The following is a 55,089-nucleotide window of genomic DNA, read 5'->3' on the forward strand; positions in this document are numbered from 1 at the left end:
TGATGACCACGTCGGCCTGGGCCACCCGCTTGGCGACCTCGGCCTTTTGGCGGTCCAGCCAGCTTTGCGGCATGGGCCGGGCGTAGCCGCCCACGCCTTCGGCGGCTTCCTTTTCTTCCTGGGTCTCGTAGGGCACGTCGATGAACTTGGCGCCCAAGGATTCGACCTGCTCTTTGACCGAAGGACGCACGTCCGAGGCCTCGATCACGGCGCCCAGGCGCTTGGCGGTGGCGATGGCCTGCAGGCCGGCCACGCCCACGCCCAGGATCACCACGCGGGCGGCTTTCACCGTGCCGGCGGCCGTCATCAGCATCGGAAAGAAGCGCTGGTAGAGGTTGGAGGCGATCATCACGGCCTTGTAGCCGGCGATGTTGGCCTGCGAGGACAGCACGTCCATGCTCTGGGCGCGGGTGGTGCGCGGGGCCGCCTCCAGCGCGAAGCCGGTCAGGCCGGCCCCGGCCAGGCGCTGCAGGCCCTCGGCGTCGAAGGGATTGAGCATGCCCACCACGGTGGTGGCCGGCTTCATCAGCGCGACTTCGCCGTCCGCGGCATTGCGCACTTTGAGCACCAGCTCGCAGCCGAAGGCGCCGGCCGCGTCGGTGATCTCGCAGCCGGCCGCCTGGAAGGCCTCGTCGGTGATGCTGGCCGAAAGGCCCGCGCCCGACTGGACCCGCAAGGTGTGGCCCTGCGCCTTCAATTTCTTGGCCGTCTCGGGGGTGACGGCAACACGGGTTTCACCCGCCGTGGTTTCGGCGGGAACGCCAATCAACATCCAGGCTCTCCTCGAAATGAAAACGGCGCTTTGCTCAAGCTCTTCTCCTTTATCGGTTGACTTTCCATCATTGCGGCGGTAGTCTATCATAACACCGTTAAGTTGATGTTCCCATGCCTATCTCTACAGCCACCCCGCCGGAAATCCCACCATCCAACGGACGTGGAGGATCGAGGCTGAGACAAAGCGAGGTTCGGCGCATCAAGGCCCGGGACGGTTCCTGGCTCTTGCGCTGGCCGGAGCACGACGGCATGCTCGAGCCAGGAGAAGCGGCTGCCGACGCCCCGGTCACGCGCCAAGTTGCGAACGTGGTCGACTGGTTGCCAGTCTGGGCCGCGACCCATCCAGATCGGATTTTCCTGGCTGAGCGCGAGCGCGGCGGGGAATGGAAGACGGTGACATACAGCCAGGCGTGGCGGAACGTCCAACAGATTGGCACGGCACTGCTGGGATACAAAGGCCCGGAAACCCGGCCCGTCGTCGCGATTCTCACCGGCAATTCCGTCCGCCAGGCCCTGCTCACCTTTGCCGCGATGTATGTCGGGATGGCTATCGCCCCGGTCTCGCCCGCCTATGGAGTGAGCAAGGAGTTCGGGCGCCTGAAGACGGTGCTCGACGCACTGCGCCCGCAGATGTTCTATTGCGAAGACGCCGGCCCCTACACCTTGGCGCTCCAGGCCCTGCGGATACCGTTGGCCTCGTGCTATAGCGCCAGTGATATCGACCGCTGGTGCAACGAAGATGCGCCCCTGAATCCGGCGGCGCTGGCGGCCGCGCACCAGGAGGCGCGCGGCGACCGGTTGGCCAAGGTGATGTTCACCTCCGGATCGACCGGCCTGCCCAAGGGCGTGCCCATGACCCACGCCATGCTGGCAAGCGCCCAGGCCACTTCGGCATCTAACCTGGTGGACATCCCGCGAGAGCCTCAGACCTACCTGGAATGGCTGCCTTGGCATCACGTCATGGGCGGCAACATCAACCTGCACCGCCTGCTGCGCTTCGGCGGCAGCGCTTGGCTGGACGCCGGAAAACCCGTGCCGGGCCGCTTCGATCAAACACTCAAGAATCTGCGGGAGATCGCGCCCACGTTCTATTTCAATGTCCCGCTGGGGTATTCGATGCTGCTGCCCGCGCTCGAGCAGGACGCGGAGCTGGCCGCAAAGTTCTTCAGCCGCCTCGAGTATCTTTCGTACGGCGGCGCGCAAATCGGCGCAGATGTCGCCGAGCGGCTGGACAGGCTTGCGCTTCGCTACACCGGTAACCGTATCCCTATCACCTCTGGATATGGCGCCACCGAAACAAGCGGACCCGGCCTCAGCACCGGGCCCGGCATGCCCAGTGCCGGCGCCTTGGGCTTGCCCGCCCCCGGCGTGGCCGCCAAGCTGGTACCTGCTGAAGATCGTTACGAACTACGGCTGGCAGGTGAGAGCGTGCGCGGCGTCTACCTCGATGCGGGCGCTTCGTGCGCCTCGGCGGTCGACGAAGAGGGGTTCTATTGCACAGGCGACGCAGTTAGCTGGGTCGACGAAACCGATCCGTTGAAGGGGCTGGCATTCGCCGGCCGGATCTCGGAAGACTTCAAGCTGACATCCGGAACCTGGGTGAACGTCGGAGCCCTGAGGCTGCGCCTGATCGCTGCGCTCGCTCCGCTGGTGAGCGACGCCGCTATCGCAGGACATGGCCGCGACTGCGTGGCTGCATTGCTCTTCATGAATGAGTCGGCCTGCAGAGCCGCCTTCCCCGACGCCGCGGCCTTACCGCGCGAAGCATTGACAAAACACCTGCCGCTGGTCGCACGGATCGGCCACCTGCTGACCCAGCTGAACAGCGGTGCGAAGGGGTCGAGCCATTGCGTTCAACGCGCCTCTTTCCTGGCGGATTCCCCCAGTCCAGAGCACTTCGAGATCACTGACAAGGGCTACCTGAACCAGCGGCGCGTGCTGGAACGGCGGGCATCGGCGGTCGAGCTGCTGTACGCCGAACCGGCCGGGCGCGACATTGCGGCAAGTGCCCGAGATATCGTCTTGACGTCTCCATCTTAACAGCGTATAGTTTCTCAAATGAATGCAACGGCAAACACCGCGAACCGCTATCTGGCAGACCTGCAGGTCGGTGAACGATGGGTCAATTCGCCCATCGCCATTTCCGAGCAGGACATCATTGAATTCGGGCAGGCGTACGACCCGCAACCCATGCACACCGACAAGGCGCTGGCAGCAGACGGACCCTTCGGTGGCCTGATTGCCAGTGGGTGGCACATCGCCGCACTGGCGATGAGATTGAGCGTCCAGTCGCGCAGCTTTGGCGGCACACCCATCGTCGGCGCGGGCGTCGACGAGTTGCGTTGGCTTCATCCGGTCCGCCCCGGGGACGTGCTGACACTCGAGCGGACCATCACCGAAATTATTCCGCCACCCAAGCCGAAGGGACGCGGCACGGTCAAGACGTTGATGACTATGCGCAACCAGGACGGCAAGACGGTGTTGCAGATGACGGCGCTGGGCAAGATCCCGGTGCGCCCCGACTGAAGGGACCCGCCATGCACAGTCATCCCATCCTCGTCACCGGCGCTGCCGGCAGGGTAGGCTCGATCGGACCGGCCGTCACCGAAATGCTGCTGCGCCGCGGGCTCAAGGTCCGCGCCATGGTGCGCAAGGAAGACGAACGGTCGCAGCGCCTCAAGGACCTCGGCGCGCAAATCGTGGTCGGCGACCTGCTCGACCTTCATGCCATGCACCAGGCGATCGAAGGCTGCCGGCGCATCTACTTCGCCATGTCGGTGGGGCCGACCTACCTGGAAGCCACCGCGAACGCGGCGGCTGTCGCCCGCCATCACGAGGTGGAGGCGTTCGTCAACATGTCGCAGATGACCGTCTCGCAGATGAGTATCACCAGCACCACGCCCAGCCCCCAGCACAAGCACCACTGGCTCGCCGAGCAGATGCTCGCCTGGAGTGGGCTTCCGGTTGTCAATCTGCGCCCTACTGCTTTCATGGACGTTTTCTTCCTGCGTTTCGCCGTTCCCGGCGTGCGCAACGAGGACAAGCTGATGCTGCCCTTCGGTCCCGGCAAGACCTCCCCCATCGCGGCTTGGGACGTCGCCCGTGTAGTGACCGAGATACTGGCCGAACCGGCGCCGCATATAGGCAGGGCCTACGACCTGACCGGCCCCCGCTCCGAGGCCCTGGACGAAGTGGCAGCGCAGTACTCCCGCGCGCTGGGCAGGGAGATCAAGTATGTGGACGTGCCGCCGGAACCCTGGGAGCAGAAGCTTGCCGCCGGTGCTTCGTCGCCACACCTGGCGGCGCACCTGATCGCGATGGCCGGCCTGCATCGCCAGAACCGATACGACCGGTACACCGACCTGGTCGAGCGCCTGACCGGCTCACCGCCCATGTCCGTCGAAGAATTCGTCAGCCGCCACGCGTCTGATTTTTGTGTTGCCACCCCCTAGCCGATTACGGAGTCTGAAAATGTTGAAAGATGGATTGCTCAAGGGAAAGCGAATTCTCGTAACCGGGGGCGGATCTGGCCTCGGCCGCGAAATGGCTCTGAAATACGCCGAGCTCGGCGCCGATCTCTACATCTGCGGGCGCCGGAAGGACGTCGTCGAGGCTACCGCTCGCGAAATTTCCGAGAAGCACGGCGTTCGCGTCCGGGCGGATGTGCTCGATATCCGCAACGCCGATCACGTGGACAGCTACATCCAGTCGATCTGGGACGACGGCGGCCCGCTGGACGGGCTCATGAACAATGCCGCGGGAAACTTCATCAGCCGCACCGAAGACCTGTCGCACAGGGGCTTCGACGCGATCGCCAATACGGTCATGCACGGCACGTTCTACGTGACCCACAGCGTCGGCCGCCGCTGGGTCGCCGAAGCCCAGCGCATCCGCAAGGAAGGCGGGCAGCCGCCCACGCGCAGCGTGGTTTCCATCCTGGTCACCTGGGTGTTCAATGGCGGGCCCTTCGTCGTGCCTTCCGCGATGGCCAAGTCCGCGATCGCCAACATGACTAAGTCCCTCGCTGTCGAATGGGGTCGCTGGGGAATCCGCCTGAACGCCATCGCGCCGGGCGAGTTTCCCACCGAAGGCATGAACGCACGCCTGTCGCCCGGACAAAAGACCACCGGGCGAGAGGAAGCCAATCCGATGCAGCGCGTCGGCCGCATGCCGGAATTGCAGAACCTCTCTGCCTTCCTGATCGCCGAGGGTGCGGACTGGCTGACGGGCCAGATTCTCACGATCGACGGCGGGAATTCGCTGGCCACCGGCGGCAACTTCTACAACTACCGTTCGTACGGCGACGAGGACTGGACGCGTGTGCGCGACTCGATTCGCGCCCAGGACGCCAAAGACAAGGCGCAGCGCGCCTCATGACTGGCACAGCGCCGCGGCGCAGCACCACGCCGCGGCGCAGCACCACGCCGCGGCAGTTGCACCTGCTGCTCTCGGCGACGAACTTTGCACAAGGCCTGGGCGCCTTCAGCGTGATCGGCATCGTCGCGACCGTCTCGCAAGGGATGTCAGTCCCCCTGCACGAGGCTGGCCTGCTGGTATCGCTCTATGCGATCGTTTACGCAATCTCCTCGCCCTTGCTGGTGTCCGGGCTGGGGGCGCTGGATCGCAGGCATGTGCTGATCGCGGGCCTCAGCCTCCTGACCGCGGGCGCGGGCCTCGCTGCTATCGCACCGAGCTTTTCCATCCTGCTGCTCGCGCGAGCCCTGATGGCTGTCGGTGGCGGGCTCATCACGCCGGTGGCTGCGGCGATTGGCGTCGCCACCTCGGCGCCCGCGGAGCGCGGACGGGTCCTGGCGACGGTGTTCGCCGGCCTGGCGTTGGCGCAGGCGCTTGGCGTTCCCGCCGGCGCATGGCTGGGCGGCATCCTGTCGTGGCGGGCCACATTCGGGTTTGTGTTTCTTATCTCCGCGATCACACTGCTGGGCGCACTCGTTCTGGTGCCCTCCAACATCCGCGTCGAGACGGCGAGCCTGTCCGTGCTCGGCAGGGTGCTTCGCCAGCCGCGGTCGATGCTCGCGGTGAGCTTCATCGTGCTGTTCATCGGTTGCAACTTCACCCTGCTCACCTACCTGGCGCCGTTTCTCGCCGGTCGCTTCCATCTGAGCAGCAGTGAGGTCGCCGGCGTGCTGATGATCTATGGCGCCGCCGCCGTGGTGGGCAATGCCACCGGCGGCGCCTTGACGGACCGGCTCGGTGCGGCGCGGACACTGGTCTTGCTGTGCGCGGTGATGATCTGCGTGCTGCCGGTCCTGACGCTCACCGACCTGCCCCTCCTCGCAACGCTGCCGCTGCTGATCCTGTGGAGCCTGTTCGGCTGGTCGGTGCATGTCCCGCAGCAAGCCCGTTTGGCGCAACTCGACCCGCAGCGCGCCTCCGTCCTGCTGTCGCTGCACTCGGCGGGTATCTACGTGGGATCGTCACTGGGCGCCAGCCTGGCAGGACAGGTACTCAAAATTTCGGACCCTCACTGGCTGGGCCCCGCCGGCGCCGCGCTCGCCGTGCTGAGCCTGGCTTCGCTGGGCTTCGTGGCCTGGATGCAGCGCGCGCCAGGCGCGAATCTCGGCGCTCAGCGCTCCTGACGCAGGGAACGCAGGCCGGAAAACACGACGTCGAGCGTGCGGTTGATCAGCTGGTCGCGGTTGGTCTTGGCGGCCCCCAGCGGGTTGATGCGATGCTCGATGAGCAGCGTGGCTACGCCGTGCATGCTCATCCAGGCGATTCGCGCGGCCTCGTCGGGACTCAAGCCGCCGCCAGCGCCGCCGATCTCGGCGAAGTATTCGGCCGCCGCCCGCGACAGGATCTGATACGAGTGGCTTGCCGCTTCGTTCAGCTCCGCATGCAATTCGGGAGTCTTGAACTGTGGGGCGAACATCAGGTGAAAAAGCGCCGGGTACATCGTCGCGAAGATCACATACGAGGACAGCAGCATCCGGAACCGCTGCTCCGCGTTCATCTGGGGCTTGAGGCGGGAGAACCGGAATTCCGTCAGGTCGCGAAAGCCGCTGGCGGCGATCGCCGCGAGCAAGCCTTCCTTGTTGCCGAAATGGTGCTTGGGCGCCACTTGCGACACGCCGACCTCGGCCGCGATCTGCCGCAGGCTCAGATCCGCGAGGCTCACCTTCTCGAGCATCGCCTTTCCGCAACGCACGAGCTCCTCCCGCAGGTTGCCGTGGTGGTAGCGAGGCGGCTCAGCCTGCGCCGCTGGCCGGGCCGCATGGACGCGCTTGGGCCGCTTCACCACCTTGGCCGCAGCTGCTGACTCAGTCGATAAACGGGGCATGCAGGGTCTTTCTGTCGCTTTGCTTGTTGAGCAATTTTAACCAGTGGTGGGTCTTTTTCCCAACTATTTGCAGTTTGTATTAACGGTGTTAATATTGCTTCATGACCACACCCGTACATTACCAAGTGACCGATGGTGTCGCTGTCCTGACCATCGACAACGGACCCGTGAACAGCATCTCCGCGGCGGTCCGCGCCGGCATTGCCGCAGGCATCGAACGCGCGGTCGCCGACCCCGGCGTGTCGGCGGTGGTGCTGACAGGAGCGCGCGATGTCTTCTGTGGCGGCGCTGAAGTCCGCGAGTTCAACACCCCGCTGCAACGACAGTCACCGACACTGCCGGAGCTCAACCAGCTTCAAGACAAATGTCCCAAGCCGATGGTCGCGGCGATCGCCGGCTTTGCCTTTGGCGGGGGGCTGGAACTTGCAATGGCCTGTCACTGGCGGATCGGGCTGCGGGGTGCGACGCTGGGATTGCCGGAGGTCAAACTCGGCCTGATGCCGGGGTCCGGCGGGACGCAGCGTTTGCCGCGCCTGGTGCCGATGGAGGTCGCGGTCGAGATGATGACCACCGGCAAGCCCATGGACGCGGATGCGGCGTGGACCCACGGGCTCGTCAGTGAGCTCGTCGACGACGACCTTTTCGGGCGGGCCATTGCGCTGGCGAAGAGCATGGTGGAGGCGCCGAATGGATTGCGCAAGGTCAGCGCGCTGCCGGTTCGCTCAGCCCCCGGGACGACAGAGTTGCTCGAGGTCACGAAGCGAAAGTTCAGCGGGCCGCGGGGGTCGCGCGGCGCACTCGACGTAGTGGCTTGCTGCGAGGCCGCGATGCGGCTGCCGTTCGACCAGGGCTTGGCATTCGAACGGGAGCGATTCCTGCAACTGCTCGCCGGCCCCGAGTTCAAGGCATTGAGCCACGCATTTTTTGCGGAACGGGAAAGCCGCAAGGTACCGGGCCTGACCACGGCCGGCAGGCCCTTGAACGAAAGTGCCGTGATCGGCGCCGGCACCATGGGAAGCGGCATCGCCATGTGCCTCGCCAACGCCGGCCTGCCCGTCACCCTGATCGACACCGACGCCGGTTCACTCGAACGCGGCATGGGCGCCGTTCGCAAGTACTACGACGCCGAGTTCACCAAAGGGCGGCTGACGCAGGCCGAGCTGGAGGCCCGGCTGGCGCTCGTGAAGCCCACCACCGACATCGCGGCCGTGGCGACGGCGGACCTCATCATCGAGGCGGCGTTCGAACGCATGGACGTGAAGCAGGACATCTTCCGCAAGCTCGACGCCCTGGCCAAGCCGGGCACCCTGCTGGCCACGAACACCTCCACGCTGGACGTCGACCGCATCGCCGAAGTCACGTCCAGGCCGCAAGATGTCATCGGCCTGCACTTTTTCTCACCGGCACAGGTGATGCGCCTGCTCGAAGTCGTGCGCTGCAAACGCACGGCCGACGACGTGCTGAGCACGTCGATGCAATTGGGGCGACGCCTGGGCAAGGTCGCCGTGGTCTCCGGCGTGTGCGACGGCTTCATCGGCAACCGCATGCTGCAGAAATACCTGCAGCAGGCCCTGTTCCTGCTCGACGAAGGCTGCACGCCGCAACAGGTGGACGAAGCCATGGAAGCCTGGGGAATGGCGATGGGACCATTCGCCGTGGGCGACCTGGCCGGGCTGGACATCGGCTGGTCCGTCCGCAAGCGGCGGCGGGAGGAAGGATCGACGATGGTCTACTCCGCGATTGCGGACAAGATCTGCGAGGCCGGGCGCCTGGGCCAGAAGACGGGCAAGGGCTGGTACCGCTATGAGGCGGGAAGCCGCAAGCGGCTGCACGATCCCGAAGTGGATCGGCTTCTGGCGGAGCACCGTGCTGCCATCGGCGTCCCACAAAGGGCTATCTCGTCCGCCGAAATCGTCGAACGCCTGACTTTTGCGCTGGCCAACGAGGGCGCGGCGATTCTGGAGGCGGGCATCGCACTGCGCGCCTCGGACATCGACATCGTCTGGATCACGGGCTACGGCTTCCCCGCCTCCAAAGGCGGGCCGCAGTTCAATGCCGATGCCGTCGGGCTGCCGCGGGTGGTGGAGCGCATGGAGGGTTTCGGTCGCGGCTACCAGGGCGGACAATGGTCCATCTCCCCCTACCTGCGCCGGTTGGCGGCGCAGCCATAACGCCTGGAAGTGCCGCTGCTATGTCGCATCAAGAGAATCAATCCCTGCCGCTTAGCGGCGTCAGGATCATCGATCTGAGCACCATCGTCCTGGGGCCATTGGCCAGCCTGACCCTCGCGGGCCTGGGTGCCGAAGTCATCAAGATCGAAGCGCCCGAGGGTGACAACGTGCGCAATGCCGGTGTCATGAAGCACGAGGACATGGGCCATGTGTTCCTGCACGGCAACCGCGGCAAGAAGAGCGTGGTGCTCGACCTCAAGCAGCCCTCGGCGCGGGAAGCGTTGCTGCAGCTGGTGCGCGAGGCCGACGTATTCATCTGCAATGTGCGCCCCGCGGCCATGAAGCGGCTGGGACTGGGCGCCGAAGAGCTGGCGGCCGTGAATGATCGGCTGATTCAGGTGACCGCCTCCGGCTACGGCTCCCGAGGACCCTATGCGGACAAGCCCGCCTACGACGACCTTATTCAGGGCGCGACGGGCGTGCCTTGGTTGATGCAGAAACACACCGGCGGCGAGCCACTCTACGCGCCGCTGTCCCTCGCCGATCGGGTGACCGGCCTGCACGTGGTCTATGCGGTTTCGGCGGCTCTGTATGCCCGCGAGCGCAGCGGCAAGGGAATGCAGGTCGAGGTGCCCATGTTCGAAAGCGTCGCCCATTTCGTGCTGGCGGATCACCTTGCGGGCGAGACCTACCAGCCCGCGCTGGGGCCGGCCGGGTACGACCGCTTGATCTCCCAGAACCGCCGGCCCTATCCCACCGCGGACGGCTACCTGTGCGTCCTGATCTACAACGACAAGCAGTGGCGGCGCTTTCTGGAGGCCATCGGGCAACCGGAGCTTTTCCGGGACCCGAGGTTCTCCAGCCAGTCCAGCAGATCCCGCCACATCCACGAGGTCTATGGTTTTGTCGGCGAGGTCATGAAGACACGCAGTACGCGGGAATGGGTGGAACTGCTGGAGAAGCTGGACATTCCGAACCAGATACCGAGTTCACTGGACGATCTGATTGCCGATCCGCATCTGCGCGCCACCGGCCTGATCGGTGAGGAACAGCACCCCAGCGAGGGCCGCGTGCGCACGCTCGGTTCGCCTACCTCGTGGTCGCAAGCCGCACCGGCACAGCTTCTGCCTGCGCCGCGGCTGGGGGAGCACAGCGTGGAAGAGCTCAAGCGCGCCGGCGTCGCCCAGCGCCAGATCGAAGAGATGCTGGCGACCGGCGCAACGCGCCAGGCTTAGGGCGCTACGCCTGAGCTGACCGGTAGAGGGCGTCGATGGCGGAAGCCCTGCGTTCGCCCACGGCGCGCGCGTTGATGCTGCCTTTGTCGGTCAGTTCATAGGCCTCGGCCGACAAGGGAACGCTCTCCAGGCCGATGCGCTCGACCCGCATCGAAGCCCCGGTCACATCGCGATTCAAGCTCGCCAGCCGCTTGGCCAGCGTGTCCCGCAGCGCGGCATTCGACGCCAGCGAAGAATCATCGACCGGACCATCCAGGCCAAGCGCCAGTCGGCACGCGTCCGCGTCGGCCCAGGCCAGCGCAACGACACATTCCTTGCCCTCGCCGAAGATGACCACTTCCCGCAGTAGGGGCGCGCAGGCAGTGAGCACAGCTTGACGCAATGCCGCCGTCCTGACCCAGGTGCCGTTGGCCAGCTTGAAGTCCTCGGAGAAACGGCCCGCGAAGAGCAGCCCCTCGGAGGGTCTGGCGGGATCGACGAAACGCACCGCGTCGCCCAGCTTGTAGAAGTCTTCGTCGTCGCGCTCCGGTGAAACGCTTTCATTGCCCAGGTAGCGGCGGAATATGTTCGGGCCGCGGGCGCGCAACTCGAAGCGTCCCGGCAGGTTCTGGTCGGGAATGAGCTTGAGCTCGCAGCCGGGCAATGGCAGCCCGATGCAGGCGCTGTTCTTCGACTCCCAGGTGCGCATCATCACGGCCGCCGTGGTTTCCGTCGACCCGTAGGCCGTGCCGATGACGAAGCGCCTTCCCACCGTGCGCTCGGCCACGGCCTGGAGCCGATCGTGCATCTCCTGGGGCAGGCTGGCGCCGGCGAAATACGCGAACTCGAGATTTTCCAGAAAGTGCCTGGCGAAGCTTTCGTCGCGCTCCAGTTCGGCTGCAAGCATCGCGTAGCCGGTCGGGACGTTGAAATAATAGGAAGGCCCGATCTCCCGCAGGTTGGCCAGGGTTTGGGCGAAGCGGCCCGGCACAGGCCGCCCGTCATCGATATAGAGCGTGCCGCCGAAGCGCAGCAGCCGGCCCAGCACGACATTGCCGCCCATCACGTGGTGCCAGGGCAACCAGTCGACCTGGACCATGGGTCGCTCGGGCCGGTCGAGCACGATCTGCGCAGTCGTTTCCAGGGCGGCCATCAACATGGCATGCGTGATGACGACGGCTTTCGGCATCCCCGTCGAGCCGGAGGTGAACATGTATTTGGCGGGCAAGTCGCCCTGGATCGCGGCTTGTGCGCCATCCACTTCCGCGCTGGCGTCGCATTCCGCCCACTCGGCAAAACGCGCCGCCCCTTCCGGCACATTGTCCACTGCCAGCTGGTGGCTGGCAGACACTCCCGCCACCGCCAGCGCCCTGGCAAAGCGTTTGCCATCCTGCGCGAACACCACGCCCGGTTTGACAAGTTCCACGATTGCCGCAAGCCGGCCCAGCGATCCGTTCGCCAGCGAATAGGCGGGTGACACGGGCGCGACGGGGACGCCCGCATAGTGCGCCGCCCAGGTGAGAAGCGCCTGCTCGATCGAATTCTCCGACAGCACCATCAGCGGCCGCTGCTGAGTGGCGCCCGCGCGCAGCAGAGCCGTGGCGAGGCTGCGGACCTGCGACAGGGCCGTCGCGTAGTCGATCGTCTGCCACTTCCCGGCGGGATCGCGCTGCGCCAGCACGGTCTGCCCCGGCCTTTCGCGCGCCCAGCGCTGCAGCCAGGCCATCAGCGTCGCGGGCCGGTCGGCCAGCGGGAGCATGGACCGCATCAGCAGGGTGCCGTCCTTCTTCCTGTCGACTTTCAAGGTAGGGGTGGCGAAGCGCACCGGTGAACTCGTGGTCAGCATGGCAAATCCTTTTTCCTTCACGACGCACTCTAACTTGACAGCGTTAAGTTGGCAAGCTATTCTGGCATTTTTACGGTTCAAACAGGAGACCTGCATATGCGCACGAGCGGCACCCACCTCTTCCCGGCCATGGATCGCGTGATCTTCGGCAAACCGGCGGCCAAGGCCGTGGCCGCCGAAGCCGAACGGCTCGGCGCCAAGCGCGTCTTCCTCGTGGTCAGCCGCACGCTCAACACGAAAACCCAGGAGATCGCCAAGCTGCGCGCGGCGCTGGGCGATCGTGTCGCGGGTGTCTTCGACGGCATCCCGCAACACACCTCGCGCGAGGTGGTGGCGCAGGCCACCAAGGCCGCGCTCGAAGTGAAGGCGGACCTGCTGGTTGCCGTCGGCGGCGGTTCGGTGGTTGACGCTGGAAAGATCATGACCCTGTGCATGGAACACGGCATCACCGATCCTGGGCTGGAAGGGCTGGACCCGTTCGAAACCAAGCCCGGCCCGGACGGTCGCCCCGTACGCCCGGAATTTCGCGGGCCGTCGGTGCGGATGATCGTCGTCCCCAGTACGCTGTCGGGCGGCGAATACAACGCCGGCTGCCTGGTCACCGACACGCGCCGCAAGCTCAAGCAGACGTTTTTCCACCGCGAGATGATGCCCCTGGCGATCGTGCTCGATCCCGAGCTGGGCCTGCTCGCGCCCGAGACGCTATGGATCGGTTCCGGAACGCGGGCGATGGACCATGCCATCGAGGCGCTTTGCTCCAAAGCCGGCAATCCGCTGGTGGACGCCGTGGTGCTCGAAGGGATCCGCCGCATGGCTTTGGCCCTGCCGCGCAGCAAGTCGAACCCGCAAGACGTCGAAGTGCGGCGTGAATGCCAGATCGCGTCCTGGCTGTGCTCCTACGGCCTGCAATCGCGCGTGCCGATGGGCGCCAGCCATGCCGTCGGCCACGTCCTGGGCGGCTCGTGCGATGTGCCGCATTACCTGTGCACGCCGGCCATGATGCCCGGCGTACTGAAATTCAACGAGCCTGAAACCGCCGAAGCACAGCGGGCGATAGCGATTGCCTTGGGAAGGCCCGGCATGTCCGGCTCGGACGCATTCCGCGATTTCGTCAAGTCGCTCGGCCTGCCGACCCGGCTCGCGGACGTTGGCGTCGGCCCGGACCAGTTCGAACTGATCAGCCGCAACGCGATGACCGAGTTTTTCATCTTCAGCAATCCGCGCTCCATCCGTACGCCCGCCGACGTGATGGAACTCCTCAAGCTTGGCGCCTGAGAAGCAAGACGGCACAAACCTCACCGAGACAAATGATGAACGAACCCATTTCCAGAATCCGCAGGGCGATGCTGGGGGCCGTGCCCGCCGCCCTATTCGGCGCGCCCGCTTTCGCCCAGGCCTTTCCGTCCAAGCCGATCACCCTGGTCTGCCCCTTTACCGCCGGCGGAACGGCGGACGTCCAGCTGCGCGTTCTGGCAGCGGCCGCCGGCAAGGAACTCGGCGTACCCGTCGTCGTGGAGACGCGCGCCGGCGCCGCCGGAACGCTGGGACCGGCCAGCATCGTCTCAGCCGCCCCGGATGGCTATACCTTGTCGATGGCCACGGGCATCGCCCTGCTGCGGCAGCCGTTTATCGTCCCCACCCGATACGACCCGGCCAAGGACTTCACCTACATCCTGGGGGTGACCCGATTCGAGTTGGGTCTGGCGGTGAGAGCGGATGCCCCATGGCGCAATCTCGCGGAGTTCGTTGCGGATGCGAAGAAAAACCCGGGCAAGTTCGCTTACGGGACCGCAGGCGCGGCCACCGGCCAACACACGGCGATGCTCAGGTTGTGCGATGCAGCGGGGATAGCTTGCACGCACATCCCGTACAAGGGATCGGGCGATGTGTTCAACGCGCTGGCCGGCGGTCACGTCCAGGCGATATCTGAAACCTCCGGGTGGGCGCCGTTCGTGGACAGCGGAAAGTTCAGGCTGCTGGCGGTGTATAGCGAATCCCGGCTCAAGCGCTGGCCGAGTGCGCCCACTGCGAAAGAACAGGGGTATGACGTTACCGACTCCGTGCCCTGGGGCATCGTCGGCCCGGCGGGCATGAGCGCGGCGCTCACCAAGACGCTCCACGATGCCTTCCACAAGTCGCTTTCCGACGCCGCATTCGTCAAGACGTTGGCGCTGGTTGGCCAGGAGCCCTGGGACGCCGATTCGACCGCCTACCGCAACTACATGGTGTCGCGCATTCCCGTCGAACGGGATCTGGTGGCAAAGTATCGCCTCAAGGAGCGCTAGGCATGAGCGGCAACAAAGAGCCTGATCAGAAACCGGTCCTGGTGACGGGCGCCGCGGGCGACGTCGGCGGCATCGGCCGCACGCTCACGCAGCTGTTGTGCGAGCGCGGGCTGCGCGTCCGGGCCCTGGTGCGCCGCGAAGATGAACGCGCGGAGGCCCTGCGCGCCATGGGCGCCGAAGTCGTCCAAGGTGATTTGACGGATCTGGAAGCCATGCACCGGGCCGTCGAGGGATGCGACCATGTGTATTTCGGCATGTCGGTTTCGCCGCAGTACCTGGAGGCCACCGTCAACATGGCCGCCGTGGCGCTTCACCATCGGGTGAAGGCGTTCGTCAACATGTCGCAGATGACGGTGACCCAGATGGACATCCGGAGCACGACGCCCAGCCCGCAGCACAAGCAGCACTGGCTGGCGGAACAGGCGCTGGCCTGGAGCGGCCTGCCGGTGGTCAACGTCCGGCCGACGGTGTTCATGGAGGGATTTTTCCTGCGCTTTGCCGCGTCCGGCATCAAGCGCAACGGCGAGCTCGCCCTGCCCATGGGTTGCGGCAAGACCTCTCCCATCTCGGCTTTCGACGTGGCACGCACGGTGGCGGCGATCATGAGCGACCCGGTCGCGCACATCGGCCGCATCTACAACCTGACCGGCCCCCAGTGCGAAGACCTCGAGTTTTATGCGAAGGAGTTCGCCGCCGTTCTGGGGCGCCCCATCGTCTACCGGGACATCGACCCGGAATCGTGGAAAAACAAGCTGATCAAATATGAGCTGCCACGCCATCTGATCGATCACGTGACGGCCATGGCGCAACTCAACCGCGAGGGTCGCTACGAGCGCCTGACGGACGACGTTGAACGGTTGACGGGCACGCCGGCCATGAGCCTGAGAAGCTTTGCGCAGGCCCACGCCGAGAGTTTCGGCGGCGTGAGCAAAGAGTAAGCCCGGGCTATTGGCACTACCTGCCGAGCCGCCTCAGCAGGGTCTCGGCGACCTGTGCGTTGATCTCATGGCCGACAGACGGCAGCACATCGACCGTGATGTTGCCGCCCAGGCCGCGCAGCCGTTCCGCGGTCTGCACGCTCAGCCGGTAGTCCATGACCGGATCGGCCTCGCCGTGCACAAGGTGCAGGGTGGTTGCCGCCGGCGCAGCATCCGGAAGGGTCGCGAAACGGCCGGCGATGCCCACGACACGCCCCGCCAGCCCAGGCTCGTCCTTGGTGGATTCCAGCGCCATGATCGCGCCTTGGGAAAATCCGATGAGCGTTGTGTCCTGCGGCTGGACGCCGGTCTCTTTCTGCCAGCGACGCACGGCGTCCCGGAAGGCGGGCATCGCCTCGGCAACCCGCGCCGGCCGATTGGCTTCGGTGATACCACGGACCGAAAACCACTGGAACCCGGAACCAAGGTCCGACCGGTGCGCACCGGGAATGCTGACCACGTACGCGTCCGGAAACTCAAGGGCCACCCGCTGACCCAACGGCTGCAGGTCGCGCGGCTGCGCGCCGACGCCGTGGAACAGCAGCATCAACTGGGAGGCACGCACTTTCGGTGCCTGGATGACGATGGCGTCGGTCATGCGGTTGCTCCCACCGGCGCCTCGACCAGCCCCAGGTCGATCCCGCCGCCAAGGACGTACGACTCCATCGAGAGCATGCCGTAACGCGTGCCGCCCGCCAGCGTGGTCGCCGGCAATAGCGAGCCCGCTGCGCCAGCGGCGACCAGCAGCGGCAGGAAATGCTCCGCCGTCGGGTGGGCGCGCGCAGCATGCGGCGCGAGCTGCAGCGTCTGCGCCAGTCGCTGCGCGTCGCCCTGGGTCACCGCGTCGCGGATCCAGGCGACAAACTCGGTGACATATCGCTCTTCGTCCTTTGCGCCACCGCGGAACTCGTAAAGGTTGTGCGTGAGGCTGCCCGAGCCGACGATCAGCACGCCCTCGTCTTTCAACGGTGCCAGGGCCGCGCCGAAGGCCAGCGCCCCGGCGCCATCGAGCTGGTGCGGCAAGGACACCTGGAACACCGGCACATCCGCCTTCGGGTAGAGAAAACTCAGCGGCACCCAGGCACCATGGTCCAGCCCGCGCTGGCTGTTTTCCTCGGCGGCCCATCCGGCAGCGCCCAACACCGCCACGGCTTTGCGCGCCAGTTCGGGATGGCCGGATGCCGGGTAGCTGATGTCATACAGCGCGTCATCGAAGCCGCCGAAATCGTGGATGGTTTCCGGCTTCACCGTGACGGCCACTTGCGGCTGGCGAGTGATCCAGTGCGGCGACACCACCAGCACCGCGGCGGGCTTGGGCAAAGCGCGGCCGAGCGCGCTCAGCTGCGCGCCGGCTAAGCCGGGCTCGAGCGCATAGGTCGGCGCGCCATGCGAAACGAACAGTGTGGGTTTCATGGCGTCAGCGTGTTTGGTTTGCATTTCCATGATGATGATTCCTGAGTTGATAGGAGACTGTATTGGCCCCACCCGGAAAGATAAACATGGCAAGATAAGACTGACTGTTCCGGGAAACGAGACAAATGGATAAATTCCAGGAGATGCGCAATTTTGCCGCCGTGGCCGACGCCGGCAGCTTCGTGGGCGCCGCCGACGCCCTGGGCGTGTCCAAAGCCGCCGTGTCCCGCTACGTGGGCGAGCTCGAATCGCGCCTGGGTGTGCGCCTGCTGCACCGGACCACCCGCAAGCTGTCGCTGAGCGAAGAAGGTGAAGTGTTCTACGTGCGCTGCAAGACTCTGCTGGCCGAGCTGGACGAGGCCGAGGCGGAAATCACATCACGCAGCGGCGAGGCCAGCGGCGGGTTGAAGATCAATGCGCCGGTCACCTTCGGCGTGTTGCACCTGGCGTCCCTTTGGGGACAGTTCCGCGAGCGTCATCCCAAGGTCTCGCTCGACGTGACATTGGCGGACCGGGTCGTGGACCTGGTCGAGGAAGGCTACGACCTGGCGGTGCGCATCGCCCGGATGGCCGACTCCAGCCTCATCACGCGCAAGCTGTCGACGACTCGCGTGGTGCTGTGCGCTTCGCCCGAATACCTCAAGCGCGCGGGGTGGCCGGAGCATCCGTCCGAGCTGGCGGATCATGCGGTGCTTGCCTACAGCTACTGGTCCGGCGGCGACGACTGGCCATTCGAAGGACCGGACGGCGCCGTGAGCGTGAAAGTCCATCCGGCGATCCGCACCAACAGCGGCGACACCTGCCGGGCCGGCGCCCTGCAGCATCAGGGCATCATCCTGCAACCGACCTTCCTGGTCGGCAACGACTTGGCGACCGGCGCATTGGTGGAACTGATGCCCGAGTACCGTTCGCTCGAATTGGGCATCTACGCCGTGTACCCGAGCCGCAAGCATGTGTCGCCGAAGGTGCGGCTGCTGATCGATTTTCTGGTGGAGTCGTTCAAGGCGCCGCGCTGGCCGACTTGATTTTTCAGGCTTGCAGTAGCGTGCCGCGTTCTGCCATCGGGTCCGCAATTCCAGCCACACGCAGGGTCCGCCAGAACGTTGCGAGGTTGCTGGAAATGACGGGCTTTCCCCAGCGGGCTTCGAGCAGCGGGACGATCCGCAGGGTCGGCAGGTCCGTGCACGAAATGATCATTCCATCGGCGTCGTCCCGCCACGCAGCCAGACAGTGTTCCAGCACCTGCTCCTCAGGGACTCTCGCAATGTTGACGTACTCGTGAGGCCCCCCTGCGCCTATGCCGAGCCCGCGGATGTCGAGCACCTTGATGCCGTACGCGCCCAGGTAATCCACTTCGTGGCGGTTCAGCGCGTCGTGATAGGGCGTGGCAACGGCAACGCGCTTCATGCCCAGCGCGCGCGCCGCGTGGACCAGGGCCGGCGCGGTGGCGACGCACGGGCACTTGGCGATCGCCTGCATGGCGTCGGTGAGGCTGTCCAGCGGCGACACCATCGATCCTGCCGTGCAGCCGTAAGCGATCGCGTCGGGCCCCGCCGCGGCGAGGTCGTTCACCGCTTTGCCGATGTCGGCCATCAGGGCCTGCTTGCCCTCGGCCGAGGTGGTGTCCGTGTGCAGCTTCATGCGGGTGACATGCAGTGTCACGCCCGCCAGTTCACGCAGCAGGATTTGCCACTCCGCTTCGTTCACCGTGTTGGTCGGCGGGACGATCAGCCCTAGCTTCGCGCGCTGACCATAGGTGGAATGGGGCCGCCCCATGGCTTCAGTGTTTCGCCAGTAGCGAAAGCAGCTCGTCCCGCTTGAGCACGTCGGCGTACTTTTGCCGCATGTCGAACAGGTTCGCCTCGTGCGGCTCCAGTGCGCGGTCGCCCACGCAATCCTCGACCACCACGGTGCGGAAGTTGGACTGCATCGAATCGACCACGGTTGCCCGCACGCATCCGCTGGTGGTGCAGCCGACGATCACGGCCGTGTCCACGTCGCGCAGCCGGAGCCACTGCGCGAGGCCGGTGGCAAAGAACGCGGAGGCCGAGGTCTTGCGCAGCACCAGCTCGCCCGCGACGGGCCGCAGCTGCGGCACGATCTGCGAGATGGCCGCGGTCTCGGTGAGCCGGGCGAGGCTGGGCACCTTCATGCAGAACACGTTGGCATCCGAGCCGTCGTCAGCGAAGACGACACGCGTGTGCGCGACAGGCAGCCGTGCCGCCCGGAACGCAGCCAGCAACGGAACCGTGGCCTGTACGGCTTGCTCGATGTGCGGCCCGCCGAATTCGTCGACATCCACAAAACCATTCACGAAGTCGACCAGCACCAGCCCGCAACGTCGCCCGATGCCCGACGCATTGCCAAAGTTCTGCCTGCGGTACACGTCTTCACGATTCATGACTGTTCTTTCTCTGCGTGTTCGCGGTCGAATTCCTGGACCCAATCGAAACCGATGGCCTTGGAGAATGCATCGAAGTCATACAGCGGCTGCTGGATTCCCGCGCTCGATCGCTGCTGTTTGAGCGTGCCATAGACGGACTCCATCGCCGCAGCGGCGCCAAGGAAAGCGGTGGCCGGGAAAATGGCCAGACCAAAGCCCAGGCGTGCGAGTTCGTCGGCCGAAAGGATCGGTGTCCGCCCGCCCTCTACCATGTTGGCCACGAGCGGCAAGTCGAAGGCGGCGCCTATTTTTTCCATCTCCTCGATCGACTCCGGACTCTCGATGAAGAGCAGGTCGGCGCCGGCGCGGGCGTAAAGCTCGGCCCGGCGCATCGCCTCGTCGACGCCCAGCGTCGTGCGCGCATCGGTCCGCGCGATGATCAGGAAGTTGGGGTCGTTGCGGGTTTCCACGGCCACCCGGATCTTTGCCGCCATGTCGGCAGCGGGCACGACGCGGCGGCCGGGCACGTGCCCGCATTTCTTGGGAAACTCCTGGTCTTCCAGCTGGATCGCAGAGGCGCCCGCCGCCTCGTAGCCGCGCACGGTATGCATGACATTCAGCAGCCCGCCGTATCCCGTGTCGCCGTCGCAGATCATGGGCGTGCTGGTGATTCGCGTGAACTGCGAGACGCGGTTCTGCATGTCGGTGTAACTCGCTATGCCCGCATCGGGCATTCCCAGGTAGGAAGCCACCGTGCCGTAGCCGGTCATGTACAGGGCTTCGAAGCCCATGCGGTCGGCGATTCGCGCCGAGATCATTTCAAACACACCCGGCGCGACGACGAGCCGCCCCTTGCGGATCGACTGCCTCAGCTTCGCGCGCCGCTGTTCGCCGGTTTGCGTCGTGAAGCCGCTTGAAAGATCGGGTTCGTTGGAAGTCATGGAATGGTGTGCCGGAAAGAGTCTTCAACTGTACACAATTGGGCCATCGTGAGCAACTTGTTCGGCCCTCGTCTCCAATGTAACCAGAGAGTGCATTTGGAGTTGTCCGTACCCATTTGAATACAATGAGCCTTTCACCACGGAGACCAAGAAATGGACCTTCAACTCAAGGGCAAGCACGTCCTCATCACCGGTGGCAGCAAGGGCATCGGACTCGCCTGCGCGCGGATTTTCCTGGACGAAGGCGCCAGGGTCAGCCTGGTTGCGCGAAACGAGGCCACGTTGCGCGATGGGGCTCGTTCGCTGGAGCAGGCGAGCTCCGGCAACGCCGGCCGGGTCGCCACTTTCCCCGCCGACTTGCAGGATGCCAAGGCCGCGCTTGCCGCATTGGATGCCGCTGAAGCGGCCGGGGGAGCGATCGATATCCTGGTGAACAGCGCCGGCGCTGCCGCCATGACGCCGCCCGATGATCTGGAAGCGCAGTCCTGGCACAACGCGATGAATGCCAAGTATTTCACCTACATCCATGTCATGAGCCCGCTGATCAAGCGAATGGGCCAGCGCGGCAAAGGCGCCATCGTCAACGTGATCGGGGCCGGCGGCAAGGTTGCGGGGCCGAGCCACCTGCCCGGTGGTGCGGCGAACGCCGCCCTCATGCTCGTCACGGCCGGGCTGGCCGCCGCGTACGGCCCCAAGGGCGTGCGCGTGAACGCCGTCAACCCGGGAATGACATTGACGGACCGGCTCAAGGTGGGCATCGCGGCCGGAGCCAAGATGTCCAACATATCCGAAGAAGAGGCGCTCAAGCGCGCCAATGAGCGTGTGCCACTGGGCCGTCTTGCCAAGCCGGAAGAAGTCGCCAATGCCGTGGCGTTCCTCGCCTCCGACAAGGCCAGCTACGTGACGGGCGCCATCCTGTCGATGGACGGGGCCGTCACACCCATGGTCGTCTAGGCGCCACGAATCGCCTCGATCTCCGCGGGCGAGTAACCGGCTTGCGCCAGTACTTCCTGGGTGTGCTCGCCCAGGGCCGGCGCGCCGGCAACTAGCCGGCCCGGCTCGGCCGCGAACTTGATGGGGATGCCCAGGACTGTCGATCGCGCGGCCGGGTTGTCGCCGGGCTTGAACTCGACACGCATCTCGCGGTGGGCCAGCTGCGGGCTTTGCAAGGCTTCGTGCAGATCCTTCACCGGCGCCCAGCAGACATCCAGCGGCGCAAGGAACTTCTCCCAGTACGCCAGCGGTTCGCGAGCGAAAGTCTGCGCCAGGAACTCCTTGACCGGCAGCTGGCCAGGCCCAGGCGGCAGCACGCACAACTCTGCCAGATCGGAGCGGCCCAGCGCGCCCAACAGGTTCCTGGCAAATTTGATCTCCGACCCGCCGAGCGTGATCGAGCGTCCGTCCGCGCACCGGTAGATGTTGTAGAAAGCGTTGCCGCCGAAGGAGCGCTCGTTGCGCGGAACCAGGGGCCGGTCCTCAGCGAACACCGGGCCAACGACGTTGACGAGCCAGCTCACCAGGCTGTCCTGCATCGAGATGTCGATGTAGTCGCCCACGCCGGTCGTGGCGCGGCGCAGGAGCGCCATCAGCACCCCGTTCATGGCCATCAGCGAGGCCGCCATGTCGGCGGCGGGCAGGCAGGGCATGACCGGCTGGCCGTCGGCGCCGAGGTTCAGGCTGAGCAGACCGCTCTCGGCCTCGATGCTGATGTCGTGGGCCGGACGCTTCGCGTAGGGCCCCGTCTGGCCGAAGGCCGCGATCGAGCAGTAGACGATACCGCGGTTGATCGCCTTGACCTGTGCGTAGCCGATACCGAGGCGGTCCACCACGCCGGGCCTGAAGGCCTCGACGATAACGTCCGCATCGCGCGCCAGCCGCATGAAGGCTTCAAGCGCGGCCGGCTGTTTCAGGTCGAGCACGACACTGCGCTTGCCACGGTGCGTGTTGCGAAACCACACGCTCTCGCCGTCCTGCACCGCGCCGATGTGGCGCGTCGGCTCGCCCGCGGGAGCTTCGATGCGGATGACGTCAGCGCCATGATCCGCCATCATCATCGTGAAGTGCGGTCCCGGCAGGAACTGCGACAGGTCGAGCACCTTGAGGCCTTCGAGCTTCATCCGATCACCTTCTTTTCTCGTAATTCGGCCAGCTCCGTTTCGGAGTAGCCCGCTTCCCGCAGCAGGTCGACGGTGTCGCCGCCCAACGGCGAGCAGACTTTCGCCGGCGGCCGCTCGCCATCGAGCTTGACCGGGCTGGCCACCAGCCTGAGCCCCGCTTCGGCGGGATGGGGCACCGTCTGGACCATGCCGACCGAGGCCACGTAGGGATTGTCCAGCGCATGCGGCAGGTCCAGCACGGGCGCCACAGGTAATTTGCCGGCCAGGCGCGTCATCCACTCCTGGGTGGACGCGGACTGGAATGCGGCGTCGAGCATCGCGCTCAGCGCCTCGCGATGTTCGCGGCGCGCCGCAGCCGTGAGGAAGTGCGGGTCCTGCAGCAGCTCCGACCGGCCGATGCCATGCGCCAGCGCTTCCCAGAATTTCTGCGTCATGCACATGACGAACATCCATCCGTCCTGCGACTTGACCAGCTGGCAAGGAACCGCGGACGGATGCGCCGAACGGGGCATGCGCTGGACGACATGGCCCGCATTCAGATACCAGGCGGCCGGATAAGTGAGCTGCGCCAGCGCGACGTCAAAAAGACTCACGTCCACGTCCGCGCCGCGGCCGGTGCGATGCGCGCCCAGCACAGCGGCCAACAGCGCCATCGCCGTGGTCATGCCGGTCATGTAGTCCACGATGCTCAGGCCCATGCGCGCGGGTGGTCCGTCGGGTTCGCCGGTGAGATGCAGGTACCCGACTTCGGCCTGCATCAGGTAGTCATAACCCGGCCAGCTGGCGCGCTCGTTGTCGCGGCCATACGCCGACAAGTGAACGCAGACCAGCGACTTGCGCACCGTTTTCAGGGACTCGTACGTCAGCCCCAGCCTGGCCGGCTGATCGCCGCGCAGGTTGTTCATCACCGCATCCGAGGTGGCGGCGAGCTTGCGAAACACGGCCTGGCCTTCGGCGCTCTTCAGGTCCAGGGCCAGGCTCTTCTTGTTGCGGTTGAAACTCTGGAAGAACTGGCTGTCGGGCGAGCCGCCGGCGCCTTCCAGGAAAAAAGGCCCGGTCGCCCGAGAAACGTCGCCACCTTCGCGCGGGTTCTCGATCTTGATCACCTCGGCGCCAAGGTCGGCCAGCATCATGGAACCGAAAGGTCCCGCGCCGTATTGCTCGGCGCTGAGTACGCGCACGCCCTGCAGCGGCAGTTGTTTGCTCATGGGTTTCAGATCCTGTGGCGCTCGATCAATTGCTTGGCGATCACCGTGCGCAGTATTTCGTTGCTGCCTTCCCCAATGCACATCAGCATGCAGTCGCGGTAGTAGCGCTCGATGTCGTACTCCACGGAGTAGCTGTAGCCGCCGAAGATCCGCATGCCTTCCTGGGCGCAGAACACGCCGGCTTCCGAACCCGCGAGCTTGGCCATGGCTGCCTCGAGGTCGCAGCGGATGCCCGCGTCGTACTTGCGCGCGGCCTGTTCGATCAGGCGCTTGGCGCCCTCGACCTGGGTGGCCATGTCGGCCAGCTTGAGCTGGATGGCCTGGTGGTTCCAGATTGGCTTGCCGAACGCGCTTCGCTCCTGCGCATAGCGAAGCGAGTGCTTGAGCGCGCCCTCGCCGATGCCGGCGCCGCGCGCCGCCACATTGATGCGCCCCAGTTCCAGCCCGCCCGCCGTCTGGATGAAGCCGCGGCCTTCCTCGCCACCCAGCAGGTTTTCCTTGGGCACGCGGTAATTGTCGAAAGACAGCTCGCAGGTGTCGATCGCGCGATAGCCCATCTTCTTGAGCTTGCCGGCGACGACGAATCCCGGCCCCTTCTCGGCGATCAGCATGCTCATGCCCTTGTGGCGCGGCTGTGCCTGCGGGTCCGTCTTGACCAGGAGCAAGGTGCCGTTGCCATGCAGGCTGTTGGTGATCCAGGTCTTGCTGCCATTGACGACGTAGTGGTCGCCCTCGAGCTTCGCCGTGGTGCGGATCGCTTGCAGGTCGGAGCCGGCATTCGGCTCGGTCAGCCCCAGGCTACCGCGAAACTCCCCTGTCGCCATCAGCGGCAGGTACTTGCGCTTCTGCGCTTCGGTGCCGGAACGCTCGATGGCGGAAGCCATGATGAGGTGGGAGTTGAAGATGCCCGAGGGCGCCATCCAGATCGAAGCGACCTTCATCACGATCTGCGCGTAGGTCCAGGAGGAGAGGCCGAGGCCGCCGTACTCCTGCGAGATGGTCGCCCCGAAGAGGCCCAGCTCCTTCATCTGTTCCACCACTTCGGCGGGGTATTCGTCGGCCAGGTCGAATTTGCGCGCCACGGGCCGCAGTTCCTTCTCGGCCCACACCTCCACCGCATCGACAATTGCCCGCTCGTCGGAATCAGTCTGGCTCGTGTTCGTGTTCATGGCGGCTCCGGCTCAGTAATTGACCTTGTCTTCCACGCTATGGCCCGTTTTGGCAATGAGCATGGTGCGGGTGAACGTGCAGACCACGGTGCCGTCCTGGTTCTTTCCGATGGTCTTCACCGACACGATGCCCGCGCCGGGGCGGGAAGCCGACTCGCGCTTTTCCAGCACTTCGCTTTCGGCGTAAAGCGTGTCGCCCGCGTAGACAGGATGCACCAGCTTGATGTCGCTCCAGCCGAGATTGGCCACGGCCTTCTGGCTCACGTCGGACACGCTCATCCCGACCATCAGGGCCACCGTGAAGGGGCTGCAGATGATGCACTTGCCGAACTCGCTGGCCTTGGCATATTCCTCGTCGAAATGCATGGGGTGCGTGTTCATCGTGAGCAGCGTGAACCAGATGTTCTCCGTCTGCGTCACGGTGCGGCCGGGCCGGTGCTCGTAGATGTCACCGACCTTGAAGTCCTCGTAGTGGCGCCCAAAGGTTTCGCGGTATCGGTTCTCGCCTGTTTTCTTCGCTGTTTGCACCATGGTGTGATTCCTTTGGAAATTGAATTAGGCGTTTAGCGCCGGGGGGTCGCCGGCCTTCGTCGCGTCATCGGCAATCTGCACGATGCGCCGGGCTTTCATCAGCACGGGGGCGTCCACCATCTTTCCCTGGAAAAGGAAGGCGCCGGCCGCCATTGCTGTGGACTCTCGCGTCGCGTTGGCGTCGAGCAGGGCGCGGGCCCACACCACCTCGGCGGGGTCCGGCTCGAAGGCGGAATGAATGGTGGAGATTTGCCGCGGATGAATCGCGGCCTTGCAGGTGAATCCCAGGCGCCGCACGGCCCGCGTTTCGGCGGCCAGGGCCGGCAGGTCGTCCAGGTCCAGGTGAGGCACGTCCCAGGCCTGCAGACCCGCGGATCGGGCGGCATTGACCAGCCGCCCGCGCGCGCTCAACAAGCCGTCCCAATCGAAGGCGGCGCCCAGTTCGACGGAAAGGTCGGCGCCACCGAGCATCAGCGCGGCGAGCTTCGGCGCGCCGTTCCTCGCAGCCGCAGCCATGGCCGCGGCGTTTTCCACGCCCAGCGGCGTTTCGACGAGCGCCACCAGCGACCGGAACGAGTCGGGTGCCCAGCAGTGGATGAGGCTCAGGTCCTGTGCGTGTTCGACCTTGGGCAGGACCAGGCAATCGAGGACGGCGCCGGATTCGATCAGGGCCATCACATCCGCAAGCCCTTCGCGGGTACGCAGGCCGTTGAGCCGCAATGCCAGCCGTGCCGCCTCTTGCGAGCGGCCGCGCTGGGCCGCGAACGCGAGGGCTTCGCGGCGCGCTTCGGATTTGTGCGCGGGGTGGACGGCGTCTTCCAGGTCGATGCAGACCAGGTCGGCGCCGGCTGCAAGAGCTTTGGCAAAACGATCCGGCTTCTCGCCGGATACGAACAACATGGAGCGGGGTTCGTGAAACATTCAGGAGCTAAAATATGTCCGGACAAGTATATTTTTTCCAGGCGCGCCCGTCAAGGACTGGCCGCCGCTTCCGGAAGGTAAAAGATGTCTGTACAAGATAGCAAGCTACCGTCACTTTCACGCTCGCTGCTCATGGCGGCCGCACGGCCAGTGGATGCCCGGGCGCGGTCGCGCGCTGTGCTGCACTGGCTCGACTGGATCGGCTGCGTAGCGGCGGGAGCGCGCGCGCCCGTCAGTGACGCGATGCGCCGGCTGCAACTGACACCGGGTATGCCATGCAGCACGCCGTCTCTGCTGGGGATGGCGCAGGACGCGTGGCACGCCACCCTGCTCGATGCGGGGCCGGCCAACGTCGAGGAAATGGACGACATGCACCGGCAGGCGATCCTCCACCCGGGGCCGGTGATCATGCCGGCACTGGCGGGCCTGGCCCGCCAAGGTGCCCTCAGCACCGCGCAAACGCTGGACGCGGTGGTTCGCGGCTACGAGATCATGATCCGGGTCGGCCGCGCGGTGGGGACGCGGCACTACTACTTCTGGCACAACACGGCGACCGCGGGGGTGTTCGGGGCGGCCGCCGCCTGCGCGGATGCGCTGCAGCTGTCACCGGACCAGGCCGTTTGGGCGCTGGGCAATGCCGGAACAAAGGCTGCCGGCTTGTGGCAGGTCCGGCTCGAGCCTGTCATGTCCAAGCAGCTCCACACCGCACACGCAGCCTGGGCCGGCAGGACCGCGGCGTCGCTGGCCGCCGCCGGCTTCACCGGGCCCGAAAGAATCCTGGAGGGCGATCGGGGCTTCTTCGCCGCCATGTGTCCCGGTGCGGATATCGAGGCGGTGAGCAGGACAGAGAAGGATTGGCTCATTCATGAAACGAGCTTCAAGCCCTGGCCCGCGTGCCGCCACACCCACGCCACGATCGATTGCGTGCTCGCGATGCGAGAACAAGGCATGGGCGGGCCTTTGCGCTTCGACGCATGCGAAGTGGAGAGTTTCAGCGATGCGCTTGGCATCTGCGACAACCCTCAGCCGCGCACGCGCACGGAAGCCAAGTTCTCGTTGCAGTACTGCGTTGCCGTAGCGGCCGCCATGGGCCCCTTGCGGCCCGAGTTCTTCGACGAAGCGTTCTTTCTTCGGCCCGACCTGGTAGAGGCCGCGAAGCGCGTCAAGCTCAAGCCCTCGGCCGCTATCGACGATGCCTACCCCGACCACTACGGGGCTCGCGTCACGTTTCATCTGCGCGACGGCGAAACACGCGCCCACGAAGTGAAAGACTCACTCGGCGATCCCGAACGCCCCATGACGGCAGAAGCCTTGTTCGACAAGGCCCGCATGCTGATGGCCTACGGCGCCGTTCCGGAGGAGCGCGCCGAGGAAGTCATCCAGGCGGCCAGGTCCCTGCTCGATGCGCCGCCAGCGGCACTGGCGGCGCCGTTTCCCAAGGCCCTGCTGGCGCCGTTGTTCGCGTTCTCCTAGGACTTGCCCATGACGTAGTCCGGAAACCACGTCACGATTTCCGGAAAGGCAATGATCAGGCCGGTCGCCGCGCACAGCAGCAGGAAGAAGGGAATGGCCGCCTTGGCGATGGTCATCATGGTTTCACCGCTCATGTTCTGCAGCACGAACAGGTTGAAGCCCACCGGCGGGCTGATCTCCGCCAGCTCGATCATGATGATGATGTAAATGCCGAACCAGACCGGGTCGAACCCCGCCGCCTGCACCATCGGCAGCACGACGGCCGTGGTAAGCACGATCATCGACACGCCGTCCAGGGCGATGCCCAGGATCAGGTAGACCACGGTGAGTACCACCATGAGCGAATAAGGCGACAGCTGGAGCGAAACCACCCATTCGGCCAGTGCCCGGGGAATTCCGGTGAAGCCCATGGCCACCGTGAGGAAGCTGGCGGCCCCCAGGATGAACATGATCATGCAGGTCATGCGCAACGCGCCCGACAGGCTGTCGGAGAAATTCTTCCAGTTGAGGTTGCCGCCACTGACTGCGATGATGAGGGCGCCCAGCACGCCGAACGCCGAGGCCTCGTTCGCCGTGGCGACGCCGAACATCATCGAGAGGAACACCAGCAGGATCAGCAAGATCACGGGGATCAGGCCGCGGGTTGCTTTCACCCGCTCCATGAGCGTGGTCTTGATGGTCTGGGGCGGCATCTTGTGCGGGTGCCGCAAGGCCCAGTAGATGATGTAGCCGGAGAACATGGCCAGCAGCAGGAAGCCGGGCATGATGCCCGCGAGGAACATGCGAATGATGGAAACATCCGCCGCCACCGCGTAAACGATCATCGCGATCGAGGGTGGGATCAGGATGCCCAGCGTGCCCGCACCGCACAGCGACCCCAGGCTCACTCTCTGGTCGTAGCCGCGCTTGGCCAGTTCCGGCAGCGAGATTTTCGCGATGGTGGCGCAGGTGGCCGCGGAGGAGCCGGACACCGAACCGAAGATTCCGCAGCCCAGGATGTTGACGTGCAGCAGCCTGCCCGGCAGCCGGTCGAGCCAGGGCGCGAGCCCCGCGAACAGCTGCTCGGCCAGTCGCGTGCGAAACAGGATTTCACCCATCCAGATGAACATCGGCAGCGAAGCGAGCGACAGCGACGAGTAGGTGTTCCAGTAGGAAGTGAACAGGTTGATCTCGGGCTTGGTGGTGGAGAAGAACGCCACTCCGGCCCAGGCGACGATGCCCAGCGTGAAGGAGATCCATAAGCCGCCCGCGAGCAGCAGGCACAGCAAGATGATGAGGAATGCCGAGGTTTGCAAGTGTCGCTTTCAGTGCATGGTGACGTCTTCGACCGACATCGGTTTCTCGGCCATGAGCAGCGCGGCGGGCGTGCGAATGGCTTGCACCACTTCGTCGATGATGGCCACTGACAGCAGGATGACGCCCAGAAGAAAGCTGAGCGGGGGAATCCAAACGGCTATCTCGATCATCCCCTGCGTGGTCTCTTCGCTGCGGTAGCCGTCCCACAGGTAGCTGCCCACCGCCCACAGCATGTAGGCGCTGAAAACGATCGCCAGCGCCAGGCAGCCCAGCAAGATGGGCTTTCTCGCCCGGTCGGGCAACGTGTCGATAAGCACGCCGACGCGCACCATGTCGCCACGCTTGAAGGTCGCGGGCAGCGCCAGGAAACCCGCAGCAGCGCAGAACCACCCGATCAGCTCGGATGCCCCGGGGATGTAGCCCCCGAGCTTGCGCAGGATCGATTCGATGATCATCACCGCAAAGATGGCCACCAGGAAGACGCCCGCCAGGAACAGGCTGCCGTCATAGGTCCGATCGAGGATCTTGCGCATGGCAATGCCTCAGCTCATTTGTTGATGGCGGTGCGGTAGGAGGCAAGCGCCTTCACGGCATCGTCTCCCATCGGCTTGGCGTAGGCCTCCCACAGCGGCGCCGTGCGCTTGCGCATCTCGTCGACGACTGCCTTGGGCATCGGCGCAATGGTCATGCCCTTGCTGGTGAGTTCCGCGACTTTCATGCGGTGGTCGCGCTTGCTGGTTTCCCAGAATTGCGGCTCCATCTCGCGCGCCACGCGCTCTATCGTCGCCTGCTGCGCCGGGGTGAGCTTCTTCCAGGTGTCCAGGTTGATCGTCATCACGTTGGAAGCCCAGATGTGATTGGTCTCGTAGCCGTACTTCATGAAGTCCCAGTACTTCTGCGCAACGGCGGTGCCAGCCGAGGTGGGCACGCCATCGAGCATGCCGGAACCCAGGGCCTGCAGGATTTCCAGGTTGGTCATCTGCACCGGGACCATGCCCAGGCGGTTGATCCAGTCGGTGGTCAGCTTGTCCAGGGTGCGCATCTTGATGCCCTTGAGGTCATCGATGCTGGCCACCGGCTTCTTGGTGAAGAAGAACTGGTTGGGCCACGGAACGATGTAAAGCGCCTTCTGGTTGTTCTTCGCGAGGATGCCTTCCCACAGGGGCCGGAATTCCTTGTGGAGTTGCTTGAGCTGGTCGTAGTCGCCCACCAGGAAGGGGAGCGTCTCGACCGCCAGGGCCGGGCCGCGGCTCGCGTTCTGGAACAGTGCCAGGTCGCCCATGGGCACTACACCCTCGGAGATGGCCCTCACCGATTCGTTGGCCTTGACGCCGAGCTCGCCGCCCGGGCGGGCGGTCATCACCACTTCGCCCTTGGTCTCCGCCTTCACGCGCTCAGCGAAAGCCGCGGCGTTGAGCGAGTGGAACTCGTTAGGCCCCCACGGAACGGAAATCTCGAGCTTGACTTGTGCACTCGCGCCGGCCGAGGCGAGAAACATCGCCGCGGAAATCGCCAGCGGGCGCACAAGCCGCCCCAGGTTTTGAAAATTGCCCATCACACACCTCATTGGTTGACCCAGGAACTAAGAAGATGCACGCCATAAAGCGGGTTCGTGCACGCCAGACCCAAATTAGACAATATGTCCGTACAAGTGTAAAGAGGGAGGACCTCCCCCGCCTGCCATTTTTTCATTTAAAGGGCGTGCGGAACCGGTCACCGACCCACGGTTTGGCCGCATGCAGGAAGCATGCCAATTTGTACGGACAGCTTGGAATCAGGAGCGCCTGAGCGTGGAGGCGTAGGTGAAGAGAGAGCCGTGATACAGCGAATGCGCCACCACCAGCAGCCGCCCGGCCGCATCGTAATAGTGACGCACGATCTGGAAGGCGGCGTCGCCGGCCTTGACGTGGAGCAGCTTGGCTTCGGCGTCGGCGACGTTCACCGCATTGAAAGCCTGCTCGATGCGGTCGATCTTCCGGACATCGACGGTGTTGACGATCTCCTGGGCGGCGGTTTCCTCATCGAGCAGCTTCCTGGCCTGCATCTTGGTCCGCACCGCCACGTAGACATCGACCAGCGCCAAGGGGCGGACATCGTTGCGCGGGTATCGGATCGAGCGCACCCAGATGCAGGGGGTCTTGCCCAGGTGCGTCACCTGGCTGGCGAATTGGTTGGCGTCAGGCTCGACTTCCTTGCTGGACAGCACGTGCAGCCGGGTGGCTTTGCCGTGGTGCAGCATGTCCTCGATGGTCTGGATGTTCTGCTCGTACCGCACCGGCGGGCTGGTCGCGACCACGGTGGAACCTGAACCCTGGCGACGGGTGATCAGGCCCTTGTTCTCCAGCTGCCGCAGGGCCTCACGGGTGGTGTGACGGCTGACGCCGAAGCTGTCGCACAACTCCTTTTCGGTGGGCAACGATGCGCCAATGGCGTAGCGGCCCTCCTTGATTTCGTCCATGAGGTAGCCGGCCAACCTTTTGTAATAGGGGCCCGATCCATCCTGCAGCATCGTTTGGGTTTCTTGCGCCATTTGAGGTAGATAGCTCGTCCGTTGCTTGATTTCGCGTGGAGTATGCCTGCATAATATGTACGGACAACTTATCACATCCGCATGCACTACGCAACTTACTTCGAGGCGGTCGACATCGCACAACTGATTCGCGACTTTCCGGTCGGCGAGGCTTTTACCGCCCGGTACGCCGGAATGTCCCAAGACGCCCTCCGCGCGCACCAGAATGCGCTGTTCGCCCGCCAGCTCCGGCGCGCCTGGCAGCTTCCGTTCTACCAGCGCCTGTGGGGCGCCGCCGGGATCGCGCAAGGCGACATTGGGTCGGTCGACGACATCGCCAAATTGCCGAGCTTCGGCAAGCAGGAGATCATGGAGTCGATCGCGCGGCACCCGCCGCTGGGCGATCATCATGGGCGCGAAATCCCGATCGACGGCGCCATCTACCCGATGATCCTCCATGCGACCAGCGGCACCACCGGACGGCCGCAACCGCTGCTGTTCAGCCCGCGCACCCGCGAGGTGCAAAAGCTCATGCTGGCGCGCGCCTACACGATGCAGGGCATGCGCCCCACCGATGTGGTGCATTCCGTCTATGGCCATGGCCCGGTGAATGGCGGCCACTACATCCGGGAGGCAGTGATCCACCATTCCGGCGCGACCTTCTTTTCGGCCGGCACGGGCGTTGAAACCCCGTCGGTCAAGCAGGTCGAACTCATGCGCGACTTCGGCGCAACCGTCATCGTGGGATTTGCCGACTACATCAAGCGGCTGGCGGACGTCGCGCGCGAACAGGGCCTCGTCCCAGGCAAGGACATCCCCGTGCGCATGATTTCGGGGCACCTGGCGAAAGACGCACGCGACGAGCTGTCCCGGGCCTGGGGTGGCGTGGAGCTCTACGACTGGTACGGCGTGGGCGACACCGGGCTGATCGCCGCCGAAGGGCCGGACCACGACGGCATGCACATCATGGAGGATGCCCACTGGGTGGAAATCTGCGATGTGGACAGCGGGGCCCTGGTGCCCCACGGCGAGACAGGCGACATGGTGGTGACCTGCCTCTTCACCGAGGACATCTTCCCCATGATCCGGTTCAACACGCACGACGTCACGCGCTGCCTGACGACCCCGTCCAAGATGAATCTGCCGTTCCGGCGGATCGAAGGCTTCCTCGGGCGCAGCGACAACATGGTCAAGCTGCGCGGCATCAATGTGTATCCGCAGGCGCTGTCGTCCATCCTTGCCGGCATGCCGGGTTTCAGCGGCGAATATCTTTGCACACTTACCCGTGATGCCAAGGGACGGGAAGACTTGCTGGTCAGCATCGAGTGCTCAGGGGCTCGCAATGATGCCTCGACGGCCAGCTATGCCGCGCTGCTCAAGCACAAGCTCGGCGTCGAAGTCCATGTCGAGCTGGTGGAGCCCCGCACGCTCTCGCCGCTTACGGGCATCGAGACGCGGCAAAAGCCCATACGCCTCCTCGACAAGCGCTGAAGGCCATGGCCGTCGATCCCTTGCTGCTTGAGAGTGCGTCCACCCAGGCTCGCCTGATGGCCACGAAGAAGGTGCTGCCGTCCGAGCTGCTGCGCGAGCAGCTGTCGGCGATTGCGCGGCTGAATCCCCTTATCAATGCATTCGTTCAGGTGCTGACGCCGGAGCCCGCGCACTCGGACGCGGGATCGCCGCTTGCGGGCACGGCCTTCGCCGTCAAGGACAACATCGACGTCGCTGGACTGCCGTCGCATTCGGGTTTGCGGGCCCTGCACGCCCAACCGGCGCAGCGCGACGCAAGCGTGGTGGCGAGGCTCAAGGCAGCGGGGCTGGCCTGCCTGGGCAAGCTGAACATGCATGCGGTGGCGCTTGGCGCGACCAACCACAACGCCGACTTCGGCAACTGCTACAACCCGGTACGCACCACGCACACACCCGGCGGCTCCAGCGGCGGATCCGCCGCGGCAGTCGCCGCTGGCCTGTGCGGCGTAGCGCTGGGCACCGACACCATGGGGTCGGTGCGGGTGCCCGCCTCGTACTGCGGCGTGGTCGGCTTCAAACCCGGGTTCGACGCCTTACCGGTCGACGGCGTCATGCCCTTATCGCAGTTGTTGGACCATGTCGGCATTCTCGCGCGCAGCGTCGAGGACGTGGTCCACGCCTTTCAGGCCATGACCGTGCCTCGCGCTGGCGCGCATCGCACGGCGGGCCGCGTTGCATCGAACGCGTATGAGTTCGCTGCGCCCGCCAATCTGGACCAGCTCGGCGTCGACCCGGAGGTGCGTGCAGCTTTCGAGGCCGGCTTGGCGCGGCTGCGCGAGCAAGGCTTCACGCTGCATCCGGTGGTCATCGCCCACGAGCTGTTTTCGCCGGCGCGGCGCGCGGGTCTGCTGATCGGTGAAGCCGGCTTGCGCAACACGCTCGCCACCGTGCTCGAGCACAGGCGCGACGAGATGCCGGCAGACCTGCTCGCGATGATCGATTACGCCGGCACGCGCAGCGCGACCGACCTGGCGAGAGCCCTGGCGACGGTGGTGAGCGCCGGCCAATGGCTCACCCGGACCATCGAACCCTTCGATGGCCTGCTCCTGCCCACGACACCTCAGACGGCGTTTCCCATGGCCGGCCCGGTACCGCATAACCAGGCGGATCTGACGGCGATGGCCAACATGTCCGGTGCGCCCGCCATCAGCCTGCCGCTGCCGGTGCCGGCCGGCGAATTGCCGATTGGCCTGCAACTGGTGGGCCGCCGCGGCCAGGATCTGGAACTGCTCGAGGCGGCCACTCGCGCCGAGACCGCGCTGCGCTGACGGCGTGCGGGCCGCCCGGGCCGCTCAGGGCAGCATCTCGCGCGCACGGCGCTCCAGCTCCTCTCGATCGACGGGATCGGCGATCGCAAGCATCCGCCGCACTCGCTCGTCCAGCGTAGCGTCACGCAGGCGCGCCACGCCGTGTTCCGTCACCACCACATCCGCGTCGGATGCGGCCACGGTCGCCGGCCCGGATAGCCGCGCCACGATGCGCGTCCGGCCCTGCGTGCCGCCGGTACGCGACGGCAGCGCCACGATGGCCTGACCCCGCGTCGAATGGCGAGCTGCGCGAATGAAATCGTTAAGGCCGCCGACGCCCCCCACGTAGCGCATCGCGCCCTGCTGGGTGGCGATCGTCTCCGCGTTCACCTGGCCGATCAGGTCTACCTCGATGGCGCTGTTGATAGCGACGAAGTCATCGTGCTGGGCAATCACTTCGGCACTGTGCGTGTAGTCGGGCGCCCGCAGCTGAACGGCGGGGTTCAGATGGCAGAAGCGGTAAAGTGCCTCGCCGCCGTAGACGCAGCCGGTCACGGCCATGTGGCTTCCCGCCGGCTTGCGTGAGTTGTCGAGCGCGCCGGACTGGATGAGGCGAAGCACCCCGTCGCTCAGCATTCCACTGTGCAAACCAAGATGCCGGTGACCCGCCAACGCGTTGAGCATCGCCGAGGGTGTACTTCCTATGCCAACCTGGATGCAGGCGCCCTCGCCGACTATGGCGGCCACATTACGTGCCAGCTGTCGCTCGATGTCATCTGGCGCTCGTTCCTGCAGATCGGCAAGGGGATAGCTGGTTTCCATCACCGCATGGATCTTGATGTCGGCTGGCCAGGGCGCGCCGAGAATGCAAGGGGACTGGGCGTTGATCTCGGCGACCACCGTGCGCGCGCTGCGCGCGGCTTCCAGGATATAGCCATGGGAAGCCCCCAACCACAGCTCTCCGTCAGGGTCACGGGCCAGGCTGAGAAGTACGACGTCGGCGCGCTCGGTTTTCTCGGCGTAGGCAGTCCCGCAGCGGCTGTACGGCGTGAGGCTGATGCGCACGGTACGGTTGCGCGCCATCGAACCCGCGCTGCCCATGCCACCGAATGTGGTGAGAACGACCTGGCTGGGCAGGGCCGCCGCCGCCGGGGAGAAAGGCACGCCCAATGTCACGTCAAAGGGAAAATCCAGCCCCGCATCGGCCAGGGAGTGCAACAGCATCACCGGCTCGCTCGTCATGTGCGAACAGACGACCTGGTCGCCTTCCCTGACGAGGGCGCGCCAATCGATGGGCACTGCGGGGACCTCAGGCTGCTGCAAACGGCACCTGGTGCGCGAAATGCTCGGCGATCGCCTGGCGCGTGGCGATCCAGGGGCCGCCCGGCTCCAGGCTGCGCTTTTTCACGTGCGCCAGGAATTTCTCCAGCGCGCCGATCCGGCCCGGGCGCCCGATGATCCGCAGGTGCAGGCCGATCGACATCATGTTGATTTCGTGCTCGCCCTCCCGCAGCGTCCACTCGAAGTTGTCGATGGCGTACTTGAGCCACTGGTCCGGCGTGTACGACGGCTCCGACCACATCTTCATGTCGTTGTTGTCGACCTGGTAGGGCAGCACCACGATCGGCCGGCCCTCGTGCTGGTCCCAGAACGGTTCGTCGTCGCTGAGGTCATCCATGTGGTACAGGAATCCCTCCTCGATCAGCAACCGGCGGGTGTTGGGCGTGGTGAGGTAGCGCGACAGCCAGCCCACAGGCTTGCGCCCAGTGCTCTGCTCGATGGACGCCACTGCCTTGCGGATGTAGGCCCGTTCCTCGTCCTCGTTCATATTGAACTGATGGGCCCAGCGGTAGCCATGCGAGGTGACTTCGTGGCCCTGGCGCACGATCTCCCGCGTGAATTCGGGTGCCCGCTCCAGGGCCAGCGCGCAAGCCGTGAAGGTGGCCTGGATCCCATGCGCCTCGAGCAGCCGCATCACCCTGGGCGCGCCCCGCTTAATCCCGTACTGGTAATTGGACTCGTTGCCGAAGTTACGTATGGGACGCTTCAGGGCGATCCCCATCTCATCCACCGGCTCGGGGTACTTGTCGCCATCCAGGATGCTGGCCTCGGCCCCCTCCTCCACGTTGACGACGATCGACAGCGCAAGGTTCGCGTTGTTGGGCCAGGGCCAGGCCTTGGATGACTTCTGGAATTTCATGATTGGCTTGCGGCAAGTTGTACGGACATATTATGATGGACTCCGGCGCGTATTTCAAGCGCGCCCTACGCAAGGGCGAACATCCATGACATCCATTTCTTTGCGGCAGGACGGTGCTGTGGCCCGCCTCTACATCGACAACCCGCAGCGCAAGAACGCCATCTCGCGCGCGATGTGGCAGGCGGTGCCCGCCCTGGTGGCGCAAGCGCTGGCGCATGAAGGCACCCGCGCCCTGACGGTGCAGAGCGCTGCGCCGGGCTGTTTTGCCGCGGGCGCGGACATCAGCGAGTTCGAAGCCACTTTTTCGGACCCGGCCGAATCGCTGCGCGCCAACGCCGAGATCCAGGCGGCCGTCAACGCGCTGGCCGCTTGCCCGGTGCCCACCCTCGCCCTCATCGACGGCCCCTGTGTCGGCGGCGGGGTGGCGCTGGCCGTGGCCTGCGACGTACGGCTCGCCAGCCCGCGCGCCCGTTTCGCCGTCACGCCCGCCAGGCTCGGCCTGTCCTACCACCCCGATGATGTCGCGCGGCTGGTTCGTGCCTGTGGCCGCGCCCAGGCCAGCGAGCTGCTGTTCGCCGGGCAGGTCTGGAGCGCCGAAAGGGGCCTGGTCGCCGGGCTCGTCAACGAGATTTTCTCCATCGGGGAATTCGAGGAGGCCGCGGCTCAACTGGTGGCCTCCATCTGCGCCAATTCACTCAGCGCGAACCTTGCGCTCAAGCGTGCGCTCGCCGCTGTCGAGTCGCGAGATCCCGCAGCCCTGCGCGAGGCCGAATCCGAATTCACGGCACTCTTCTCCGGCGCCGACTTCCATGAGGGCCGCGATGCCTTCCTGCAGAAGCGGAAGGCGTCTTTCCCCTCTCACCGTAGCCCCAAGGATTGACCGCGATGACCGCAACGCCCGTGTACCCCGACGCCATCGAGCGCTTCCTCGACCTGATCCTGGACGTGCGCTATGAGGACCTGCCCGCCGGCGCGATCGAGGCGGGCAAGATTTTCTTTCTCGACACGGTCGGCGTCGCCTGCGCCGGCAAGCTCGCACCCAAGATGGCCGACATGCTGGAGGCCGCGCGAAACTGGGGCGGCGGCGATGCTGCTTGTGCGTCGGTCTGGAACACCTCGCTGCGCACCACCACCCCTGTGGCCGCCCTGCTCAACGGCTACCAGTGCCACGCATTGGAATACGACTGCGTGTACGAACCGGGCGTCATCCTGCCGACGCCGCCCCTGTTCGCCGCCCTGATGGCGCGCGCGGAGCAGCTCGCCGCCGCCGGCAAGGCGCCCACCGGCAAGGAACTGCTCAGGGCCTTCATCGTGGGCCTGGAGGTTTCCTGCACGCTGGCGCTGGCCAGCCGCAGCGCCATGTTCTTCTTCCGGCCGGCGACCACCGGCGTGTTCTCGGCGCTCGCGGCACTGGCCTGCCTGTCGCCCCTGCCGCGAGACCAGCTGCGCTACGCCTTCGGCATCGGCTACTCCCAGATGTGCGGCCCGATGCAGGCCCACGAGGAAGGCTCGATGATGCTGGCGATGCAAATGGGTTTTGCCGCGCGCAACGCCGTGCAGGCCTATGACATGGCGGCCGTGGGCATCACCGCGCCGGTCCAGGTGCTGGAAGGCCGCTTCGGCTTTTATCGCAACTTCGAAAGCGAGAGCGCATTGCCCGAAGCGCTGGCCCAACTCGGCGCTCCCTGGAAGGTGACCCAGCTTTCGCACAAGCCCTTTCCGAGCGGCCGGGTCACGCATGGCGCCATTCATGCCCTGCGCGTGCTGCAGGCCGAACTGCAGCTCGCTCGCGACACGGTCGGCGAAGCGGTCCGCTCCATCACGGTGCGGATGCCGCCCCTGGGCATGCGCCTCGTCGGGCGCCCCATGATCAGCAACCCTCCGCCCAACTACGCGCGGCTCTGCGTGCCTTTCGTGGCCGCGAGCGAGCTGCTGCACGGCAACGTGGATCCGTCCAGCTTCGTGTCCGAGCGCCTGGGCAGTGCGGCCATCGAGGCACTCGCGCGCAAGGTGCGCGTGGAAGAAGTCGCGCATCCGAATCCCAATGCTTTCTATCCGCAGCACATCACACTGGAACTGGCCGACGGCCGTGTCGTGGAACGCGACATTCCCTATGCCTGGGGCCACCCGCTCCTGCCCCTGTCCCAGCAGGAACGCGAAGACAAATTCAGGCGCTGCCTGCACCTCACGCGCGACAGATCGCGCGAGGATGAGGAAGCGATCGAGTCGATGATCGGCTGGGTTGCCAGGCTCCCCGAGGCAACCGATTGCGCGCCGCTCCTGGCTTTTCTGCGCGTATCCGCCTGACGGGGTTCAACGCGTTCCCAGGCGCGTACCGATGATCACCGCGGCCAGGGCGACGATGTGCCAGACGGAGAGTGCTTCGCCCAGGAACGCCGCGGCGAAGGCGATGCCGAAGATCGGCAGCCAGTAGAAGAAGAGCGCCGCCTTTGCCATCCCGACGGTGGCGATGGCCTGGTACCAAGCCACGTTGCTCACGGCCGTGCCCAGCACGCCCGAGTACAGCACGAGCAGCAAGGTGCGGCCGTCCAGCAACTCGGGCGGCAGCGCGCGGACGTCCTGGGTGGCTAGCGCGTGCACCACCAGCATCGCGGTGCCGCCCACGTAGATGGCCCAGCCGATGACGAGCGAATCGAGCCTTTTGGCGAGCCGTTGCACCAGGGCGCCGCCGAAGACGAAAGTGATCAGGCCCATCAGCAGCACGACCTCCCCCAGCCCGGCCGCAACCTCGGACGCATCGCGCCGGTTGAAGATCACGAGGGCCACGCCGGCGAAACCCAGGAAGATGCCCAGCACCCGCAACGCGGGAATGCGCTCGCGAAACAGGACGGCGGCCGCCGCGACCGAGATCGACGGCGAGAGCGCCATGATCAGTGCCGCGCTCGTGGCCGTTGACAGGTGCATGCCGCGCGAGAACAGGAGCTGGTTGGCATACACCATCAGAAAGCCGGCGAAGCCGAGGGCGGCGAGCTGCCTGCGATCGAAGCGCGGAAGCCGCCGGTCCCGCGCCAGCAGGCAAACGGTCAGGACGGCCGAGGCGACGACCATGCGCAAGGTGGCGACCCAGATCTCGTCGAGCACCGAGGTCAGCGCCTTGACGGCCGTGATGTTCAGCGCCCATGCCACCATGATCGCCAGCAGCATCGCGTTGATCCGCCAGGAGTGCCCTCCCGGCGTCGCGGTTGGCGTCAACTGGGGATCAATTGGCCTTGGCGACCAGATCGACCGTCTTGCCAACTGTTGCGTTCCAGGACTTCACGCATTCGGCGCCGCAGCGCGCGGCCCAACGCGGCAACACCTGGCGTACCAGAGCCTCGCGGCGCAGTTGGGCGTCCATCGGGGAGATCGGAAGCAACACCATCTTGGCGGGCGGGCCCTCGGGACAGGCGCCCGTTCCGGTGTTGCAGGCCAGGCCGATGCCGTGCTCGCGCTTGTTCTGCTCGAACACCGCTTTTTCGAGACGGGCGTACTCGGCCTGCAGGATCTTCTGCTGCGCCGGCGAAAGCTTGCGCCAGCTGTTCATGTTCATGGCGGACAAGCCGGCGCCCCAGTTGATCGGCAGCGGATACAGGTACTTCGCGCCTTCATACCATTTGGCCTTGTAGCCACCCAGCGTGCCCGTGATCGCGCAGTCGATCACGCCGTTCTGCAATGCCTGCTGCACTTCGCCGAACGCCATGTTGATGCCCGAAGCTCCGAAATAGCTCACGAAGTCCGCTTGCGAAGCCCCGGAGGTTCGTACCTTGCGACCCTTCAAATCGGCCAGGCCCTTGAGTTCGTTGCGGCAGTAGAGCACCTGGGCCTGGTACGAGAACATGCCCATCACCTTCACCTTGAGTTGGCTCTCGTAGTATTTCTCCAGCGTGGGACGGAATTTCTCGGTCACGTCGCGAAAGACTTCGAGCGACTCGGAGACACCCGCCAGGTCGGTCGCGTCGTTGATCGGGGCGTCGCCGGCCACGAAACCCAGTTGGCTGGTGCCCACATCGAAGACGCCTTGCGAGAGCATCTTGAACACTTCATTGCCCTTGAGGCCCATTTCGTTCCAGGGTTTGATGCTCGCCACCACCGAACCGCCGGTGGCCGCGGGGATGTCCTTGGTCCAGAACGGCTGCTCCAGTTCCCTGGATTGGGTGGTGATGCCGAGGTTGCCCACCACCTGCAGGCTGACCTTGGGTTCGCCCTGGGCGTGGGCCGGGCCGGACAGCGCAATTGCGAGGGCGGATGTGATGAAAGCTGCCGCGAGATTGGGTTTCATGCTGGGGCTCCAGGTAACGATTTAAAAAAGAGAGACGTCAGCCGTGGCTGGCGGCGAAGACGGAAGGCAGCCATAGCGCCATGTAGGGAAAGACCGTCAACAGCACGATCATCACCAGCATGGCGGCGACGAAGGGGAGCGAGCCCACGACGACGTCGCGAAAGGGTCCGTTCTTGCGAATCGACTGGACGACGAACAGGTTCATGCCGATGGGCGGAGTGATCAGGGCCGCTTCGATCAGGATGACGAAGACCACGCCGAACCACACCGGGCTGAAGCCCAGTTGCTTGATGATGGGCACGATTACCGGGGTGGTGGCGATCATGAGCGTGAGTGTTTCCACGAAGCAGCCAAGCACCAGGTAAAACACGACGATCGCGGCCAGGACGGCAATGGGATGCCAGGTGAGATTCGACACCAGTTTCACGGCCATGTCGGTGATGCCGATGGTCGAAAGCACGAAGTTCAGGAAGAAGGCGGCCGTGACGATCAGCATCACCATCGCGGTGGTGCGCACCGTGCCCTCGAACGAGCGCAGCAGCAATTCCACCGACAGGCGCCCGCGGCTGAGCACCAGCGCCAGCGAACCCATCACACCCAGGGCCGACGCTTCGGTGGGGGTGGCAAGCCCGGCATAGATCGACCCGACCACCAGCAGAAACAGCATGATGGGCGGCAGCAGATGGACGAGGGCCGCAAAGCGTTCCCGCCACGGCGTCGGCGCGGTGCGCGGAGCCAGGTCCGGCCGGACGATGCATGCACCCAGGACATAGGCTGAAAAAAGGACGGCCATCAGCACGCCCGGGATCAAGGCTGCGAGGTAAAGATCGGACACGGCCGTTTCCGACAGCGCGCCGTAGATAACCATGTTGATGCTGGGCGGGATCAGGATGCCCAGCGTGCCGCCTGCCGCGATGGTTCCCAGGAACAGCGCCGGGTTGTAGCCAAACCGGTTCATGTTGGGAATGGACACGGTGCCGATGGTGGCTGCCGTGGCGATGCTCGAACCCGAAGTGGCCGCGAACAGCGCGGACGCCGCGACGTTGGTGTGCATCAGCCCGCCTGGAATGTGCCCCACCCAGCGGTCCAGCGCCGTGTACATGGCGTCGGTCACGCCCGAGCGCAGCAGCAGTTCACCCATCAGGATGAACATGGGGATCGCCACCAGAACGAAATCCGCGCTCGAAGTCCAGGCGATCTCGCCCAGCCCCCGGATCAAGGGTAGCGTGGAATAGAAGCTTGCCAGCCCGCCGGCCAGCAATCCCAGCACTGCGGCCACGAAAAGGCTGCTGGCCGCAAGCGCGAGCAGGCCGAAGAGGGAAAAGCTCAGCATCAGACGACCTTCTCGGTCAGAATGGTGGGCAGATCGGGGGCGTTCGCTTCGATCTCCTCTTGCAGCGATGGCACACCGAGCAGCGTGTTGGCAGCCTGGGCATCACCCTTCAAGAGCGTCCACAAGCCTGCTGCGGAATAGACAATGGCCACGATGGCGAACCATGCCAGGCCCGCCAGCCACAACCCCTGGGGGATGACCATGGGCACGCTCAGTGCGGAATTGGAGCGCGCGCCAGCTTGCGCATTCGCGAAAACCGTCACGGCGCACCAGTAGAGCAACACGCAGGCAGCGACGGAAAGCAAGGTGTATGAAAAGACGTCCAGCCAGGCTCGCCACCGCAACGGCAGCAGGTTGTATACAACCTCGATGCGGATGTGCGCTCGGGACGACAGGGCGAAGGCAAGCCCAAAAGCCGTGGCGATGGCAAAGGCGTAGGTCGACAGCTCGAAACTCTCGAATACCGTGGTCTTGAACAGCGCCCGGAATACGACGTCCAGGGAGATCAGCCCTGCGCTGCACAGCAAAACCGCACCGCCGGCCCAGGCGAAAAGCTGGGACATACCGGTACACATCGCGATCAACCTGGCCATGGAAGGAACCTCTTTTCCGCTGCAGCGGTATGCGAAAGGATTGCGTTCTCGAGATGAACGTATACAATGTTAACCGGACAACTTTTGATCCGCAAGCATTTTTTCCTCGAGGGAAATCGCATGACCGATTCACTGGGCTGGCGGCGCAAGCTCGCCGTATTGATACCGTCCACCAACACCAGCGTGCAGCCCGAATTCGACGGCATGCGACCGCCAGGTGTCACCAACCACATCAGCCGCATCCGCATTCCCAACATCCCGCTGAACAACGACGCCGATTTCGACCGCCTGATCGAGCTCATCGCTGCCGCGCAGGACGAAGCAGTCGATTCGGTGATGTCGTGCGAGCCGGACCAGCTGGTGCTGGGCATCTCGGCGGAGGTCTTCTGGGGTGGCCTGGAAGCCAGCCGCAAGCTCAAGAGGCACTTGATGGAACGCACCGGCCTGCCAGTGACGGTCGGGTCCGAGGCGTCCGGTGCGGCTCTCGACCTCTATGGCGCGAAAAGCATCGCCGTGCTGACGCCGTACCAGCCGGTCGGCGACCGCAACGTGGTGCGCTTTTTCGAGGACTGCGGCTACCAGGTGAAACGGATCCACGGCCTGAAGTGCGAAAGCCCGGTCCGCATCGCCCATGTCGGCGAAGCCGAGATGGCCGCACAACTGAAAGCATTGGACGGCGACGACGTCGACGCCCTGGTGCAGGTGGGGACCAACCTTGCGATGGCACGGCTGGCCGCGAGCGCGGAACTGTGGCTGGGCAAGCCGGTGATCGCGATCAACACGGCGATCTACTGGCAGGCGCTGCGGTCCGCGGGAATCCAAGACAAGATAGCGGGGTTCGGCTCTTTACTCGAGAAACACTGACCCATGGCGAAAACCATAGAAAAACCATCGTCGACCGCCGCCCAGGCCTGCGCCCACATCAAGGAAATGGTGATGAGCGGCGCGTACGCGTCGGGAATGCGCCTGACCGAGGAGCAGCTGGCGGGCGAACTGGGCACCTCGCGCACGCCGGTGCGCGAAGCGATGCGCCAGCTGGTGGCCGACGGATTCCTGTACTTCAAGCCCAACAGCGGAACCTTCGTGAAGGCCTGGACGAGCGACGAGGTCCGGGAGATATTCGACCTGCGCCTGCTGCTGGAAAGCGAAGTCGCCGCCGAAGCTGCGGTGCACATCGACGCCGGGCAGCTGAAACAGCTCAGGGCCCTGCAGAAGGAGATCGAAGCGCAGGGCTGCGACATGACGGAAGCGAACCTGGCGCGCATCAGTGCCCTCAACCGCAAATTCCATCGCCTGCTGGGTGATGCCAGCCGCAACACGCGGCTGGTCACGCAATTGGCCAACTGCATCGAGGTGCCGATTGTCCAGAAAACGTTCCGCCTCTACGACCAAGGGCAGCTGGCCAGGAGCTTTCATCATCATCGGGAACTGCTCGACGCCCTGTCGGCCCGCGACCGGGAATGGGCCCGCATGGTGATGGGCTGCCACATTCGTTCGGCCAAGTTCGTCCTGCTCAGCCAGGGCGCTTCCGATGCTGCCGGCACCGGTGATCACCAAGGCCTCTAATCTGGCTATGCTGACGTCGATTCACCTTGGAAGGGAAAGCTCAAATGGTTCAGCGATTCGATGTGGGTGCACGAATGTCCGAAATGGCCGTGCACAACGGAACGGTTTACCTGGCCGGCCAGATTGCCGATGACAGCGGCCAGGACATTCGCGGGCAAACCCGCCAAGTGCTGGGCGCCATCGACGCGCTGCTGGCCCGTGCGGGCTCCGACAAGACGAAGATCCTGCTGGCACAAATCTTCCTGGCCGACCTGGCTGATTTCGCGGCCATGAATGAAGTCTGGGACGCCTGGGTCGCTGCGGGTCAAACGCCGCCAAGGGCCACGGTCCAGGCACACCTGGCCAAGCCCGAGTGGAAGCTGGAAATCGTGGTCACCGCGGCAATCTGAAGGCGGATCAACTCCCGCGCGGCAGCACCGTCAGCACCCGCACGATGAAAGCATGCAGCTCGGCCATGTAGTTGCGCAGGAACGTCTCGGTTTCCTCGTTGGTGACCTCGCCCTCCGGCGTGATCAGCCCGGGCTTGAACTGGATGTAGGCCTCCGGCGAGTTCATCTGCGGCGAGTTGCAAAAACTCAGCACGCTGCGCAGGCTCTGTTGCGCCACCGCGGTGCCGATCGCGCCGGGCGAGGTGCCGATCACGGCCGACGGCTTGCGGGCGAAGGAGTTTTTCCCGTACGGGCGGCTGGCCCAGTCGATCGCGTTCTTGAGCCCGCCGGGGATTGAGCGGTTGTACTCCGGCGTCACGAACAGCACGGCATCGACCTCGGAGAGGGCTTGCTTGAACGCACGCGCCGGGGCCGGAAAATCGGCGTCGTAGTCATAGCTGTACAACGGGAGATCCTTGATCGGGATCTCGGTGAACGTCAGTTCCGCCGGGGCCAGGCGGATCAACGCCTTGGCGAGCTGGCGGTTGATGGAAGCAGTGGCGAGGCTGCCGACCAGATAGCCGACCTTGTACTTGGACATGAAGACTCCTTGGGTGCAAAAAGCCCAAGCAGCATAGGCGCGAGCCGCCGCGCCTTCGCAACCAGATTACAGATTAGCGGCCTTCTTACATCGATGGCTCGCTCCAGCCGCCGCCCAGCGCGCGGTACAGCAGCACCTGGTTTTGCAGCAATTGCAGCCGGGTCTGGATCTGCGCTTGCCGCGCCGCGAACAGCGAGCGCTGCGCATCGAGCAATTCCAGAAAGCTGCTCACGCCGCTTTCGTAACGCAGCGTCGACAACCGCAGCCGCACGGCCTCGGCCTGCGCCACGTTGTTCTGCGCGGTAAGCTGGTCAGCCAGAGTGGCTCGTCCGGCGAGCGCATCCGATACTTCGCGGAAGGCCGACTGGATCGCCTTCTCGTACTGGGCCACCGCGATGTCGCGGGAAACGTTGGCCGATCGCAGACCGGCCCGGTTGCGGCCGGCGTCGAAGATCGGCTGCAGCAGCTGCGGCGCCACCGTCAGCCCCCAGGAGCCGCCCTTGAACAGGCCCGAGAGCTCGTTGCTGGCGGTGCCGATGCCTGCCGTCAGCGTGATGCGCGGGAAAAAGGCCGCGCGCGCCGCACCGATGTTGGCGTTGGCCGCCACCAACAGTTGCTCGGCCTGGCGCACGTCGGGGCGGCGCACCAGCACATCCGAAGGCAGCCCGGCTGGCACGTCCGGCAGAGTCAGCGTTGCCAGCGCCGCCTTGCCGGAAGCATCCGCCGGCGGCGCCTCGCCCAGCAACAGGCGCAAGGTGTTGAAGTCCAGGGCGCGCTGCCGTTGCTGCTGGGTGAGCGCGACGCGCGCGGATTCGGTGAGCGACTGCGCCTGCTGGAAATCCAGCTCGGAGGAAACGCCGCTGTCGAAACGCAGCCGGGTCAGGCGCAGCGACTCCTCGCGCGTGGCCAGCGTCTGCCGGGTCAGCGCCAGCAGTTCCTCGTCGGCCACCAGGTTCAGCCAGCTGTTGGCGACCGAGGCCACCAGCGACATCTGCGCGGCCTTACGTCCCTCCTCCGTGGCCAGATACTGGGCCACGGCCGCTTCGCTCAGGCTCGCGATGCGGCCGAAGAAGTCGATCTCCCAGGCAGAGACCAGCAGGCCGGCGGTGTACGTGCTCGCCGTGCCGCCGCCGCTGGCGGGCGCGCGCGAGCCACTCACGGCGCCGGACACCGAGGGAAAACGATCGGCGTTGCGGATGTCGTACTGCGCCCTGGCCTGCTCGATGTTGAGCACGGCAACACGCAGATCACGGTTGTTACGCAGCGCCGTCGCGATCAGCCCGCGCAGGTTGTCGTTTGCAAAAAACTGCTGCCAATCCAATACAGCGGCGGGCGCGCCTTCGGTGGCGGAGGCATCGTCCCAACCGGCAGGCACCGGGGCCTGCGGCCGCTCGTACACCGGCATCATCGAGCAGCCGGCCAACAGGGCCGCAGCCGCCAGCGCCAGCAGCCGCGGATTCGTTTTCAAATTCATATCTGGTCTCCCGCGGTTGCGCCCGCCGGCAGCTCTCTGTCCAGCTCATGCGTGTACATGCGCCGCTGCCGTTCGCTGCCCTTGAAGTAACCGCGCACGACGACGAAGAAGATCGGCACGAAGAACACGGCCAGGCCGGTGCCGGTCAGCATGCCGCCCAGCACCGCTGTGCCGATGGCGCGCTGGCTGGCCGAGCCCGCGCCCGAAGCGAGGGCCAGTGGCAGCACGCCCAGGCCAAAGGCCATGGAAGTCATCACGATCGGCCGGAACCGCAGGTGAGCCGCAGCCAAGGCCGATTCGATCACGCCCTTACCCTGCGCCTGCAGGTCCTTGGCGAACTCGATGATCAGGATGGCGTTCTTGGCCGACAGGCCGATGATGGTGATCAGCCCCACCTGGAAGTACACGTCATTGGCGTAGCTGCGCAGCAAGGTGGCCAGCAGCACGCCGAGCACCCCCAGCGGCACCACCAGGATGACCGCGAGCGGGATCGACCAGCTTTCGTACAGCGCGGCCAGGCACAGGAACACGGCCAGGATGGCGAAGCCGTACAGGATGATGGCCTGCGCGCCGGCGAGCTTCTCCTCGCGCGACTGGCCGGTCCACTCGTAGCCGAAGCCCTGGGGCAGCTGCGCGGCCAATCGCTCCATTTCGGCCATCGCGGCGCCGGTGCTGTAGCCCGGCGCCGGAGCGCCCGAGATGCGCATGGCGGGGTAGCCGTTGTAGCGCACGGTCTGCATCGCGCCCTCCACCCAGCGGGTGGTCGCGAATGCCGACAGCGGCACGGTCTTGCCCTGGTTGTTGGTGGCGTTCAGGCGCAGCAGGTCGTCGGGCTGCATGCGGGCCGGCGCGTCGGCCTGGACCACTACCCGCTGCAACCGCCCGCGGTTCGGGAAGTCGTTGATGTAGCTCGAGCCCAAGGCGGTGGACAGGGCCGAATTGATCGACTCGAACGGCACGCCCAGCGCATTGGCCTTGTCACGGTCGATGTCGATCTGCAGCTGCGGCGCGTCTTCCAGTCCGTCCGGCCGCACCTGCGTCAGGATCTTGCTCTGCGCCGCCAAGCCCAGCAACTGGTTGCGCGCGGCGACCAGCTTGTCGTGGCCGGCGCCGCCGCGGTCCTGCAGGCGGAACGTGAAGCCCGAGGCCACGCCCAGCTCGGGGATCGGCGGCGGGCTCAAGGGGAAGATGAAGGCATCGCGAATGCCCGACAGCGCTCCGAACGCGCGACCGGCCAGCGCCTGCGCCGACTGGCTGGCCTCCGGCCGCTCGTGCCAGTCCTTGAGCGTCACGAAGGCCAGCGCGGCGTTCTGTCCCTGGCCCGAGAAACTGAAGCCCAGCACGCCGACCATGCTCTGCACCTCGGGCTGCTTGAGGATGTAGGCCTCGACCTGTTCCATCACCGCGCGGGTGCGCTCCTGGGTCGCGCCCGGCGGCAGCTGCACGTTGACCAGCATGTTGCCCTGGTCTTCCGCCGGCAGGAAGGATGTCGGCAGCCGGGTGTAGACCAGCGCCACCACGGCGATGATGGCGGCGTAGATGATCAGGTAGCGTCCCGCGCGCCGCAGGATGCGCGCGACCACGCTTTCGTAGCCCTTGGCCGTGCGCGAGAAGCCCCGGTTGAACCAGCCGAAGAAGCCTCGCTTCTCGTGATGATGGCCGGCCTCCACCGGCTTGAGCAGCGTGGCGCACAGCGCCGGCGTGAGCGACAGCGCCATGAACGCCGACAGCCCGATCGAGGCCACCATCACCGCCGAGAACTGGCGATAGATGTTGCCGGTGGAGCCGGCGAAGAAGGCCAGCGGCACGAACACCGAGATCAGCACCACCGTGACGCCGATGATGGCGCCCGAGATCTGGCCCATCGCCTTGCGCGTGGCGTCGCGCGGCGGCAGGCCCTCTTCGCTCATGATGCGCTCGACGTTCTCCACCACCACGATGGCGTCGTCCACCACGATGCCGATCACCAGCACCATGCCGAACATGGTCAACACGTTGATCGAAAAGCCCAGCGCCAGCAAGGCGCCGAAAGTGCCGAGCAGCGCGATGGGCACGACAAGCGTGGGAATGATGGTGTAGCGCCAGTTCTGCAGGAACAGGTACATCACCAGGAACACCAGCGCCACCGCTTCCAGCAGCGTCACCACCACCTGCGAGATGGAAATCTTGACGAAGCGCGAGCTGTCGTACGGGATTTCCCACTTCACGCCCGGCGGGAAGAACTTGGCCAGCTCGGTCATGCGATTGCGCACCGCATCGGCCGTGGCCAGCGCGTTGCCGGTGGGCGAGAGCTGCACGCCGATACCCGTCGAGGGCTTGCCGTTCAGGCGGGCCGAGGTGGCGTAGTTCTGCGCGCCTAGCTCGATCCGGGCCACGTCCTTCAGCCGCACGGTGGAGCCGTCGGTGTTGGCGCGCAGGACCACGTTGCCGAATTGCTCGACCGAATTCAGCTGCCCATTGACCACCACGGTGGCGGCGATCCCCTGCCCGGAGATATTGGGCAGGTCGCCGATAGAACCGGCCGACACCTGGGCGTTCTGCGCCCGGATCGCGGCATTGACCTCGGCCGCGGACACGCCGAAGCTGACCAGCCTGGCCGGGTCTATCCACACGCGCATGGCCTGCTCGGTGCCGAACAACTGGGCCTGGCCGACTCCGGGCAGGCGCTGGATCTCGGGCACGACGGAGCGAGAGGCGTAGTCGCCCAGCGCGACCGGCGTGAAGGCCGGGTCGTCCGAGGACAGGATGGTGAAGAGCAGGAAGTTCGAGCGCGCCTTGTCCACCCGCACTCCCTGCTGCGTCACCGCGGCGGGCAGACGCGGCGAGGCGCGCGCCAATCGGTTTTGCACATCCACCTGTGCCAGATCGGGGTTGGTGCCCGGCTGGAAGCTCAGGGTGATCTGGCCGCTGCCATTGGCCTGGCTGACCGACTCCATGTAGATCAGGCCGGGCGAGCCGTTCATCTCCTGCTCGATCACACTGATCACGCTCTCTTCCAGCGTGCTGGCCGAGGCGCCCGGATAGACGGCGGAAACGACGATGGAGGGCGGTGCCACCGGCGGGTACTGGGCGATCGGCAACTGGGTGATGGCGACGCCGCCCAGCACGACGATGAACAGCGCGATCACCCACGCGAAGATGGGTCGGTCGATGAAGAATCTGGCCATGGTGCGGACCTCAGGGCTTGGCGGCCGATGCGGCCACGGCCGGCGCAGCCGGTCGGCCCCCGTTCCAGGGTACGGGCTTGACCGTCGCGTTGGGCCGCAGCTTCTGGAAGCCATCGACCATCACCTGCTCGCCGGCCTTCAGGCCGTCCACCACCACCCACTGGCCGACCTGTTCGCCGCCGACCTTCACCTTGCGGCTGCTCACCTGGCCCTGGGGCGAGACCACCATGACGGTGTCACCCTGCGCGGTGCGCGTTACGGCTTGCTGCGGCAACAGCACGGCGCCACCGGCCTTGGCCTGTTCCAGGCGGACTCGCACATACAGCCCGGGCAGCAAGCTACCGGTGGGATTGGGTACCTCGGCGCGCAGCGTCAGTTGGCCGCTCGTGGGGTCGACCGACAGGTCGGAGAAAAGCAGGCGACCGGGCTGCGGATGCTCGCTGCCGTCTTCCAGCACGACGCGCACCAGAGCGCCTTGCGCGCCGGCAGCCTGCTTGAGCTGCCCCTGCTCGAAAGCGCGGCGCAGCTTGAGCACCTCGTTGGCAGGCTGGGTGAAGTTCACGTACATGGGATTGACCTGCTGGATCACGGCCAGCGGCGTCGCCTCGCCCTGCCCCACCAGCGCACCCTCGGTCACCAGCGCGCGGCCGATGCGGCCCGAGATCGGCGCGACCACCGATGCGTAGTTCAGATTGATCTGTGCGGTCTGCACCGCCGCGCGGCCGGCCGCCACCTCGGCCTCCGCCTGCTTCTGTGCCGCGACGGCATTGGAATACTCCTGCTTGCTGATGGCGTTGGCTTCGACCAGCGGCTTGTAGCGCTCGGCCAGGGCCGTGGCCTGGCCCAGGTTGGCCTGCGCCCGGGCCAGCGTCGCTTGCGCGCTCGCCGCGGCCGCTTGATACGGGGCAGCGTCGATGCGAAACAACGGCTGGCCGGCGCGCACGTCCGAGCCTTCGCGGAACAGCCGCTGCTGCACGATGCCCGCGGCGCGGGCCCGCACCTGCGCCACGCGCGAGGCTTCCAGCCGGCCCGGCAGTTCATTGAAGAGGCCGACCTCCCCCAGCGTCACCGTGACCACGCCCACCTCTGCCGGTGGCGGGCTGGCTGCTGCAGGCGATGCGGGCTGGCTGGCGCCCTGCCCGCATGCTGCGAGCAAAACAAGCAACATCGTGGCGCCAAGACGCGGCCAGCGGGAGAGTTGGGGCATGCGGGATGCAAACTGCATGGGAAATACCTTGCGGGAAAGGTCCGGAAAGGTCCGGGGAGGTCCGGGAAGTGGCCGGAAACGAAAGAGCCGGAAAGTGGTGCAGTATACATACATTCATGTATGTATACTCGAGCCATGGCCCGCCGCACCAAGGAAGACGCTCTCGCAACCCGCAACAGTCTGCTGGATGCGGCCGAGCACGTGTTCCAGGCCCAGGGGGTATCGGCCACCACGCTCAGCGACATCGCGGCGAAGGCGGGAACGTCGAGGGGCGCCATCTACTGGCACTTCAAGGACAAGGCCGACCTGTTCAACGCGATGATCGAGCGCGTCAGCCTGCCGCTGGAGCATGCCCTCTACGACGCGACCGGTCACGCGGATCCGCTGGCCTCGCTGAGGGTGGCCATCATGGCGGCGCTGGACAAGACGGCCAACGACCCGCAAACCCGGCGCGTGTTCGAGGTGGCGACCCACAAGGTCGAATACGTGGACAGCCTCAGCTCGGTGCGCCAGCGCCACCTGGACGTGCGCGGCGAATGTGTGGCCGGCGTGAAGCAGGTCCTGCAGCGGGCCGCCCGCGAACGCGGCGTTTCGCTGCCGATGCCCGCGGAAGCGGCGGCGCGAGGCCTTCACGCGCTGGTGGACGGGCTCATCCAGAACTGGCTGCTCGACCCCGGCGCGTTCAACCTGCCCCGCACCGGCCGGCAGGCGGTGGACAGCTATCTGGCGGGGCTGGGGCTCGGGGAGCGCTGACTCGGTAGACCCGCCTCAAGCCAGTCCGCACCAGACCGCAACGCGATGCGCGAGGTCGGCCCACAACGCCCACCCCGCGGCCACGATGAGCAGGAAGCCGGAAGCGCGGGTGCCGAAGTCCTGTCGCAAGCGGTTGCCTGCGTGACGCAGCCGGTCGAGCAACTTGGGTGCGAGCGCAAGTGATACGGCGCTACCCGCGGCAAACAAGGCCATGGACAAGGCGCCGTCCAGCGGCCCGCCGCTGAGCGAAGCGACCAGCAACGCGGAATACAGCAGCCCGCATGGCATGAAGGCCCACAGCGCTCCCGCGGTGAAGACGCCGCCGCGTGCGCCCGCCCAAGGCCGTATCCGCATCCACACGCTGCGTCCTGCGCTACTGACCCATACGGGCTGGCGCGCCATCACCAGCAACATGAGCCCCCATGCCAGGACCGCGAGATGAAAGAGTGTCCATACGGGGCGCAGTGCAGCGGTCTGCCCGGCCAGCCAGGCGAAGCTTTGAACCGCTTGCGCGGCGGCGGCGCCGGCCACCGAATAGCCCGCGACGCGCCCGGCGTGGAATAGCCAGGGTGAACGCGAGGTTGGACGCGGCCCCAGCCGCACCACCGCACCACAGGCGGCGCCGCACATTGCCACGCAATGGGGCCCGCCGGCCAGGCCCATCAGCAGTGCGGCGGTGGCCAGCGTGGTCGACATCCCAGTACCCGGTCAGATGATGCGCGAGAACTTCGTGCGGTTGCGGTCCGTCTGCGGGTAGCGGTCGAACACGAAACGGGGCGTCAATTCGGCTGAAACTGCAGTCATCGCGGGCCTGGGTTGGTAAGGTTTGACTGTGCCGCTTCCAGTGGCGCCGCCGCTTGATTTGGATCAATCAATGCGCGCTGTCGTGCCCTTGCTTGTCCTTGGGGTTGTAGATGGACGCATCGGCCGGGCCGGTGACTTCCAGCCCGGCTGCAAGGCCTTTGCCGGCGCGCGACAGGGCATGGTCGACCAGCAGGTACTTGCCGGGGTAGTTCACCTTGAAGTCCACGATCGTTGCGCCGCCTGGGGGCACCAAGGTGGTCTGCACATCCTGCTTGACGGCCGTGAGAGAACCTTCGCTGTAGACCTTGTCGAAGATCTCGCCGATCACGTGGAACGAAGAGATCTTGTTCGGACCGCCGACGCCGAAATACACGCGCACGGTTTCGCCCACCTTGGCTGTCACCTTGTGCTCCTGCGTCAGGGCGCCCACCGATCCGTTGAACGTGTAATAAGTGGGAAGCTCGTCGTCCGCCCGGTCATGGTTGAACGCCTGGTGCCCCTTGGTCCCCTTGGGATGAGACGTGTAGAGGTCGCCCTGCATCACGTAGAACTCCCTGTCCACTTTCGGCAGGCCTTGCGGCGGCTCGACCAGGATCATCCCGTACATGCCGGCCGAGATATGGTGCGGCACCGATGCGGTTGCGCAGTGATAGACGTACAGACCGGGATTGAGCGCCTTGAAGACCACGGTCTTCGACTGGCCGGGCCCCACCTGCGTGTGTTCGCCGCCCCCATGCCCGCCGGTCACGGCGTGCAGGTCGATCGAGTGGATCATCTTGCTGCTCTTGGCGTTGGTCAGCGTCAGCTCGACCGTGTCGCCTTTCTTGACCCGCAGCATGGGGCCGGGCACCTTCTTGTCGAAAGTCCAGTAGGTGAATGTCGTGCCATCGTCAAGCTTGCCATCGAGCTCCACGGTCTCGATGCTGTATTTCACGATCCGCGGCACCCGGTTGCCCAGGGCCTTGGGGACCTGGGTGGGATCGAGCGCGATGCTCACTGCATTCGGGGCGGCCGGGGCGATCGCTTCGGCTTTCGGGGCCGGCGCCGCCGCCGCGCCCATGACGGCGGTCGTCGCAGGTGGGGCAGGTTTGGTGGCTGCCGATGCAGCGGCCATTACAGCGGTGGCACCCAGGGAGCCGATCAACAAAGGCCCGCCGGAAAGCAATGCCACGATCGCGAAGGAGATGGGGGTGATCACACGGTCGAACATTTTGAGCTTTCTTTCACATCAGCGCGGGTGGAGCCTCCGCGGGGCCAACAGCCTTGTGGGCCGTTAACTCAATGTAGGAAGAAATCCCGGGCGGTGATAGGTGCCAATGGGTCCCGCCTTGATCCATCGCAAGTGGGCGCTGGTTGTTACCTCGGCCGCAAGCGGCTTGGCGTAGAGTGCAGCGTAAACAGGAGTCGAAACATGGCCATTCCACATACCGCGCCGGGCGAGGTCGTCGACGTCAAGCCTCTCGGCGCGGCGCTTGCCGCCACGCGATCGCACGCGCTCTTCAAGTCCGCCGACCTGGAGGTGATCCGCCTGGTCCTGCCCACGGGCCAGGAGATGCCCGAGCACGCGGTCGCCGGAGAGATCACGCTGCAATGCATCGAGGGACGCGTCGCCTTCACCTGCAATGCCGGCGAGGTGGAACTTGGCGCCGGCCAGCTCATCCATGCGGCGGGAGAGGAAGTGCACGGGCTGCGGGCCCTGCAGGACGCGTCGCTGCTTCTGACCATCGCGCTCAAGTCCCCTTGTTGATCCACCATTGGCCGCGCGGTGGTGGCTCGATGAAGGTCATATCGGCTCGCCACCCGCTGTGGCAGATGGGCTTTCGTCCGTTCTACCTGCTGGCCAGCATCTTTGCCGCGCTGTCCATCGGCCTGTGGGCGCTGCAGTTCTCAGGATGGCTGGGCCGCCCCTACCTGGAGGGACCGCTGTGGCACGCGCACGAAATGCTGTTCGGCTTCGCGCTGGCCGTGGTGGTGGGCTTCCTGTTCACGGCAGGCCGCAACTGGTCGAACCGTCCCACTCCGACGGGATGGCCACTGGCGGCTCTGGCCCTGCTGTGGGTGGCGGGACGGGTGCTGGTCCTGACGCCTTTCGCCTGGGCGGCCGCATTGGCCAACACCGCCTTCCCCGCCGCCGCCGCCATTGCATTGGCCGTCCCCTTCTTTTCCGCGGGCAGCCGCCGCAACTATTTCTTTGTCGCCCTGCTGCTGCTGATGTCGGTCGCCGTCATGGCGATACACCTGGACAGGCTTGCCGTGCTGGCGATCCCTGAATGGATCGGCATACAGATTGGGCTGGATGCCTTGTTGTTCATGATGGCCGTGATGGGCGGCCGCGTGATCCCGATGTTCACCAACAACGGCGTGCCCGGCGCGGCCGCCACCCGCCATCCCCTGGTCGAGAAGGCGGCGCTGGCCGCGATCCTGCTCCTGCTGGCGATCGA

The 55,089-nt window shown here is 65.6% G+C and carries 52 protein-coding genes (1 of these 52 only partly in view); 23 read left to right on the forward strand and 29 right to left on the reverse strand.

Annotation, left to right across the window (positions count from 1 at the left end; all coding sequences use genetic code 11):
* Positions 1-772 (reverse strand): Rossmann-fold NAD(P)-binding domain-containing protein (locus tag HNE04_RS14915; protein ID WP_172220464.1); only part of this gene is annotated, 772 nt, incomplete at its 3' end.
* A gap of 251 nt (positions 773-1,023) precedes the next feature.
* On the opposite strand from HNE04_RS14915, the gene HNE04_RS14920 reads away from it, so the two are divergent.
* Genes HNE04_RS14920 through HNE04_RS14940 form a run of 5 tightly spaced genes read left to right on the forward strand, consistent with a single transcriptional unit; the run spans position 1,024 to position 6,371 of the window.
* On the forward strand, positions 1,024-2,814 hold the full coding sequence (locus HNE04_RS14920) for an AMP-binding protein (RefSeq protein ID WP_172220466.1): 1,791 nt from the start codon (positions 1,024-1,026) through the stop codon (positions 2,812-2,814).
* Between the two features lie 18 nt (positions 2,815-2,832).
* Positions 2,833-3,300 (forward strand): MaoC family dehydratase, encoded by a 468-nt coding sequence (locus HNE04_RS14925; protein ID WP_172220468.1) that lies wholly within the window; start codon positions 2,833-2,835, stop codon positions 3,298-3,300.
* An 11-nt stretch (positions 3,301-3,311) separates the two neighbouring features.
* Entirely contained in the window at positions 3,312-4,226 is a 915-nt protein-coding gene (locus tag HNE04_RS14930; RefSeq protein WP_172220470.1) for an NAD(P)H-binding protein, read from the forward strand.
* 19 nt (positions 4,227-4,245) lie between these two features.
* Complete coding sequence (locus HNE04_RS14935; protein ID WP_172220472.1) at positions 4,246-5,151, forward strand: SDR family oxidoreductase; 906 nt, start codon at positions 4,246-4,248, stop codon at positions 5,149-5,151.
* Complete coding sequence (locus HNE04_RS14940) at positions 5,148-6,371, forward strand: MFS transporter (RefSeq protein WP_172220474.1); 1,224 nt, start codon at positions 5,148-5,150, stop codon at positions 6,369-6,371. Before HNE04_RS14935 ends, HNE04_RS14940 begins: the two co-directional genes overlap by 4 nt.
* On the opposite strand, the gene HNE04_RS14945 is transcribed toward HNE04_RS14940, so the two are convergent.
* Positions 6,359-7,072: a TetR/AcrR family transcriptional regulator gene (locus HNE04_RS14945; protein ID WP_172220476.1), complete on the reverse strand. Its 714-nt coding sequence runs from the start codon at positions 7,070-7,072 to the stop codon at positions 6,359-6,361. The genes HNE04_RS14940 and HNE04_RS14945 overlap by 13 nt on opposite strands.
* Before the next feature lie 101 nt (positions 7,073-7,173).
* On the opposite strand from HNE04_RS14945, the gene HNE04_RS14950 reads away from it, so the two are divergent.
* Together HNE04_RS14950 and HNE04_RS14955 are read left to right on the forward strand one after the other, a co-directional pair.
* Positions 7,174-9,243: a 3-hydroxyacyl-CoA dehydrogenase NAD-binding domain-containing protein gene (locus HNE04_RS14950; RefSeq protein WP_172220478.1), complete on the forward strand. Its 2,070-nt coding sequence runs from the start codon at positions 7,174-7,176 to the stop codon at positions 9,241-9,243.
* A 20-nt stretch (positions 9,244-9,263) separates the two neighbouring features.
* Complete coding sequence (locus HNE04_RS14955) at positions 9,264-10,478, forward strand: CaiB/BaiF CoA transferase family protein (protein WP_172220480.1); 1,215 nt, start codon at positions 9,264-9,266, stop codon at positions 10,476-10,478.
* Positions 10,479-10,482: 4 nt separating this feature from the next.
* On the opposite strand, the gene HNE04_RS14960 is transcribed toward HNE04_RS14955, so the two are convergent.
* Positions 10,483-12,303, reverse strand: a complete 1,821-nt coding sequence (locus HNE04_RS14960) for an AMP-binding protein (protein ID WP_172220482.1) — start codon at positions 12,301-12,303, stop codon at positions 10,483-10,485.
* A gap of 96 nt (positions 12,304-12,399) precedes the next feature.
* Between HNE04_RS14960 and HNE04_RS14965 the strand changes: the two genes are divergently transcribed.
* The 3 genes from HNE04_RS14965 to HNE04_RS14975 are packed head-to-tail and all read left to right on the forward strand — an operon-like array spanning position 12,400 to position 15,526.
* Positions 12,400-13,578 (forward strand): iron-containing alcohol dehydrogenase, encoded by a 1,179-nt coding sequence (locus HNE04_RS14965; protein ID WP_172220485.1) that lies wholly within the window; start codon positions 12,400-12,402, stop codon positions 13,576-13,578.
* Between the two features lie 32 nt (positions 13,579-13,610).
* Positions 13,611-14,588 (forward strand): Bug family tripartite tricarboxylate transporter substrate binding protein, encoded by a 978-nt coding sequence (locus HNE04_RS14970; protein ID WP_172220488.1) that lies wholly within the window; start codon positions 13,611-13,613, stop codon positions 14,586-14,588.
* Between the two features lie 2 nt (positions 14,589-14,590).
* On the forward strand, positions 14,591-15,526 hold the full coding sequence (locus HNE04_RS14975) for an SDR family NAD(P)-dependent oxidoreductase (protein ID WP_172220491.1): 936 nt from the start codon (positions 14,591-14,593) through the stop codon (positions 15,524-15,526).
* Positions 15,527-15,542: 16 nt separating this feature from the next.
* Here HNE04_RS14975 and ypfH read toward each other — a convergent pair whose 3' ends face one another.
* The gene (ypfH, locus tag HNE04_RS14980; RefSeq protein ID WP_172220494.1) at positions 15,543-16,163 is read right to left on the reverse strand and encodes an esterase; all 621 of its coding nucleotides are present in this window, start codon (positions 16,161-16,163) and stop codon (positions 15,543-15,545) included.
* The gene (locus HNE04_RS14985) at positions 16,160-16,978 is read right to left on the reverse strand and encodes a DODA-type extradiol aromatic ring-opening family dioxygenase (protein ID WP_172220497.1); all 819 of its coding nucleotides are present in this window, start codon (positions 16,976-16,978) and stop codon (positions 16,160-16,162) included. Before HNE04_RS14985 ends, ypfH begins: the two co-directional genes overlap by 4 nt.
* Before the next feature lie 125 nt (positions 16,979-17,103).
* On the opposite strand from HNE04_RS14985, the gene HNE04_RS14990 reads away from it, so the two are divergent.
* Positions 17,104-18,003 carry a LysR family transcriptional regulator gene (locus HNE04_RS14990; RefSeq protein ID WP_172220500.1) on the forward strand — a complete coding sequence of 300 codons (900 nt, stop codon included), beginning with the start codon at positions 17,104-17,106 and terminating at the stop codon, positions 18,001-18,003.
* A gap of 4 nt (positions 18,004-18,007) precedes the next feature.
* Here HNE04_RS14990 and HNE04_RS14995 read toward each other — a convergent pair whose 3' ends face one another.
* The 3 genes from HNE04_RS14995 to HNE04_RS15005 are packed head-to-tail and all read right to left on the reverse strand — an operon-like array spanning position 18,008 to position 20,302.
* Positions 18,008-18,754 carry a maleate cis-trans isomerase family protein gene (locus HNE04_RS14995; RefSeq protein ID WP_172220503.1) on the reverse strand — a complete coding sequence of 249 codons (747 nt, stop codon included), beginning with the start codon at positions 18,752-18,754 and terminating at the stop codon, positions 18,008-18,010.
* Between the two features lie 4 nt (positions 18,755-18,758).
* A complete protein-coding gene (locus HNE04_RS15000) occupies positions 18,759-19,379 on the reverse strand; it encodes an isochorismatase family protein (RefSeq protein ID WP_172220506.1) in 621 nt (206 codons plus the stop codon).
* Complete coding sequence (locus HNE04_RS15005; protein WP_172220509.1) at positions 19,376-20,302, reverse strand: isocitrate lyase/PEP mutase family protein; 927 nt, start codon at positions 20,300-20,302, stop codon at positions 19,376-19,378. Before HNE04_RS15005 ends, HNE04_RS15000 begins: the two co-directional genes overlap by 4 nt.
* Positions 20,303-20,455: 153 nt before the next feature.
* On the opposite strand from HNE04_RS15005, the gene HNE04_RS15010 reads away from it, so the two are divergent.
* Positions 20,456-21,256, forward strand: coding sequence for an SDR family oxidoreductase (locus tag HNE04_RS15010; RefSeq protein ID WP_172220512.1), 801 nt, complete (start codon positions 20,456-20,458; stop codon positions 21,254-21,256).
* Here the strand turns inward: HNE04_RS15010 and HNE04_RS15015 are convergent.
* Genes HNE04_RS15015 through HNE04_RS15035 form a run of 5 tightly spaced genes read right to left on the reverse strand, consistent with a single transcriptional unit; the run spans position 21,253 to position 26,227 of the window.
* Positions 21,253-22,419: a CaiB/BaiF CoA transferase family protein gene (locus HNE04_RS15015; RefSeq protein ID WP_172220515.1), complete on the reverse strand. Its 1,167-nt coding sequence runs from the start codon at positions 22,417-22,419 to the stop codon at positions 21,253-21,255. The two genes, HNE04_RS15010 and HNE04_RS15015, sit on opposite strands and share 4 nt — an antisense overlap.
* Complete coding sequence (locus HNE04_RS15020) at positions 22,416-23,627, reverse strand: CaiB/BaiF CoA transferase family protein (protein WP_172220518.1); 1,212 nt, start codon at positions 23,625-23,627, stop codon at positions 22,416-22,418. The genes HNE04_RS15015 and HNE04_RS15020 overlap by 4 nt, the downstream gene beginning before the upstream one ends.
* 5 nt (positions 23,628-23,632) lie before the next feature.
* Complete coding sequence (locus HNE04_RS15025; protein ID WP_172220521.1) at positions 23,633-24,796, reverse strand: acyl-CoA dehydrogenase family protein; 1,164 nt, start codon at positions 24,794-24,796, stop codon at positions 23,633-23,635.
* Positions 24,797-24,808: 12 nt separating this feature from the next.
* The gene (locus HNE04_RS15030; protein WP_172220524.1) at positions 24,809-25,327 is read right to left on the reverse strand and encodes a MaoC family dehydratase; all 519 of its coding nucleotides are present in this window, start codon (positions 25,325-25,327) and stop codon (positions 24,809-24,811) included.
* A gap of 24 nt (positions 25,328-25,351) precedes the next feature.
* On the reverse strand, positions 25,352-26,227 hold the full coding sequence (locus HNE04_RS15035; RefSeq protein WP_235965041.1) for an HpcH/HpaI aldolase/citrate lyase family protein: 876 nt from the start codon (positions 26,225-26,227) through the stop codon (positions 25,352-25,354).
* Positions 26,228-26,332: 105 nt separating this feature from the next.
* On the opposite strand from HNE04_RS15035, the gene HNE04_RS15040 reads away from it, so the two are divergent.
* Positions 26,333-27,721: an MmgE/PrpD family protein gene (locus HNE04_RS15040; protein WP_172220530.1), complete on the forward strand. Its 1,389-nt coding sequence runs from the start codon at positions 26,333-26,335 to the stop codon at positions 27,719-27,721.
* Here the strand turns inward: HNE04_RS15040 and HNE04_RS15045 are convergent.
* From HNE04_RS15045 to HNE04_RS15060, 4 genes are all read right to left on the reverse strand, one after another.
* Positions 27,718-29,016, reverse strand: coding sequence for a TRAP transporter large permease (locus tag HNE04_RS15045; protein WP_172220533.1), 1,299 nt, complete (start codon positions 29,014-29,016; stop codon positions 27,718-27,720). The two genes, HNE04_RS15040 and HNE04_RS15045, sit on opposite strands and share 4 nt — an antisense overlap.
* A 9-nt stretch (positions 29,017-29,025) precedes the next feature.
* Complete coding sequence (locus HNE04_RS15050) at positions 29,026-29,550, reverse strand: TRAP transporter small permease (protein ID WP_172220536.1); 525 nt, start codon at positions 29,548-29,550, stop codon at positions 29,026-29,028.
* Positions 29,551-29,564: 14 nt separating this feature from the next.
* Positions 29,565-30,572 carry a TRAP transporter substrate-binding protein gene (locus HNE04_RS15055; protein ID WP_172220539.1) on the reverse strand — a complete coding sequence of 336 codons (1,008 nt, stop codon included), beginning with the start codon at positions 30,570-30,572 and terminating at the stop codon, positions 29,565-29,567.
* Between the two features lie 219 nt (positions 30,573-30,791).
* On the reverse strand, positions 30,792-31,547 hold the full coding sequence (locus HNE04_RS15060) for a GntR family transcriptional regulator (RefSeq protein WP_172220542.1): 756 nt from the start codon (positions 31,545-31,547) through the stop codon (positions 30,792-30,794).
* Between the two features lie 81 nt (positions 31,548-31,628).
* Between HNE04_RS15060 and HNE04_RS15065 the strand changes: the two genes are divergently transcribed.
* Both HNE04_RS15065 and HNE04_RS15070 read left to right on the forward strand, forming a co-directional pair.
* Entirely contained in the window at positions 31,629-33,017 is a 1,389-nt protein-coding gene (locus tag HNE04_RS15065) for a phenylacetate--CoA ligase family protein (protein WP_172220545.1), read from the forward strand.
* Positions 33,018-33,022: 5 nt separating this feature from the next.
* A complete protein-coding gene (locus tag HNE04_RS15070) occupies positions 33,023-34,324 on the forward strand; it encodes an amidase (RefSeq protein WP_172220548.1) in 1,302 nt (433 codons plus the stop codon).
* Positions 34,325-34,348: 24 nt separating this feature from the next.
* Here the strand turns inward: HNE04_RS15070 and HNE04_RS15075 are convergent, their stop codons facing one another.
* Together HNE04_RS15075 and HNE04_RS15080 are read right to left on the reverse strand one after the other, a co-directional pair.
* Positions 34,349-35,626 (reverse strand): acetyl-CoA hydrolase/transferase family protein, encoded by a 1,278-nt coding sequence (locus tag HNE04_RS15075; protein ID WP_172220551.1) that lies wholly within the window; start codon positions 35,624-35,626, stop codon positions 34,349-34,351.
* Positions 35,613-36,503: a polysaccharide deacetylase family protein gene (locus HNE04_RS15080; RefSeq protein ID WP_172220554.1), complete on the reverse strand. Its 891-nt coding sequence runs from the start codon at positions 36,501-36,503 to the stop codon at positions 35,613-35,615. Before HNE04_RS15080 ends, HNE04_RS15075 begins: the two co-directional genes overlap by 14 nt.
* 85 nt (positions 36,504-36,588) lie before the next feature.
* On the opposite strand from HNE04_RS15080, the gene HNE04_RS15085 reads away from it, so the two are divergent.
* Both HNE04_RS15085 and HNE04_RS15090 read left to right on the forward strand, forming a co-directional pair.
* Complete coding sequence (locus tag HNE04_RS15085; RefSeq protein ID WP_172220557.1) at positions 36,589-37,383, forward strand: enoyl-CoA hydratase/isomerase family protein; 795 nt, start codon at positions 36,589-36,591, stop codon at positions 37,381-37,383.
* A 5-nt stretch (positions 37,384-37,388) separates the two neighbouring features.
* Positions 37,389-38,810, forward strand: coding sequence for an MmgE/PrpD family protein (locus tag HNE04_RS15090; protein WP_172220560.1), 1,422 nt, complete (start codon positions 37,389-37,391; stop codon positions 38,808-38,810).
* Between the two features lie 6 nt (positions 38,811-38,816).
* Here the strand turns inward: HNE04_RS15090 and HNE04_RS15095 are convergent, their stop codons facing one another.
* Genes HNE04_RS15095 through HNE04_RS15110 form a run of 4 tightly spaced genes read right to left on the reverse strand, consistent with a single transcriptional unit; the run spans position 38,817 to position 42,678 of the window.
* Positions 38,817-39,716 (reverse strand): DMT family transporter, encoded by a 900-nt coding sequence (locus HNE04_RS15095; protein ID WP_235965043.1) that lies wholly within the window; start codon positions 39,714-39,716, stop codon positions 38,817-38,819.
* Positions 39,717-39,723: 7 nt separating this feature from the next.
* Positions 39,724-40,782, reverse strand: coding sequence for a TRAP transporter substrate-binding protein (locus tag HNE04_RS15100; RefSeq protein ID WP_207717584.1), 1,059 nt, complete (start codon positions 40,780-40,782; stop codon positions 39,724-39,726).
* A 37-nt stretch (positions 40,783-40,819) separates the two neighbouring features.
* Positions 40,820-42,115: a TRAP transporter large permease gene (locus HNE04_RS15105; RefSeq protein ID WP_172220563.1), complete on the reverse strand. Its 1,296-nt coding sequence runs from the start codon at positions 42,113-42,115 to the stop codon at positions 40,820-40,822.
* A complete protein-coding gene (locus HNE04_RS15110; protein WP_172220566.1) occupies positions 42,115-42,678 on the reverse strand; it encodes a TRAP transporter small permease subunit in 564 nt (187 codons plus the stop codon). The genes HNE04_RS15105 and HNE04_RS15110 overlap by 1 nt, the downstream gene beginning before the upstream one ends.
* A 150-nt stretch (positions 42,679-42,828) precedes the next feature.
* On the opposite strand from HNE04_RS15110, the gene HNE04_RS15115 reads away from it, so the two are divergent.
* The 3 genes from HNE04_RS15115 to HNE04_RS15125 are packed head-to-tail and all read left to right on the forward strand — an operon-like array spanning position 42,829 to position 44,663.
* Positions 42,829-43,572 (forward strand): maleate cis-trans isomerase family protein, encoded by a 744-nt coding sequence (locus tag HNE04_RS15115; RefSeq protein WP_172220568.1) that lies wholly within the window; start codon positions 42,829-42,831, stop codon positions 43,570-43,572.
* Between the two features lie 3 nt (positions 43,573-43,575).
* Positions 43,576-44,274, forward strand: a complete 699-nt coding sequence (locus tag HNE04_RS15120; RefSeq protein ID WP_172220571.1) for a GntR family transcriptional regulator — start codon at positions 43,576-43,578, stop codon at positions 44,272-44,274.
* Positions 44,275-44,318: 44 nt separating this feature from the next.
* Positions 44,319-44,663, forward strand: a complete 345-nt coding sequence (locus HNE04_RS15125) for a RidA family protein (RefSeq protein WP_172220574.1) — start codon at positions 44,319-44,321, stop codon at positions 44,661-44,663.
* A 7-nt stretch (positions 44,664-44,670) separates the two neighbouring features.
* Here the strand turns inward: HNE04_RS15125 and HNE04_RS15130 are convergent, their stop codons facing one another.
* From HNE04_RS15130 to HNE04_RS15145, 4 genes are all read right to left on the reverse strand, one after another.
* Positions 44,671-45,243: an NADPH-dependent FMN reductase gene (locus HNE04_RS15130; RefSeq protein WP_172220577.1), complete on the reverse strand. Its 573-nt coding sequence runs from the start codon at positions 45,241-45,243 to the stop codon at positions 44,671-44,673.
* 85 nt (positions 45,244-45,328) lie between these two features.
* Positions 45,329-46,717, reverse strand: coding sequence for an efflux transporter outer membrane subunit (locus HNE04_RS15135; RefSeq protein ID WP_172220580.1), 1,389 nt, complete (start codon positions 46,715-46,717; stop codon positions 45,329-45,331).
* Complete coding sequence (locus HNE04_RS15140) at positions 46,714-49,884, reverse strand: efflux RND transporter permease subunit (protein ID WP_172220583.1); 3,171 nt, start codon at positions 49,882-49,884, stop codon at positions 46,714-46,716. Before HNE04_RS15140 ends, HNE04_RS15135 begins: the two co-directional genes overlap by 4 nt.
* Positions 49,885-49,894: 10 nt before the next feature.
* Entirely contained in the window at positions 49,895-51,091 is a 1,197-nt protein-coding gene (locus tag HNE04_RS15145; protein WP_172221212.1) for an efflux RND transporter periplasmic adaptor subunit, read from the reverse strand.
* Between the two features lie 135 nt (positions 51,092-51,226).
* Here HNE04_RS15145 and HNE04_RS15150 point away from each other — a divergent pair, with 135 nt between their 5' ends.
* On the forward strand, positions 51,227-51,844 hold the full coding sequence (locus HNE04_RS15150) for a TetR family transcriptional regulator (protein ID WP_172220586.1): 618 nt from the start codon (positions 51,227-51,229) through the stop codon (positions 51,842-51,844).
* Between the two features lie 15 nt (positions 51,845-51,859).
* Here HNE04_RS15150 and HNE04_RS15155 read toward each other — a convergent pair whose 3' ends face one another.
* A complete protein-coding gene (locus HNE04_RS15155; protein WP_172220589.1) occupies positions 51,860-52,540 on the reverse strand; it encodes a sulfite exporter TauE/SafE family protein in 681 nt (226 codons plus the stop codon).
* Between the two features lie 175 nt (positions 52,541-52,715).
* A complete protein-coding gene (nirK, locus tag HNE04_RS15160; RefSeq protein WP_172220592.1) occupies positions 52,716-53,858 on the reverse strand; it encodes a copper-containing nitrite reductase in 1,143 nt (380 codons plus the stop codon).
* A gap of 201 nt (positions 53,859-54,059) precedes the next feature.
* Here nirK and HNE04_RS15165 point away from each other — a divergent pair, with 201 nt between their 5' ends.
* Positions 54,060-54,395 carry a cupin domain-containing protein gene (locus HNE04_RS15165; RefSeq protein WP_172220595.1) on the forward strand — a complete coding sequence of 112 codons (336 nt, stop codon included), beginning with the start codon at positions 54,060-54,062 and terminating at the stop codon, positions 54,393-54,395.
* Between the two features lie 29 nt (positions 54,396-54,424).
* On the forward strand, positions 54,425-55,089 hold the 5' portion of the coding sequence (locus HNE04_RS15170) for an NnrS family protein (RefSeq protein ID WP_172220598.1). Its footprint extends 496 nt past the window's final position; 665 of the gene's 1,161 nt are visible here — the first part of the coding sequence; it begins with the start codon at positions 54,425-54,427; the stop codon falls past the right edge of the window.

The sequence above is a fragment of the Caenimonas soli genome, assembly GCF_013155545.1.
In the GTDB taxonomy this organism is placed as follows: domain Bacteria; phylum Pseudomonadota; class Gammaproteobacteria; order Burkholderiales; family Burkholderiaceae_C; genus Ramlibacter; species Ramlibacter soli.

What these genes read in the sequence shown, in the direction of transcription:
- HNE04_RS14920 (WP_172220466.1), top strand. Translation starts at nt 1,024, where the DNA reads ATGCTCGAGCCAGGAGAAGCGGCTGCCGACGCCCCGGTCACGCGCCAA.
- HNE04_RS14925 (WP_172220468.1), top strand. Translation starts at nt 2,833, where the DNA reads ATGAATGCAACGGCAAACACCGCGAACCGCTATCTGGCAGACCTGCAG.
- HNE04_RS14930 (WP_172220470.1), top strand. Translation starts at nt 3,312, where the DNA reads ATGCACAGTCATCCCATCCTCGTCACCGGCGCTGCCGGCAGGGTAGGC.
- HNE04_RS14935 (WP_172220472.1), top strand. Translation starts at nt 4,246, where the DNA reads ATGTTGAAAGATGGATTGCTCAAGGGAAAGCGAATTCTCGTAACCGGG.
- HNE04_RS14940 (WP_172220474.1), top strand. Translation starts at nt 5,148, where the DNA reads ATGACTGGCACAGCGCCGCGGCGCAGCACCACGCCGCGGCGCAGCACC.
- HNE04_RS14945 (WP_172220476.1), bottom strand. Translation starts at nt 7,072, where the DNA reads ATGCCCCGTTTATCGACTGAGTCAGCAGCTGCGGCCAAGGTGGTGAAG.
- HNE04_RS14950 (WP_172220478.1), top strand. Translation starts at nt 7,174, where the DNA reads ATGACCACACCCGTACATTACCAAGTGACCGATGGTGTCGCTGTCCTG.
- HNE04_RS14955 (WP_172220480.1), top strand. Translation starts at nt 9,264, where the DNA reads ATGTCGCATCAAGAGAATCAATCCCTGCCGCTTAGCGGCGTCAGGATC.
- HNE04_RS14960 (WP_172220482.1), bottom strand. Translation starts at nt 12,303, where the DNA reads ATGCTGACCACGAGTTCACCGGTGCGCTTCGCCACCCCTACCTTGAAA.
- HNE04_RS14965 (WP_172220485.1), top strand. Translation starts at nt 12,400, where the DNA reads ATGCGCACGAGCGGCACCCACCTCTTCCCGGCCATGGATCGCGTGATC.
- HNE04_RS14970 (WP_172220488.1), top strand. Translation starts at nt 13,611, where the DNA reads ATGATGAACGAACCCATTTCCAGAATCCGCAGGGCGATGCTGGGGGCC.
- HNE04_RS14975 (WP_172220491.1), top strand. Translation starts at nt 14,591, where the DNA reads ATGAGCGGCAACAAAGAGCCTGATCAGAAACCGGTCCTGGTGACGGGC.
- ypfH (WP_172220494.1), bottom strand. Translation starts at nt 16,163, where the DNA reads ATGACCGACGCCATCGTCATCCAGGCACCGAAAGTGCGTGCCTCCCAG.
- HNE04_RS14985 (WP_172220497.1), bottom strand. Translation starts at nt 16,978, where the DNA reads ATGAAACCCACACTGTTCGTTTCGCATGGCGCGCCGACCTATGCGCTC.
- HNE04_RS14990 (WP_172220500.1), top strand. Translation starts at nt 17,104, where the DNA reads ATGGATAAATTCCAGGAGATGCGCAATTTTGCCGCCGTGGCCGACGCC.
- HNE04_RS14995 (WP_172220503.1), bottom strand. Translation starts at nt 18,754, where the DNA reads ATGGGGCGGCCCCATTCCACCTATGGTCAGCGCGCGAAGCTAGGGCTG.
- HNE04_RS15000 (WP_172220506.1), bottom strand. Translation starts at nt 19,379, where the DNA reads ATGAATCGTGAAGACGTGTACCGCAGGCAGAACTTTGGCAATGCGTCG.
- HNE04_RS15005 (WP_172220509.1), bottom strand. Translation starts at nt 20,302, where the DNA reads ATGACTTCCAACGAACCCGATCTTTCAAGCGGCTTCACGACGCAAACC.
- HNE04_RS15010 (WP_172220512.1), top strand. Translation starts at nt 20,456, where the DNA reads ATGGACCTTCAACTCAAGGGCAAGCACGTCCTCATCACCGGTGGCAGC.
- HNE04_RS15015 (WP_172220515.1), bottom strand. Translation starts at nt 22,419, where the DNA reads ATGAAGCTCGAAGGCCTCAAGGTGCTCGACCTGTCGCAGTTCCTGCCG.
- HNE04_RS15020 (WP_172220518.1), bottom strand. Translation starts at nt 23,627, where the DNA reads ATGAGCAAACAACTGCCGCTGCAGGGCGTGCGCGTACTCAGCGCCGAG.
- HNE04_RS15025 (WP_172220521.1), bottom strand. Translation starts at nt 24,796, where the DNA reads ATGAACACGAACACGAGCCAGACTGATTCCGACGAGCGGGCAATTGTC.
- HNE04_RS15030 (WP_172220524.1), bottom strand. Translation starts at nt 25,327, where the DNA reads ATGGTGCAAACAGCGAAGAAAACAGGCGAGAACCGATACCGCGAAACC.
- HNE04_RS15035 (WP_235965041.1), bottom strand. Translation starts at nt 26,227, where the DNA reads ATGTTGTTCGTATCCGGCGAGAAGCCGGATCGTTTTGCCAAAGCTCTT.
- HNE04_RS15040 (WP_172220530.1), top strand. Translation starts at nt 26,333, where the DNA reads ATGTCTGTACAAGATAGCAAGCTACCGTCACTTTCACGCTCGCTGCTC.
- HNE04_RS15050 (WP_172220536.1), bottom strand. Translation starts at nt 29,550, where the DNA reads ATGCGCAAGATCCTCGATCGGACCTATGACGGCAGCCTGTTCCTGGCG.
- HNE04_RS15055 (WP_172220539.1), bottom strand. Translation starts at nt 30,572, where the DNA reads ATGGGCAATTTTCAAAACCTGGGGCGGCTTGTGCGCCCGCTGGCGATT.
- HNE04_RS15060 (WP_172220542.1), bottom strand. Translation starts at nt 31,547, where the DNA reads ATGGCGCAAGAAACCCAAACGATGCTGCAGGATGGATCGGGCCCCTAT.
- HNE04_RS15065 (WP_172220545.1), top strand. Translation starts at nt 31,629, where the DNA reads ATGCACTACGCAACTTACTTCGAGGCGGTCGACATCGCACAACTGATT.
- HNE04_RS15070 (WP_172220548.1), top strand. Translation starts at nt 33,023, where the DNA reads ATGGCCGTCGATCCCTTGCTGCTTGAGAGTGCGTCCACCCAGGCTCGC.
- HNE04_RS15080 (WP_172220554.1), bottom strand. Translation starts at nt 36,503, where the DNA reads ATGAAATTCCAGAAGTCATCCAAGGCCTGGCCCTGGCCCAACAACGCG.
- HNE04_RS15085 (WP_172220557.1), top strand. Translation starts at nt 36,589, where the DNA reads ATGACATCCATTTCTTTGCGGCAGGACGGTGCTGTGGCCCGCCTCTAC.
- HNE04_RS15090 (WP_172220560.1), top strand. Translation starts at nt 37,389, where the DNA reads ATGACCGCAACGCCCGTGTACCCCGACGCCATCGAGCGCTTCCTCGAC.
- HNE04_RS15100 (WP_207717584.1), bottom strand. Translation starts at nt 40,782, where the DNA reads ATGAAACCCAATCTCGCGGCAGCTTTCATCACATCCGCCCTCGCAATT.
- HNE04_RS15105 (WP_172220563.1), bottom strand. Translation starts at nt 42,115, where the DNA reads ATGCTGAGCTTTTCCCTCTTCGGCCTGCTCGCGCTTGCGGCCAGCAGC.
- HNE04_RS15110 (WP_172220566.1), bottom strand. Translation starts at nt 42,678, where the DNA reads ATGTCCCAGCTTTTCGCCTGGGCCGGCGGTGCGGTTTTGCTGTGCAGC.
- HNE04_RS15115 (WP_172220568.1), top strand. Translation starts at nt 42,829, where the DNA reads ATGACCGATTCACTGGGCTGGCGGCGCAAGCTCGCCGTATTGATACCG.
- HNE04_RS15120 (WP_172220571.1), top strand. Translation starts at nt 43,576, where the DNA reads ATGGCGAAAACCATAGAAAAACCATCGTCGACCGCCGCCCAGGCCTGC.
- HNE04_RS15125 (WP_172220574.1), top strand. Translation starts at nt 44,319, where the DNA reads ATGGTTCAGCGATTCGATGTGGGTGCACGAATGTCCGAAATGGCCGTG.
- HNE04_RS15130 (WP_172220577.1), bottom strand. Translation starts at nt 45,243, where the DNA reads ATGTCCAAGTACAAGGTCGGCTATCTGGTCGGCAGCCTCGCCACTGCT.
- HNE04_RS15135 (WP_172220580.1), bottom strand. Translation starts at nt 46,717, where the DNA reads ATGAATTTGAAAACGAATCCGCGGCTGCTGGCGCTGGCGGCTGCGGCC.
- HNE04_RS15140 (WP_172220583.1), bottom strand. Translation starts at nt 49,884, where the DNA reads ATGGCCAGATTCTTCATCGACCGACCCATCTTCGCGTGGGTGATCGCG.
- HNE04_RS15145 (WP_172221212.1), bottom strand. Translation starts at nt 51,091, where the DNA reads ATGCCCCAACTCTCCCGCTGGCCGCGTCTTGGCGCCACGATGTTGCTT.
- HNE04_RS15150 (WP_172220586.1), top strand. Translation starts at nt 51,227, where the DNA reads ATGGCCCGCCGCACCAAGGAAGACGCTCTCGCAACCCGCAACAGTCTG.
- HNE04_RS15155 (WP_172220589.1), bottom strand. Translation starts at nt 52,540, where the DNA reads ATGTCGACCACGCTGGCCACCGCCGCACTGCTGATGGGCCTGGCCGGC.
- nirK (WP_172220592.1), bottom strand. Translation starts at nt 53,858, where the DNA reads ATGTTCGACCGTGTGATCACCCCCATCTCCTTCGCGATCGTGGCATTG.
- HNE04_RS15165 (WP_172220595.1), top strand. Translation starts at nt 54,060, where the DNA reads ATGGCCATTCCACATACCGCGCCGGGCGAGGTCGTCGACGTCAAGCCT.